At 60.6% G+C, this 45121-nt stretch carries 41 protein-coding genes and 1 tRNA gene; 11 read left to right on the top strand and 31 right to left on the bottom strand.

The window, feature by feature from the left end; genetic code table 11:
- Positions 1-395: 395 nt before the first annotated feature.
- The 7 genes from D1646_RS12975 to recG form a co-directional block, all read right to left on the bottom strand.
- The gene (locus D1646_RS12975) at positions 396-695 is read right to left on the bottom strand and encodes a hypothetical protein (protein WP_160636851.1); all 300 of its coding nucleotides are present in this window, start codon (positions 693-695) and stop codon (positions 396-398) included.
- 11 nt (positions 696-706) lie between these two features.
- On the bottom strand, positions 707-1585 hold the full coding sequence (locus D1646_RS12970; RefSeq protein WP_160636850.1) for a 4Fe-4S cluster-binding domain-containing protein: 879 nt from the start codon (positions 1583-1585) through the stop codon (positions 707-709).
- The gene (locus tag D1646_RS12965; protein WP_160636849.1) at positions 1582-2046 is read right to left on the bottom strand and encodes a GNAT family N-acetyltransferase; all 465 of its coding nucleotides are present in this window, start codon (positions 2044-2046) and stop codon (positions 1582-1584) included. The genes D1646_RS12970 and D1646_RS12965 overlap by 4 nt, the downstream gene beginning before the upstream one ends.
- Before the next feature lie 13 nt (positions 2047-2059).
- Positions 2060-3103 (bottom strand): A/G-specific adenine glycosylase, encoded by a 1044-nt coding sequence (gene mutY, locus D1646_RS12960; protein ID WP_160636848.1) that lies wholly within the window; start codon positions 3101-3103, stop codon positions 2060-2062.
- A 323-nt stretch (positions 3104-3426) separates the two neighbouring features.
- Positions 3427-3801, bottom strand: coding sequence for a C-GCAxxG-C-C family protein (locus D1646_RS12955; protein ID WP_160636847.1), 375 nt, complete (start codon positions 3799-3801; stop codon positions 3427-3429).
- Positions 3802-3875: 74 nt separating this feature from the next.
- Positions 3876-4328 carry a GNAT family N-acetyltransferase gene (locus D1646_RS12950; RefSeq protein WP_347565208.1) on the bottom strand — a complete coding sequence of 151 codons (453 nt, stop codon included), beginning with the start codon at positions 4326-4328 and terminating at the stop codon, positions 3876-3878.
- A gap of 12 nt (positions 4329-4340) precedes the next feature.
- Complete coding sequence (recG, locus tag D1646_RS12945) at positions 4341-6422, bottom strand: ATP-dependent DNA helicase RecG (protein ID WP_160636846.1); 2082 nt, start codon at positions 6420-6422, stop codon at positions 4341-4343.
- A gap of 192 nt (positions 6423-6614) precedes the next feature.
- Between recG and D1646_RS12940 the strand changes: the two genes are divergently transcribed.
- Positions 6615-7544: a D-2-hydroxyacid dehydrogenase gene (locus D1646_RS12940; RefSeq protein ID WP_160636845.1), complete on the top strand. Its 930-nt coding sequence runs from the start codon at positions 6615-6617 to the stop codon at positions 7542-7544.
- Here D1646_RS12940 and D1646_RS12935 read toward each other — a convergent pair.
- Positions 7531-7827, bottom strand: coding sequence for a helix-hairpin-helix domain-containing protein (locus D1646_RS12935; protein ID WP_243154161.1), 297 nt, complete (start codon positions 7825-7827; stop codon positions 7531-7533). The genes D1646_RS12940 and D1646_RS12935 overlap by 14 nt on opposite strands.
- Complete coding sequence (gene asnS / locus D1646_RS12930; RefSeq protein ID WP_160636844.1) at positions 7827-9221, bottom strand: asparagine--tRNA ligase; 1395 nt, start codon at positions 9219-9221, stop codon at positions 7827-7829. The genes D1646_RS12935 and asnS overlap by 1 nt, the downstream gene beginning before the upstream one ends.
- A 233-nt stretch (positions 9222-9454) precedes the next feature.
- On the opposite strand from asnS, the gene D1646_RS12925 reads away from it, so the two are divergent.
- Genes D1646_RS12925 through D1646_RS12915 form a run of 3 tightly spaced genes read left to right on the top strand, consistent with a single transcriptional unit; the run spans position 9455 to position 13905 of the window.
- Positions 9455-11989: a hybrid sensor histidine kinase/response regulator gene (locus D1646_RS12925; RefSeq protein ID WP_160636843.1), complete on the top strand. Its 2535-nt coding sequence runs from the start codon at positions 9455-9457 to the stop codon at positions 11987-11989.
- A gap of 27 nt (positions 11990-12016) precedes the next feature.
- Positions 12017-13555 carry an HD domain-containing phosphohydrolase gene (locus D1646_RS12920; protein ID WP_160636842.1) on the top strand — a complete coding sequence of 513 codons (1539 nt, stop codon included), beginning with the start codon at positions 12017-12019 and terminating at the stop codon, positions 13553-13555.
- Positions 13552-13905: an Hpt domain-containing protein gene (locus D1646_RS12915; protein ID WP_160636841.1), complete on the top strand. Its 354-nt coding sequence runs from the start codon at positions 13552-13554 to the stop codon at positions 13903-13905. Before D1646_RS12920 ends, D1646_RS12915 begins: the two co-directional genes overlap by 4 nt.
- A 54-nt stretch (positions 13906-13959) precedes the next feature.
- Here the strand turns inward: D1646_RS12915 and D1646_RS12910 are convergent, their stop codons facing one another.
- The 19 genes from D1646_RS12910 to D1646_RS12825 form a co-directional block, all read right to left on the bottom strand.
- Positions 13960-14823, bottom strand: coding sequence for a DegV family protein (locus tag D1646_RS12910; RefSeq protein ID WP_160636840.1), 864 nt, complete (start codon positions 14821-14823; stop codon positions 13960-13962).
- A 126-nt stretch (positions 14824-14949) separates the two neighbouring features.
- The gene (locus D1646_RS12905; protein ID WP_160636839.1) at positions 14950-15156 is read right to left on the bottom strand and encodes a DUF896 domain-containing protein; all 207 of its coding nucleotides are present in this window, start codon (positions 15154-15156) and stop codon (positions 14950-14952) included.
- Between the two features lie 32 nt (positions 15157-15188).
- Positions 15189-17678: a UvrD-helicase domain-containing protein gene (locus D1646_RS12900; protein WP_160636838.1), complete on the bottom strand. Its 2490-nt coding sequence runs from the start codon at positions 17676-17678 to the stop codon at positions 15189-15191.
- A 232-nt stretch (positions 17679-17910) separates the two neighbouring features.
- A complete protein-coding gene (argF, locus tag D1646_RS12895) occupies positions 17911-18825 on the bottom strand; it encodes an ornithine carbamoyltransferase (protein WP_160636837.1) in 915 nt (304 codons plus the stop codon).
- A 33-nt stretch (positions 18826-18858) separates the two neighbouring features.
- Positions 18859-19476, bottom strand: coding sequence for an aminotransferase class III-fold pyridoxal phosphate-dependent enzyme (locus tag D1646_RS23990; RefSeq protein WP_347565207.1), 618 nt, complete (start codon positions 19474-19476; stop codon positions 18859-18861).
- Between the two features lie 41 nt (positions 19477-19517).
- Entirely contained in the window at positions 19518-20117 is a 600-nt protein-coding gene (locus tag D1646_RS23985; protein ID WP_347565206.1) for an aminotransferase class III-fold pyridoxal phosphate-dependent enzyme, read from the bottom strand.
- Positions 20118-20131: 14 nt separating this feature from the next.
- Positions 20132-20989, bottom strand: a complete 858-nt coding sequence (gene argB, locus D1646_RS12885; RefSeq protein ID WP_160636836.1) for an acetylglutamate kinase — start codon at positions 20987-20989, stop codon at positions 20132-20134.
- A 15-nt stretch (positions 20990-21004) separates the two neighbouring features.
- Positions 21005-21349 (bottom strand): hypothetical protein, encoded by a 345-nt coding sequence (locus D1646_RS12880; protein ID WP_160636835.1) that lies wholly within the window; start codon positions 21347-21349, stop codon positions 21005-21007.
- Positions 21350-21366: 17 nt separating this feature from the next.
- On the bottom strand, positions 21367-22587 hold the full coding sequence (gene argJ / locus D1646_RS12875; RefSeq protein WP_160636853.1) for a bifunctional ornithine acetyltransferase/N-acetylglutamate synthase: 1221 nt from the start codon (positions 22585-22587) through the stop codon (positions 21367-21369).
- Positions 22588-22957: 370 nt separating this feature from the next.
- On the bottom strand, positions 22958-23899 hold the full coding sequence (gene argC / locus D1646_RS12870; protein WP_160636834.1) for an N-acetyl-gamma-glutamyl-phosphate reductase: 942 nt from the start codon (positions 23897-23899) through the stop codon (positions 22958-22960).
- A gap of 12 nt (positions 23900-23911) precedes the next feature.
- Positions 23912-24223, bottom strand: coding sequence for a TIGR04076 family protein (locus D1646_RS12865; RefSeq protein WP_160636833.1), 312 nt, complete (start codon positions 24221-24223; stop codon positions 23912-23914).
- A complete protein-coding gene (gene argH / locus D1646_RS12860) occupies positions 24220-25599 on the bottom strand; it encodes an argininosuccinate lyase (RefSeq protein ID WP_160636832.1) in 1380 nt (459 codons plus the stop codon). The genes D1646_RS12865 and argH overlap by 4 nt, the downstream gene beginning before the upstream one ends.
- 66 nt (positions 25600-25665) lie before the next feature.
- Positions 25666-26880, bottom strand: coding sequence for an argininosuccinate synthase (locus D1646_RS12855; RefSeq protein ID WP_160636831.1), 1215 nt, complete (start codon positions 26878-26880; stop codon positions 25666-25668).
- Positions 26881-27136: 256 nt separating this feature from the next.
- Positions 27137-27853: an HAD-IA family hydrolase gene (locus tag D1646_RS12850; protein WP_160636830.1), complete on the bottom strand. Its 717-nt coding sequence runs from the start codon at positions 27851-27853 to the stop codon at positions 27137-27139.
- Positions 27854-27918: 65 nt separating this feature from the next.
- Positions 27919-28824, bottom strand: a complete 906-nt coding sequence (locus D1646_RS12845; protein WP_160636829.1) for a dihydroorotate dehydrogenase — start codon at positions 28822-28824, stop codon at positions 27919-27921.
- Positions 28821-29528 carry a dihydroorotate dehydrogenase electron transfer subunit gene (locus D1646_RS12840; protein WP_160636828.1) on the bottom strand — a complete coding sequence of 236 codons (708 nt, stop codon included), beginning with the start codon at positions 29526-29528 and terminating at the stop codon, positions 28821-28823. Before D1646_RS12840 ends, D1646_RS12845 begins: the two co-directional genes overlap by 4 nt.
- Before the next feature lie 64 nt (positions 29529-29592).
- The gene (locus tag D1646_RS12835) at positions 29593-30936 is read right to left on the bottom strand and encodes a dicarboxylate/amino acid:cation symporter (RefSeq protein ID WP_160636827.1); all 1344 of its coding nucleotides are present in this window, start codon (positions 30934-30936) and stop codon (positions 29593-29595) included.
- 46 nt (positions 30937-30982) lie between these two features.
- Positions 30983-32254, bottom strand: a complete 1272-nt coding sequence (locus D1646_RS12830) for a dihydroorotase (protein ID WP_160636826.1) — start codon at positions 32252-32254, stop codon at positions 30983-30985.
- The gene (locus tag D1646_RS12825; RefSeq protein WP_160636825.1) at positions 32251-33465 is read right to left on the bottom strand and encodes a hydantoinase/carbamoylase family amidase; all 1215 of its coding nucleotides are present in this window, start codon (positions 33463-33465) and stop codon (positions 32251-32253) included. Before D1646_RS12825 ends, D1646_RS12830 begins: the two co-directional genes overlap by 4 nt.
- A gap of 273 nt (positions 33466-33738) precedes the next feature.
- On the opposite strand from D1646_RS12825, the gene D1646_RS12820 reads away from it, so the two are divergent.
- The gene (locus tag D1646_RS12820; protein ID WP_160636824.1) at positions 33739-34620 is read left to right on the top strand and encodes a PAS domain-containing protein; all 882 of its coding nucleotides are present in this window, start codon (positions 33739-33741) and stop codon (positions 34618-34620) included.
- A 39-nt stretch (positions 34621-34659) separates the two neighbouring features.
- Positions 34660-35586 (top strand): diguanylate cyclase, encoded by a 927-nt coding sequence (locus D1646_RS12815; RefSeq protein WP_160636823.1) that lies wholly within the window; start codon positions 34660-34662, stop codon positions 35584-35586.
- A gap of 204 nt (positions 35587-35790) precedes the next feature.
- Here the strand turns inward: D1646_RS12815 and D1646_RS12810 are convergent, their stop codons facing one another.
- Positions 35791-38505 carry an S-layer homology domain-containing protein gene (locus tag D1646_RS12810; protein ID WP_160636822.1) on the bottom strand — a complete coding sequence of 905 codons (2715 nt, stop codon included), beginning with the start codon at positions 38503-38505 and terminating at the stop codon, positions 35791-35793.
- Positions 38506-38929: 424 nt separating this feature from the next.
- On the opposite strand from D1646_RS12810, the gene D1646_RS12805 reads away from it, so the two are divergent.
- From D1646_RS12805 to D1646_RS12795, 3 genes are all read left to right on the top strand, one after another.
- Entirely contained in the window at positions 38930-40165 is a 1236-nt protein-coding gene (locus tag D1646_RS12805) for an extracellular solute-binding protein (protein WP_160636821.1), read from the top strand.
- 22 nt (positions 40166-40187) lie between these two features.
- Positions 40188-41774 (top strand): methyl-accepting chemotaxis protein, encoded by a 1587-nt coding sequence (locus D1646_RS12800; RefSeq protein ID WP_160636820.1) that lies wholly within the window; start codon positions 40188-40190, stop codon positions 41772-41774.
- A 160-nt stretch (positions 41775-41934) separates the two neighbouring features.
- Positions 41935-42021 (top strand) — tRNA-Leu (locus D1646_RS12795).
- Between the two features lie 187 nt (positions 42022-42208).
- On the opposite strand, the gene D1646_RS22730 is transcribed toward D1646_RS12795, so the two are convergent.
- Both D1646_RS22730 and D1646_RS12790 read right to left on the bottom strand, forming a co-directional pair.
- Entirely contained in the window at positions 42209-42376 is a 168-nt protein-coding gene (locus tag D1646_RS22730; protein ID WP_201754670.1) for a hypothetical protein, read from the bottom strand.
- Positions 42377-42882: 506 nt separating this feature from the next.
- Positions 42883-43131: a TIGR02391 family protein gene (locus D1646_RS12790; RefSeq protein WP_279279941.1), complete on the bottom strand. Its 249-nt coding sequence runs from the start codon at positions 43129-43131 to the stop codon at positions 42883-42885.
- 539 nt (positions 43132-43670) lie between these two features.
- Between D1646_RS12790 and D1646_RS12785 the strand changes: the two genes are divergently transcribed.
- Both D1646_RS12785 and D1646_RS12780 read left to right on the top strand, forming a co-directional pair.
- Positions 43671-44498, top strand: a complete 828-nt coding sequence (locus D1646_RS12785) for an SDR family oxidoreductase (protein ID WP_201754669.1) — start codon at positions 43671-43673, stop codon at positions 44496-44498.
- 142 nt (positions 44499-44640) lie between these two features.
- The gene (locus D1646_RS12780; RefSeq protein WP_160636818.1) at positions 44641-45009 is read left to right on the top strand and encodes a TnpV protein; all 369 of its coding nucleotides are present in this window, start codon (positions 44641-44643) and stop codon (positions 45007-45009) included.
- Positions 45010-45121 lie beyond the last annotated feature (112 nt).

Here is a 45121-nt window from a genome sequence, read left to right as displayed (position 1 = left end):
TGAGCTCTGCGAAGCAGGGCCATAAAACAGCAGACTAGGGTCGTCCCACCCTACAAAAGATACTTTACGAATTAAAGGGAGCTGTCCCACAAGCTTGCCATACCCACAGAAATGTGGTATGCTTTCGTTGTATAGGGAAATCGCCAAGCGCCGGCGGTTTGGCCCAACTGGGAAAATTTCTTAACGCAAGGCTGAGAAACCGTCACCGTGCTGGGGTGGCGGTTTCATTTTGTATCCGCGGATGCGGAACGTGAGCGTTAAAGTCATCATGCCACACTTCCTTTACAGAGGTGTGCCAAAACCGCCTTCGCCTTAACCGGCGTTTCCTTATGCCGAAGAATGATAGATTTTTCCAAATATGTCAATGAAGGGTTTGATGCGTCTGTGTCAAGCCCTTATTGCTGGGAACCCGAAAATACAATGCGGATTCTGTCCCCCGAGTTTAATTCAAGGTCTAATTGATAGTGATTGCCGTCAATAGGCTGGAGATCGGACCAGGATATGTAATGTCCCCTTCCCCACGGAGCATGATTTTGGATGAAAAATTCTGAAAAATCTTCAATTTGAAGCTCCAGGGGTTTTAAGTCGGGGGTCAGCAGCTGAACTGTGATCTGCCCGTTTTTATAGTCAACCGCGATATCCTCAATGGCGTGATCATGCAGCTTAACGCCCTGAGCCAGGTCTAAAATGTTCATGTCGGTTCCTTTCAAATTCCCGTCAAATCAAAGGGCGGGGTGTACTCCTCCCGGGCGGAGGTCCGCTCCTGAGTAAAGCCCTCCAGCCCCAGGTTTTCCATATATGCCTGGGCGGCGCGGATTTCTCCGGGGCGCAGGCGGCGGTTGAGCTCCGGGCAGGCGGACAGGTCCCCCCAAGGGGTGTACTGGCTCATCAGGGAGAAGCGCACCGTCCCCGGCGGGAACTCCCGGGCTGTCCAGTCCATCACCGCCTTGGCCTGGGCCACCTGACCGGGGAGGATGAGGTGGCGTATCATCGTGCCCTTTAATAACAATCCGTTATCATCAAACCGGCAGGGCCCGGTTTGGCGGACCATCTCCCGGATGGCGGCCCGGGCGATTTCCGGGTAGTCCGGGGCGGCGGAGTATTTTTGGGCGGTATGTGGGTCCAGGTACTTCAGATCGGGGAGGTAGATGTCGATTTTACCCTCCAGCCCCCGGAGGGTATCCACCTTGTCATAACCGCCGGTGTTGTATACAACGGGGACAGGGGGCTGCCAGTCCTCCAGCAGGGCGGCGGCCAGGTGGGCGTAGTGGGTTGGATTGACCAGATTCAGGTTGTGGGCCCCCTGGACGATAAGGGACTCACAGATTTCCCGCAGACGCTCCAAAGTGACGGCTCTGCCGAAGTCCTGGTGGCTGATCTTCTCATTCTGGCAGAAGCAACAGCCCAGGGAGCAGCCAGAGAAGAAGACCGTCCCGGAGCCTCGGGTCCCGGAGATGGGGGGCTCCTCCCAGTGGTGGAGGGCGGCCCGGGCCAGCATGGGGGCGCTGGGCATCCGGCAGTGCCCGGTCCCGACGGTCTCGGTGCGCTCCGCCCCACAGGTCCGGGGGCACAGGCGGCAGATCATGGGCGGCTCACCTCCAGGGGAATGGGCCGCTCCAGATAGACCATGTGAGTGAGCTGGCGGCCGCACTCGAAGATGGGCTTGTCGTAGTGGTCCAGGAAGAAATTTTTCACCACATAGGCCCGGCGAAAGCCGCAGGACTCATAGAAGGGGATGGTGAGGGGGCTGTCCCCAGTGCCGGCCCGCAGAGTCTGGAAGGCGCCGGCGTACCGCTCCAGGAGGAAGGCCACCAGAGCGCGGCCCAGCCCCCGGCGCTGGAAGCGGGGGTCCACGGCGATGTTTTTCAGCTCCAGGACCCCCGCCCCCTCGTCGGTGACCACGCAGACCGCCTGGACCGCTCCGTCCTCCAGGGCGAACATGGTCCCCCGGTCCAGGTAGCGGTCGATCATACTCTCCTGTTCGTCGGCCAGCAGGAGCAGGGGGAGGTACTTCTTTTTATCTGCGGTGATTTCAACAATGTTCATTCTGACCTCCGGATTAAAAATGTCCCAGCCGGTCCAGCACGGCCCGGGAGAAGCTCTGATAAGCGTTGGGGACAGCGTAGACGTCCCGCAGGTCCACCCGGTCCGCCCACACCCAGCCCTCCGGCAGCGCGGGGGAGTCCAGTTCACCGGCCAGGGCGGTCATGTGCCACTCGATGTGGGTAAAGATGTGCTTCCCGGTCCCGGCCCGCTCCAGTGAGCCGGGGGCCAGGCCCCACTGCTCCAGAGGTTCGGCGTCCGCCGGCTCGTTGGGGTACTCCCACAGCCCCGCCAGCAGGCCCCGGTCCGGGCGGCGGCGGAGGGCCACATGGTCCCCGTAAAAGAGCAGGTACACCCTGCGCTCCTCCACGCGCCGGGCCTTCTTGGCGGCCTTGACGGGCAGCTCCCCGGTGCGGCCCTCCTGGAAGGCGCGGCACAGGTGGGCCGCCGGGCACTTCTCGCATAGCGGGGCCCCGTTGGGCAGGCAGACGGTGGCCCCCAGCTCCATCAGGGCCTGATTGAAGTCCCCCGGGGTCTCCAGGGGGATGACCTCGGCCAAGGCACGGGTCACCTTCTGTTTCATGGGGGAGGAGGCAATATCCCCGCTGTCTCCGGTGACCCGGGCGATGACCCGGAGCACGTTTCCGTCCACCGCCGGTACGGGCAGGCCGAAGGCAATGGAGGCGATGGCCCCGGCGGTGTAGTCCCCCACGCCAGCCAGGGCGCGGATCTCCTCATAAGTATTTGGGAATACCCCGCCGTGACGCTCCATGATTTGGGCTGCCGCTTTTTGAAGGTTTCTGGCCCGGCTGTAGTAGCCCAGCCCCTGCCACAGTTTCATCAGCTGGTCCTGGGGCAGGGCGGCCAGGTGGGACACGGCGGGGGCGGCCTCCAGAAAGCGCCGGTAGTAGTCCAGCACCGCCGCAACCCGGGTCTGCTGGAGCATGATTTCAGACACCCACACGTGGTACGGGGTCGGGTCGCTGCGCCAGGGCAGGACTCTGGCGTGGTCCCGGTACCAGGTGAGCAGAGGGATGGGCAGCTGTTGGAGTTGGTCCATGAAGAGGGCCCCTTTCTGTGAGGATGGTCAACGGAACAGGCGGCGTTGTATCCCGGTTTTGAATGGCGCAGGCAATCACGGAATGCTCAAAATCATAGTAAAATAAGAATGTCATATATAATGGATTTGGGGATGGTATTTTTTCTTTCAGAGTGGTAAAGTCTTGAGCAGAGGGAAGGTTAAAAATTTAACAAAGCGTCGGCTGCCGCTCTTGTCGGCAAATTGAGCGATTTTTAGCCTTTACTCCCATCATTCCTTTTTCATCCATCCTTCCAGATCACCACACAGGGGCGCCCTAAGGGGCGCCCCTGTGTGGGTTTTGCTTAAAGCGCGTCAAGGGCCTCCACTACCTCAAAGACCAGGCCGTCGCAGTGGGTTTTTCGGGGGATGCCCGCCTCGTGGGCGGCCTTCAGCAGGACGGCGCAGTTAATGTCGCCGTGGTCGGCACGGAATTTGTTCCGGAAGGTGTTGGACTGCTCCTCGCCGCAGCCCATCATGCCCAGCACCATCAGTCCTCCGGTGAGGGCCCCGCAGGCTGAGCCGCAGCGCATCCCGGAGCCGAAGTTGGCTCCCAGCCGGAAGGCCTGCTCCTCGGTGAGGCCCAGGTCCTGGGCAAAGGTGGCCAGAACGGCCTGACAGCAGTTGAAGTGTACATCGGTGCGTGCCCGGAGCTCCCGGACTTTTTCCATGTGGTCCATATTTTTATCTCCTTTTTCCGCTGAGCGGTTCGTTGACATATTCCCCCTCCTTTCAGCAGGCGGGGTGAGAAGGGCTAGTTTACCTTGTCCAGCACCATTTGGTCGTAGTGGAGGAACTGGTAGCCTGCCCTTTGATACAGGCGGACGGCGGTCTGATTGGCCTGGGTCACCTCCAGCCGGAAGCGGCGGGCGGCGGGGTAGGCCCCCTCCAGCCAGGCCATGATCTGGTTCCCCAGCCCCTGACCCCGGAACTCCGGCTTGAGATAAATTTCCTCAATAAAGACGCATAAGCCCCCCACCTCGGCGGAGTAGCACTGGGTGATATACAGATATCCGGCCTCCATTCCATCCTGCTGGATGAGCAGTCCCCTGAGCAGGGGCTGGGCGGGGTCGGCGGCGTCCAGAAAGGAGCGCTCCAGAATGGCGGGGTCCACCGGGTGGTCCACCGCGTCGCTGTGGTAGAAGTCGTTTACCATGGGCAGGACCAGCTCCCGGTCCTCCGGCAGAATATCACGAAAGGTGAGCACGCTGTTCTCCTCCTAGTTAAAAATGTCGGGGGTGTCGGCAAAGAGCCGGCGCACCCGCTCCAGCACGGGCTGGTTTTCCGGCAGGGCCAGCTGAGGGTCGCCGGCCAGAAGGGACCGGGCGGCCTCCTGAGTCTCGCTGAGCAGGCGCATATCCCCCGCCAGGTCGGCCAGCTTCATCTGGGGCAGGCCGTGCTGGCGGTTGCCGAAGAAGTCCCCCGGTCCCCTGGCCTTCAGATCCTCCTCGGAAATTTTAAAGCCGTCGGTGGTGGAGGCCAGGGTCCGCAGCCGCTGCATGGCCTCCAGACTGCGGGTCGAAGTGATGAGGACGCAGTGGGAGGGGTGCTTTCCCCGGCCCACCCGGCCCCGGAGCTGGTGAAGCTGGCTGAGGCCAAAGCGGTCGGCGTTCTCAATGATGATAAGGGAGGCGTTGGGCACGTCCACCCCCACCTCCACCACTGTGGTGGACACCAGCACCTGGGTTTCCCCCCTGACGAAGGCGGACATGGCGGCCTCCTTTTCCTTGGGGCGCATTTTGCCGTGGAGCAGACCCACAGTCAGCTCCGGGAAGACCTCCCTTTGCAGCTTCTCGGTGTAGCTCTTTACCGCCTTCAGCTCTGTGGCAGCGGAGGCCTCCCCTGCTTCCGGGTCCTCCCCCACGGCGGGACAGATGATATACACCTGCCGTCCCTGGCCCACCTGTTCCCGGACAAAGTTGTACATCCGCTGACGCTTGTCCTCCCGCACCACATAGGTGGAGATGGGGGTCCGCCCCGGGGGGAGCTGGTCGATGACTGACACGTCCAGGTCCCCGTAGATGATAAGGGCCAGGGTCCGGGGGATAGGGGTCGCGGACATGACCAGCACGTGGGGGGTCACATCCTCTCCGCTTTTGGCCGCCAGAGCCGCCCGCTGGGCCACGCCGAAGCGGTGCTGCTCGTCGGCCACAATGAGGGCCAGCCGGGAGAACTTGACCCCGGCGGAGATGAGGGCGTGGGTGCCCACGATCAAGTCGATCTCCCCTGCGGCCAGGGCGGCGTGGGTCTTTCTTTTCTCGGCGGCGGTCAGCGCCCCGGTGAGCAGTCCCACCCGCACCCCCGCCGGAGCCAGCAGCTGGGACAGGGAGCGAAAGTGCTGCTCCGCCAGTACCTCGGTGGGGGCCATCAGGGCGGTTTGGAAGCCGGAGGCGGCGCACAGCCAGCCGGCGCAGGCGGCCACGGCGGTTTTGCCGGAGCCCACGTCCCCCTGGACCAGCCGGTTCATGGGCCTTCCGCTGGACAGGTCGGCGGCCACCTCGTCCATGACCCGGCTCTGGGCCTGGGTGGGAGCGAAGGGGAGGAGGGAGAGGAATGCTTCCTTGTCCTGGGGCCGGATCACCAGTCCGCCGCCCGCCCGGTCCCGGCGGTCCCGCAGAAAACTGAGGCCCACCGACAGGTAAAACAGTTCCTCGAAGGTGAGCCGCCGCTTGGCCAGGTCCAGGGCCTCCTCATGTTCGGGAAAGTGTATGTTTTTGATGGAAAACTCCAGGGAAGCCAGCCGGTGCTCCTGGCGGATGTGCTGGGGCAGAGTCTCGGACAGGGAGGCGGCGCAGGGGAGGGCCCGCCGGACCAGGGAGGCCAGCAGGTGGTTGCTGATGCCGGCGGTGAGGGGGTAGACGGGCATGATGCAGCCGGTAAAGCTCTGCCCGCCCGCCCGTTCAAAGATGGGGTTGACCATGGCGTGGAGGCTGCCCCGCTTTTCCACCGCACCATAGAAGATATACTCCTCTCCGGGGCGGAGGGATTGACACACGTAATTCTGGTTGAAAAAGGTGAGGTCCAGGGTCCCGGCGTCGTCCACCGCCCTGGCCTTGACCAGATCCAAGCCCTGGCGCAGGGCGGCCAGCCGGGGGCGCTCTGCAATGACGGCGGCAACGCATACCCGGCCCTCCAGAGGGGCGTCCTGAATGGAGTAGAGCGTTCGCCGGTCCTCGTAGTCCCGGGGATAGTAGGTGAGCAGGTCACCGGCGGCAGTCAGCCCCAGCTTCTCCAGCTTTTTAGCCCGGGCCTCCCCCACGCCGGGGAAGCTGGTGAGGGGGGTATCTCTGGTGACAGACATGGGGGCGGCCTCCCTTCAGTGCGTAGTTCCTCTATTTTACCACAGCTTTTGGGCTGAGTAAAGGCGAAAAGAGATAGATTCTGGTGCTCCCGGAGGAGCGCCGGGATTGGCGGAGTAAAGGCGAAGAATGTCCTTGCCAGAAAAGGCGGGAGCCGCTATAATGGAGAAAACATCCGTAAAGGAGAAACGCCCATGTCTGAATACATTTTAAATCTTCTTCCGCTGAAGGAGGGGGAGCGGGAGGAGTTTAAGGCCATTGCCCCCGATGCCGTCCACGTCTTCGCCCGCAGCAGCACCGTCACGCCGGAGCAGCTGGCCGCCGCCACGGTGATCTTCGGCTGGCCCAGGCCGGAGAAGATGAAAGAGGCCGCCCATTTAAAGTGGTTCCAGACCATGTGGGCGGGGGCCGACGAGTACGCCGGGATGCTGCCGGAGGGGGTCCTGTTCACCTCCTCCAGCGGGTCCAACAGCCGCAGCGTGGCCGAGCATATGCTCACCTGCCTGCTGGCTCTCTGCCGCCGTCTGCCCGCCTATCAGGACAGCCAGCGGGTCCGCCAGTGGAAGGACGAGGGCCCCATGAAGACCATTATGGGCGGGACCGTGCTGGTAGCAGGGGCGGGCCACGTGGGGAGCGACTTCGCCAAACTGTGCCAAGGGCTGGGGGCCAGGACCGTGGGGCTGAAGCGGACGGTACGGGGCCCGGCGGAGGGCTTTGATGAGGTCTACCCGATGGACCGGCTGGATGAGCTGCTGCCCCAGGCCGACGTGGTGGCTCTGGTGCTGCCCCACTCCCCGGAGACGGCGGGGCTGATGGACGCCCGGCGGATCGCCCTGATGAAGGAGGACGCCATCCTCATCAGCGCGGGCCGAGGGACGGTGCTGGATCAGAATGCCCTGGCGGAGGCCATGGGGGCAGGCAAGCTGTGGGGGGCCGCCCTGGACGTCACCGACCCGGAGCCCCTCCCCCCGGACAGCCCCCTGTGGGACACCCCCCGCCTGCTCCTCACCCCCCATGTGGCCGGGGGGATGCGGCTGGAGATCACCCGGCGCAAGTGCGTGGAGCTGGCCCAGGAGAACCTGCGCCGCTATCTGGCCGGGGAAGAGCTGGTCAACCGGGTATAAAAATGGTTCCCCGACATCCGCCGGGGAACCGCTTTAATCCTTCCAATCCCACCAGTTCCGCACTGTCCGGGGGACAGTCTCCGTGCTCCGCGTAATACACCGCCAGCCGGTACACATACAGCGCGCACCGGTCCACCTGGCAGCCCTGGGCCAGACAGTCCCGCCGGTAGAGCTTCTCCGGGTCCTGCCCCTTCAGGGAGTCCAGGGTGGAACAGCCTATGGCCTCCAGGTGCTTTGCCATATTGGGGCCCACGCCTGGGATTTTCTCCAATTCGGACTTCATCAGAACTCTGCGTTGCCCACGGTGCGGGGGTGGAGCTCCACGTCCCGGATATTGTTGATGCCGGTGAGGTACATCACCATCCGCTCAAAGCCCAGGCCGTAGCCGGCGTGGCGGCAGGAGCCGTAGCGGCGCAGGTCGCAGTACCACCAGTAATCCTCCGGATTCATGCCCAGCTCCCTGATCCGCCCCTCCAGCAGGTCAAGCCGCTCCTCGCGCTGGGAGCCGCCGATGATCTCCCCGATACCGGGGACCAGGCAGTCGGCGGCGGCCACGGTTTTCCCGTCGTCGTTGAGGCGCATATAGAAGGCCTTGATTTCCTTGGGGTAGTCGGTGACGAACACCGGGCGCTGGTACACTTGCTCGGTGAGGTAGCGCTCGTGCTCGGTCTGGAGGTCACAGCCCCACTCCACCTTAAAGTCGAACTTGTCGTTGTTCTTCTTCAAAATCTCCACCGCCTCGGTGTAGCTGACCCGGGCGAAGTCGGAGGAGGCCACGTGCTCCAGCCGCTCCTTCAGGCCCTTGTCCACAAAGGAGTTGAAGAAGCTGATCTCGTCGGGGCAGCGCTCCAGCACGGTTTTTATGATGTGCTTAATCATGGCCTCGGCGGTGTCCATATAGTCGGGGAGGTCGGCGAAGGCCATCTCGGGCTCGATCATCCAGAACTCGGCGGCGTGGCGCTGGGTGTTGGAGTTCTCCGCCCGGAAGGTGGGGCCGAAGGTGTACACATTGCCGAAGGCCATAGCGAAGTTCTCGGCGTTGAGCTGGCCGGAGACGGTGAGGCTGGTCTGCTTGCCGAAGAAGTCCTTGGAGTAGTCGATCTGGCCGTCGGGGGTGTGGGGGGGATTGTTCAGGTCCAGGGTGGTCACCTGGAACATCTCGCCGGCCCCCTCGCAGTCGCTGCCGGTGATAATAGGGGTGTGGACGTAGACAAAGCCCCGGTCCTGGAAGAAGCAGTGGACTGCGTGGGCGGCCACGGAGCGCACCCGGAAAGCGGCGGAGAACAGGTTGGTCCGGGGGCGCAGGTGCTGGATGGAGCGCAGATACTCCACGCTGTGGCGCTTTTTTTGCAGGGGGTAGTCGGGGGTGGAGGGTCCCTCCACGTCGATGGAGGCGGCCTTGATCTCCAGGGGCTGCTTGGCCTGGGGGGTGAGCACCACCTCGCCCCGAACGGCGAGGGCGGCCCCCACATTCTGACCGGCGATCTCCTTGTAATTGGCCAGAGTATTGGCGTCCATGACCACCTGAAGGTTTTTAAAGCAGGAGCCGTCGTTGAGCTCGATAAAACCGAAGGTTTTCATGTCGCGGATGGTCCGGGCCCAGCCCATTACGGTGACGGTCTGGCCGCCCAGCTTTTCCTGATCGGCAAAGATGGCGGCGATGGTGGTGCGTTCCATAGATATCCTCTCCAAATCGTGCAGAATTGTTGGCCCTCCCCGGTGTTAGGTAAGGCTTTCCTATTATAATGCCTTTTATCCCGCTTGGCAAGTGGAGGCTCCGAATTTTAGCAAAGTATCTTTACACCAGGGGCGAAATATGCTATACTATATCTTGAAAAACTATCTGCCCATTCAGCAGAAGAGGGATGGGTTTGCCAGACGGGAGCTTGACCAGGCAAGGAGTGAGCAATATGCAACACAAGAAGGTAAGAGGATCGCCCCGTCAGTGGAGCAGCTGGCGGATACTGGTAATTCTAGCCTTGTTTGTGGCGATAGGCGCAGCTGGTATGCTTATGAGCCAGCAGCTGTTGCTGGATAACGCCAGAATCATGGGAAAAAACCTGGTGACCAGCTACGCCAACGACGAGAACAGCCAGATGGACGAATACGACCGCATCCTGACCATGGCCATGTTTTATCTGGAGGATATGGACAGACAGGGGACTGACGCGGACCAGTTTGAGGCGTGGCTGGTGGACTACTTCAACAAGAGCACAACCCTGATTGACACCAACAGCCTGGATATCTGCGCCGTGCTGAACGGGCAGGTTATCTCCGCCAGCGCCATACGGGACCGGGACTACGATTACGCCAGCCAGTTCTGGTATCATCGGGCCATGGAGGCGGAGGGAGAGGTGATCTTTACTGACGCCTACGACAGTGATGTCTATAACGGACGCATGGTGGTCACCGCCGCAATCTCCGCCGCCGGAAGTGACAATGCCATCGCCATTGATGTGCCCCTGGAGCACTTCCGAGCCGACCACACCATACAGGACCTGCCGGTGGGGGGGGCTTACTATGTGCTGGACGGCCAGGGGACCCTGCTGTACTACAACATCCCCTTCGAGGCGACGGAGGAGGAGCTCCAAGTTTACACCAGGGATTTGTTCGACCGGGTCAACCGGGGCGAGCTGGATGGCAAAGACAACGAGATCATGGGGATGCAGGGGCTGACCCGTGGCCTGTACTACCAGCACACCGAGAATGGCTGGCTGTGCATCCTCACCGTCCCCTACGAGACCCTGCTGGCCGGGGTCCAGAGCATTCTGGTGTATTACGCCATTGGTCTGGTGCTGTTCCTGGGCGTTGCTCTCGGTATGTGGCTGCGGGACCGGAAGCTGAGCCGGGCGGCCAAACGGGTCAACGAGACGGTTCAGGTGATGGGGGATATCTACTACGCATTCTACCGCGTCAATATTGTGACAGGCACCTTTGAGATGACCAAGCCCTCCCCCCATGTTCGGGAACAAATGACCGGGACGACCGGCGACTATGGAGAGTTGCTGAAGGTGATTGCCGCCGCCTTGGACGAGTGGACCTCAGAAGAGTTTTTGCAAAACTTCAGCCTGGAGAATATCCGGTTGCTGGTGGAGCAGGATGTTCGGGACTTCGGCGGCGAGTTTTTGCGGAAGTTCGGAGAGGAGGATCACTGGATCAGCGTACGTATGCTGGCCAATCCGGAGAGGATACCCAACGAGGTGGTCATCTGCTTCCGGGATGTGGAGGACGAGAAGGAGGAGCAGCAGCGGCAGGTGCAGCTGCTGAAGGGGGCTCTGTCTGCGGCGGCGCAGAGCGAGCGGTCGCAGAAGCAGTTCTTCTCGGTAATGAGCCACGATATGCGTACCCCCCTGAACATTATTATCGGTATGGCCAACCTGGCCCTTCAGGAAGGCTGCGATAAGGAGAGTATGGTGGGCTACCTGAATAAGATCGGAGCCGCCAGCCAGCAGCTTCTGGCGCTTATCAATGATATCCTGGAGATCTCCCGGCTGGAGCAGGGGAATGTCTCCATGGAGATCAAGCCCTTTGACCTGCGCGAGATTATTGAAACCTGCCTGTCTCCCTTCCAGGCCCAGGCGCTGGACCAGGGCAAGGACTTCCAGCTTTCCATCGACGTGAAAAACCGGTTGATTAAGGGCGACCCCGTCCGGCTGGGGCAGATCATCAACAATCTGGTGTCCAACTCCATGAAGTTTACCAAGCAGGGGGACCGGATCTCTGTGACCCTGCGGCAGATGGACGAGGGCAAGCGGAACAACTATCTGCTGATGGTGTCAGACACTGGTACAGGTATGTCCAAGGAGTTCCTGCCCAAGCTCTTCGACCCCTACGAGCGGGAGGTGCGCTTTGGCGCCAAGGAGGTTATGGGCACCGGACTGGGGATGCCCATTGTGAAGAATCTGATCAACCGCATGGGCGGGCAGATCGTGGTGGACAGCACTCTGGGGGTGGGGACCACCTTCTCAGTGACCATCCCCTTCGACGCCAGCGAAGCCCTGCCGCCTGTGCAGGAGCAGAAGCCGAAGGACGTTGTTCAGCTGGCCGGCCGGCGGATTTTGCTGGCGGAGGACAATCTGCTGAACATGGAGATCGCCACCGAGCTGCTGAAGATGCGGGGAGCCGATGTGACGCCGGCAGAGAATGGTCTGGAGGCGCTGGAGGCCTTCCGGAATTCGGAGCTCCAGTATTTTGACGCCATTCTGATGGATATGCAGATGCCGGAGATGGACGGCTGTCAATCGGCAGAGGCTATCCGCGCCCTGGACCGGCCCGATGCCGGCACTGTTCCCATTATTGCGCTGACCGCCAACGCCTTTGCGGAGGATATCAGCCGTACGGCCCAGGCCGGCATGAACGCCCACCTGGCCAAGCCCATTAATATTGAGCTGCTGTGCAGCACATTGACCAAACTGATGTCCGAGCGCAGCGATGCTCAGGACTGAGATACAGCAGAGGAGGACTGAGTAACCATGCCCACAAGCAGGGAGCAGCGATTTACGATTTTGGTTGCCGATGACTCGGATATGAATCGGAATATCCTGCGCGCTATGCTGGAAGAATCCTATGATATTATCGAGGTGGAGGATGGAGAACAGGCGGTGGCCGTTCTTCAGCAGAAAGAGCAGGAGATATCTTTGCTTTTGCTGGACCTTCTGATGCCCAATCTGGATGGATTTGGCGTACTTACTGCGATGAACCAGTACAGCTGGATTGAAAGCATTCCTGTTATAATGATTACAGCGGAGAACACAAACTCCTCCATGCGGCGGGCTTACAACATGGGGGTCTCCGACTTTATCAGCCGCCCCTACGACATGATGGTGGTGCGCCGCCGGGTCAAGAACGCCATTATGCTGCAAGCCAAGCAGCGCCGCCTTCAGGCCATGGTGAACGAGCAGATCTATCAGAAGGAGAAGACCAATAACCTGATGATCTCCATCCTCAGCCACATTGTGGAGTTCCGCAATGAGGAGAGCGGCCTGCACGTGCTCCACATCCAGACCATGACCGAGATCCTGCTGAAAAGTCTGATGCACAAAACAGACAAGTATAAGCTGGACCGGGAGATCATCAACCTAATCAGCAATGCCTCAACCCTCCACGACGTAGGAAAAATATGTATTGCCAGCGAGGTGCTCAATAAGCCGGGCAAGTTTACGGCGGAGGAGTTCGCCATTATGAAGACCCACTCCCAGCTGGGGGCGGAGATGATGAAGGGGGTCCCCTTCCAGGACGAGCCGCTGGTAAAATATGCCTGTGAGATCTGCCGCTGGCACCACGAGCGGTACGATGGTCGGGGCTATCCCGACGGTCTGGTAGGGGAGGAGATCCCCATCTCCGCGCAGGTGGTGTCGCTGGCCGATGTGTACGATGCCCTGACCAGCGAACGGGTCTATAAGCCGGCCCATTCCCACGAGAAGGCCCTGGCCATGATCCTCAACGGGGAGTGCGGCGTCTTCCAGCCCCTGCTGCTGGAGTGTCTGGTGGAGAGCAGCGACATTATCCAGCAGGAGATGGCCGTGGATGCGGTGGTCCGGGGCGACCAACGCATTATGGAGAACACAGCGGTGGAGGTGTTCCAGCATGAGGAGCTGAACACCACCGACCGTACCCTGCGGGCGCTGGAATTTGAGCGGGCCAAGCTGAGATTCTTTATGTCGGCGAGCCAGGATATTTTGTTTGAGTGTACGAAAAATCCCTCTGTACTGACCCTGTGCCACGCAGGCACCCAGCGGTTGGGACTGGAGAAGGATATGGTGGACCCCTGCCACGACCCGCGGGTCCTGAAAATGATTGGAATGGAGCACATCCAGGAGCTGGCCCGCCGGCTGCAAAGCACCACACCGGAGAAGCCTGCGGTGGAGTATCGCTGCGAGGTCCTCCTGGACGGCGTTATGACCCCTGTACGGCTGATGTGCCAGGCTATGTGGAGCGCAGAGGAGCCGCCCCAGTATGCTGGAGTTGTAGGGAAAATGATTGAAGAGCGGCGAGAGGAGGAGCGGCATTGACCATTCAAGAATGCTATCAAGCCCTGGGCGGCGACTGGGAAGAGGTTCTGGGCCGGCTTTATAGTGAGGCGCTGGTGTGCAAGTTTGCAGGCAAATTTTTGTCCGACCCATCGTTTCAGCTACTAGAGGACTCGGTGAATGAAGGCAGCTGGGAGGATGCTTTCCGCGCTGCGCATACCCTGAAGGGGGTCAGCCAGAATCTCAGTTTTACCAGGCTGTATCAGTCCAGCCATGAAATTACCGAGGCCCTTCGGACCAAGGACTATGACCTGGCGAAGCTCCTGCTTCCCAAGGTGCAGGAGGACTACGCCAAAACGGTGGGAGCTATCCGGGAATTTCAGGGCGAGTGACAAGAAAAGACCGGCGCCGCGTTTGCGGCGCCGGTTACATTTTATGGGAAGGGATCAGACACGGTAAATCACGCCAATCAGGTTGGGGCCGGCGTTAATGGCAATGACCCCGCCAATGCAGTAGGCCAGGGCGGCTTCCTCGCCCAACTCCTGGCGGCAGGCCTCCCGCAGCTTGTCCGACTGCTCGTGGTTGTTGCCCTGAATCAGCAGATAGGGGGTCCCGGGGCGGCGCTCATTTTTGCACATCTCCACCAGCTTGGCCACCAGAGCCTTCTCCCCCCGGATCTTGGAGAGGATTTTGGACTCCCCGTCGGAGAAGGTCATCACCGGCTTCAGTCCCAGAGCCTCCCCCACAAATGCGGCGGCGGCAGAGACCCGGCCCGATTTTTTGGCAAAGCGCAGGTCCAGCGGGGAGAAGATGACCCGCACATGGTCCACCCAGTCCTGAATAAAATCCACCGTCTCCTGTGCGCCGGCCCCCTGGGCGGCCATTTTTGCCCCCTGGACCACCGCCCAGCCATAGCCCATGGTGTAGTTCAGGGCATCGATAATGTGGATGTGGAAGGAGTCCGCCGCCTCCGGATGGTCCTTGTAGAAGTCGTCTCTGGCCTGATAGGCGTTGGCGCAGGTGGCGGATCCCTTGGAGTTGATGGAGGTATGGATCAGGTCGGTGAAGCCCTCCTGCCAGGCCTGCTCAAACATCTCGGTAAACACATAGGGATTGAGCTGGGCATGGGTTGGGATCTTGGGGGCCGAGAGCAGCATATCGTAAAACTCCTCCGGCGTGAAATCAAAGCCATCCTGATATTCCTGGTCCTCCATAGCGATGGGGAAGGGGAGTACCTGAATGCCCAGCTCCTCCCGCATTGCAGGGGGGATATCGGAAGCGGAGTCGGTGGTAAATTTGATATGTGCCATAGTTGGCCTCCTATTCTCATCAGGCCTGCGCCTGTGTGTCATAATGTGGAAAAAGGAAAACACAATAATTATGGCAGAAAACGGCTCCCTTGTCAACGAGGGAGCCATTAAGATATGATTAAGATTTCAGCGCTGCCGCCTCAGCTTCTTGCGGGTCCCGTCCGGGTACTGGATGTAGGTGTTGTCCAGCTGGGCGGTCAGGTTGGCGCGGACGACGGCAATATACTCCTGGCGCAGGGCTCGCTGCTCGTCCAGCTCCTCTGGGGTGAGGCCCTCCGGCGTTTTGGCCTTCCGGGCAAGCTGATTAATGCGGTCAATTTTCTTCTGTTCCATGTTCTTCTCCTTTGACGGCAGATGCCGTTTTTTTACACCTTGCTCATATGGGCCGAGGCAGATTTCAGCAGCAGGCGTTTGGTCCCCACATTGTCAAAGGCGATCTCCGCCAGGGTATCACCGCCCATGGGCTGGAGGTTGAGGACCATCCCTCTGCCGAAAGCCTTGTGGTCCACCATATCCCCCTTCGTCAGCTGGAGGGCGGGGGCGGACCTGGGGGAGGGAGGGGCCTGTGAGGACTTGCCTGCGGAGGCCCGTCCCCCGCCATAGGCTGGCCGCTGTGCTCTGCCCGCCCCGTAGGCTGGCCGCTGGGCAGAGGGGTAGCCCCCGTAGCCCGAGGCGCGGCTGGGCATTCCGTCCCAATCCTCCCCTCCGGAGGGGGCCAGGAAGCTCTTTCCCGACCGCTCCAGATGCTCCGGGGGAATCTCCTCCACAAACCGGGAGGGACGGTTGGCGCTGGTGCGGCCAAAGAGCATCCGCTGGCTGGCGCAGGTGAGGTACAGCTCCTCCTTGGCCCTTGTCATCGCCACATAGCACAGCCGCCGCTCCTCCTCCATCTCCTCCGTCTCGCCGATGGCCCGTATCCCGGGAAAAATACCCTCCTCAATGCCCGCCACGAAGACCACCGGGAACTCCAGTCCCTTGGCGGCGTGCATAGTCATCATCACCACACAGTCCTGACTGGGGTCGTGGCTGTCAATGTCGGTGTACAGGGCGATCTCGTCCAAAAAGCCGTGGAGGGCGTCGGACAGGGATTCCTCCGGGTTGAGGCGATTCTCCAGATAGCCGTTGATGGAGGTGAGCAGCTCCCGCACGTTCTCCAGCCGGGTGCGGTCTTCCACCGTGTTCTTGCGCTCCAGCATCACTGCGTAGCCGGTGCGGGCAATCAGCTCCTCGTAGAAGTCGGGAAGGGAGAGCTGATTTTCCACCAGCAGCAGGTGCAGGCCCTGGATGAGCTGGGTAAACTCCCCCAGCTTTTTGGAGGCCCTTTGCAGCTCGGGGTACAGGTTGGCGTTGTCAATGATGGCGTAGAGGGAGGACTCCTCCCGGCGGGCCAGCTCCTGGGCGATTTCCACCGTTCTGGCCCCGATGCCCCGGGGGGGATTGTTGATGATGCGGGCCAGGCGCAGGTCGTCCTCCGGATTATTGAGGACGGACAGATAGGCCAGCATATCCTTCACCTCCGCCCGGTCGAAGAAGCGGGTCCCGCCGATGATGCGGTAGGGGACGCCGCTGCGCTTGAAGGCCTGCTCGATCTGGTTGGACTGGGCGTTCATCCGGTAGAGGACGGCGTGGTCCTTCCACTTGCGGCCCTGCCCGTACTGCTCCAGAATTTTGGAGGCCACATACTGCCCCTCGTCGGTCTCGTTCATGGCGGTGTACAGCTGGAGAGGGGCCCCCGCCCCCGCTTTGGTCCACAGCTCCTTGCCCTTCCGGCCCTGGTTGTTGCGGATGACCGCGTTGGCCGCGTCCAGAATGTGGCCGGTGGAGCGGTAATTTTCCTCCAGGCGAATGGTGCGGCAGGTGGGGTACTGCTTCTCAAAGGAGAGGATGTTTTCGATGGTGGCCCCCCGAAAGCGGTAGATGGACTGGTCATCGTCCCCCACCACGCAAAAGTTTTCATAGCCCCCCGCCAGGGTCGAGGCCAGCAGGTACTGGAGGTTGTTGGTGTCCTGGTACTCGTCAATGAGGACATAGCGGAATTTCCGTTGGTAGAAGGCCCGCACCTCCTCAAAGCCCTTCAGCAGCCGGACGGTGTGGAGGATAATGTCGTCAAAGTCCAGGGCGTTGGCCTCCCACATCCGGTTTTGGTACTCCATGTACACCTGGGCGATTTTGGCCAGGTGAAAGTCCCCCGACTTTTTGCACTCGTCCAGGTACTCGGGGGCCAGCTTCATAGCGTCCTTGGCCCGGGAGATGTAGCCCAGCACCGTCCGGGGGGCAAACTGCTTCTCGTCCAGATCCAGCGCCTTGAGGCTGTCCTTGATGACCCGCAGGGAGTCGTCGGTGTCGTAGATGGTAAAGGAAGGGGAGAAGCCCAGCTTGTCAATGTTTCGCCGGAGGATGCGTACACAGGCGGAGTGGAAGGTGGAGGCCCAGATGTCGTTGGCGGCGGGGCCCAGCATGGCGGTCAGGCGGTCCTTCAGCTCTCCGGCGGCCTTGTTGGTGAAGGTAATGGCCAGAATGGTCCAGGGGGCGGCGGGCTCCAGCCGGCACAGCTCCTCCTGGCGGGCCTTGTCCCCCTCTCCTGTTCCGGCGTACCGCTCCAGAAAGGAGAGGTCCTCCCACGTGATGAACTCAGGGACCTCCTCGCTGTCCGCCCCCCGGCCATATTTCATCAGATTGGCAATGCGGTGGATAAGGACGGTGGTTTTGCCGCTCCCCGCCCCCGCCAGCAGCAGCAGCGGCCCCTCGGTGGCCAGCACCGCTTTCTGCTGCTCCGGGTTCAGCAGAGAAAATTCCCTGGCAATGGCCCCCCGGCGGGCCCTGCAAAATCGAAGCTCCTGTTCATGGTCCAGCATATGTTACTTCCTTATCATTATTTCCCTTGGGACACAGATTTTATCCACACCTATCATACCACAAAAATCTCCCCATGGGAACGGCAAAATCTATCCTTATCGCCCCCGCCTTCCGAACCGCAGAAATCCGTTTCATTGCGGCGCGCCGGCACGCTACAGCCCTGCCTCGCGGGAATCCAAATCATCAGCCCGCAAAAACGCCTCCCCGAGACCGGGGAGGCGCTGACATAAATCAGTCCTTCATCAGCAGATACATAACCGCCTTCTGGGCGTGGAGCCGGTTTTCCGCCTCGTCAAAGATCTCCTGAGCGTGGGCCTCGAAGACCTCTGCGGTAATTTCCTCCCCCCGGTGGGCGGGCAGGCAGTGCTGCACCATACAGCCGGGATTGGTGAGGGCCATCAGGTCTGTGTCCACGCAGTAGCCCTGGAAGGCCCTCTCCCGTTCCGCCTTCTCCTCCTCCATTCCCATGGAGGCCCACACGTCGGTAAACACCACGTCGGCTCCCGCGGCGGCCTCTTTGGGGTTGCGCACCAGGGAGAACTTGTGGGCGGGGTCACTTTTGGCAAAGTCCAGCACCTTGGGGTCGGGGTCGTAGCCCTTGGGGCAGGCCGCCGCCACCTCCATCCCCATATTCAGACCGCCCACAATGAGGGAGTTGGCCATGTTGTTGCCGTCGCCGATGTAGCACAGCTTCAGCCCCTCCAGCACCGCCTTGTGCTCCCGAACAGTGAGCAGGTCGGCCAGCACCTGGCAGGGGTGGCAGAAGTCAGTGAGGCCGTTGATTACCGGGATACCGGCGTACTTGGCCAGCTCCTCCACCTCGTCCTGGCCGAAGGTGCGGATCATAATGCCGTCGCAGTAGCGCCCCAGCACCCGAGCTGTGTCCTGGATGGGCTCCCCCCGGCCAATCTGGCTCTCCTTGCCCGACAGGAACAGGGCGTGGCCCCCCAGCTGGAACATTCCCGTCTCGAAGGATACCCGAGTCCGGGTGGAGTTCTTCTCGAAAATCATAGCCAGGGTCTTGCCCTCCAGATACTTCTGGTGAATGCCGTGCTTCTGTTCATATTTCAGCTGGTCCGCCGTGTTCAGGATGGTGGTGATCTCCTCCGTGGACAGGTCCAGCAGCTTTAACAGGTCTTTTTTCATGGTAACAACTCCTTAGCGGGTGATAGGGGCAAATCAGCCCAGTGTCTCCTTCAAAATGGCCAGGCCCTTGTCCATCTCCTCCCGGGTTATGGTCAGCGGGGGCAGGAAGCGCAGCCCCGGTCCGGCGGTGAGGACCAGCAGACCGTTGTCAATGAGCTGGGCGGCCAGCTCTCCGTTGGTCCGGTCCCCCTTCACCTCAACACCGATCATCAGACCCAGTCCCCGGGTCTTGCCCAGACAGGGCAGGTCCAGCTCCTCCACCTGAGCCCGGAGATAGGCCCCCTTCTCATTCACCTGGGCCAGAAGGGCGTCATCAACCCGATCCAGCACGTGGCAGGCGGCGGCAGCGGCAATGGGGTTGCCCCCGAAGGTGGTGCCGTGGGTCCCGGGGGTGAACACGTCCTTGCACGCCGCTCCGGCCATCACGCCGCCGAAGGGCAGGCCTCCGGCGATGCCCTTGGCGAAGGAGACCACATGGGGCTGGATGCCGTACTGCTGGAAAGCGAACAGGGTCCCAGTGCGTCCAACGCCGGTCTGCACCTCGTCCACCAGCAGCAGCCAATCCCGCTGACGGCACAGCTGGGCCACCTGAGATACATACTCCTGGTCCAGGGGCAGGACGCCCCCCTCTCCCTGGACCAGCTCCATCATTACGGCGCACACATCGTGGCCGGCCACCGCCTTCAGGGCGTTTATGTCGTTGGCCTGGGCGTAGCGGAAGCCCTCGGTAAAGGGGAAGAAGTAGTTGTGGAACTTGTCCCCTTCAGGGCGGTTATGTCGTTGGCCTGGGCGTAGCGGAAGCCCTCGGTAAAGGGGAAGAAGTAGTTGTGGAACTTGTCCTGGCCGGTGGCCGCCAGAGTGGTGATGGTGCGGCCATGGAAGGAGTTGTACAGGGTGAGCACCGTTCCCCGGCCCTTGCCGTACTTGTCAAAGGACCACTTCCGGGCCAGCTTGATCATGGCCTCGTTGGCCTCCGCCCCGGAGTTGGCGAACATCACATTGGCCATACCGGTGCGCTGGCACAGCTTTTGGGCCACCTGAGCATAGGGGGCGGTGTAGAACAGATTGGAGATATGGGCCAGCTTGCCCGCCTGCTCCGTCACCGCCTTCAGCCAGCCCTGGTCGGCGTGGCCCAGGGAGGTGACTCCAATCCCCGAGGTAAAGTCGATATACTCCTTCCCGTTCACATCCCACAGGGTCGCCCCCTGGCCGTGGTCAATGGCCGCCGGGAAGCGTCCGTAGGTGTGCATCACATACTGCTCGTCCAGACTCTTGATTTCTTCAAAGGTCATGGGGGGTCTCCTCCTCAATTTGTCAGCATGGTGCCGATGCCCGCGTCGGACAGCAGCTCAATCAGGATAGAGTGCTCAACCCGGCCGTCCAGGATGACGGCGGACTTGACGCCGGAGCGGACGCTCTCCACACAGCAGTCCACCTTGGGGATCATGCCCCCGGAGATGACCCCCTCCCGCACCAGAGCGGGGACGGAGGACAGATGCAGCTCAGAGATCAGGGTCGACTCGTCCTTGGGGTCCCGAAGCAGTCCCCGCACGTCGGTGAGCAACAGCAGCCGCTCCGCCTCCAGGGCGGTGGCCAGCTTGGCGGCGGCGGTGTCGGCGTTGATGTTGTAGGCCGTCTCGCCGTCCGTCCCCTGGGCCACCGTGGCCACCACGGGGATGTAGCCGCTGTTCAACGCGTCGATGACCGGCGCGGGATCCACGGTGTGGATCTCTCCCACCAGGCCGTACTTCTCGTCCAGCAGCTTGGCCTGGAACAGTCCGCCGTCCAGTCCGCACAGCCCCAGGGCCCGGCCGCCCAGATTGTTCAGGGTCGCCACCAGATTCTTGTTGGTCTGGCCGCAGAGGATCTGCTGGACAATCTCCATGGTCTCCCGGTCGGTGTACCGCAGGCCGTCCACAAATTTGGACTCCTTGCCAATTTTTTTCAGCATGGCGCTGATCTCCGGCCCGCCGCCATGGACCACCACAACCCGGATGCCCACCAGGGACAGCAGAATAATGTCGGAGATGACGGCCTTCCGCAGCTCCTGGGAGGTCATGGCGTTGCCGCCGTACTTCACCACCACCGTCTTGCCGGCGTATTTTTGAATATAGGGCAGGGCCTCCGCCAGTACGTGAGCCCGGTCGATTTCAGTAAAAGGCATGGGATATCCCTCCGTCTATTGAATCTCTTTGTTCTGGATGCTGGACCGGGCGGCAACTAAAACCACCGCCAGCTCCAGCGCACATGGGACGGCAAGCTGAACCCCCTCAGTCCGGAAACTGGAGTCGAAGAAGTTCCAGGACATATAATTGTCATCCGGATACAGGAGCATTCCAGCGGCCCGCAGCAAACCGTAGATCAGTCCGGCGCTGAGCCCCAACAGGACGATCCCGCACAGGACCCGCCCCGCCTTCCACTTCACACACCAGCGGACAAAGACCCAGGTCGTCATCCCCAATATGGCAAGCCATGGGAGTTCTAGCAGCAATTCAATCCCCAAATCGGTCAGCAAAGAAAACATTTTTCTCCTCTCAAAGCTCAGGTCCGGTAGTCCCCGTTGAACCGGACATACTCAGAGGTCAGGTCGCAGCCCCAGCACTCGGCCTCGTCCTCCCCCTCGTTCAGGTTGACGGCGATGACCACCTCTTTTTCCAGGAGGATCTTCTTGGCCAACTCCTCGTCAAAGGCCAGGCCGTCCCCCTGCTCGCACACCAGGATGGAGCCCGCCTCCGACTCAAAGGAGATGTCCACGTGCTCGGGGCGGAAGGGGGCCTTGGAGTAGCCCATGGCCACCAGGACCCGGCCCCAGTTGGCGTCGGCGCCGAACATGGAGGCCTTCACTAGAGAGGAGGCCACCACCGACTTGGCCAGCCGCTCGGCGGACTCCTCACTGCGGGCGCTGCTCACCTGGCAGGTCACCAGACGGCCCGCCCCCTCGCCGTCCCCCGCGATGGCCCGGGAGAGGCGGCGGCAGACATAGGCCAGAGCCTCCTTAAAGGTGTTGTAGTCCTCGTCCTTCCACTCGATCTGCTCGTTGCCCGCCATGCCGTTGGCCAGCACCACGGCGGTGTCGCTGGGGGAGGTGTCCCCGTCAATGGTGACCCGGTTGAAGGTCTTGGCGGAGACCTCCCGGATGGCGTCCTCCAGCATTCCGGTGGTGATAGCGCAGTCGGTGGTGATGAAAGCCAGCAGCGTGCCCATGTTGGGGTGAATCATGCCGGACCCCTTGGCAATGGCCCCCATCCGGACCTCCTTGCCCCCCAGGGTAAAGGAGACGGCAATCTCCTTGGGCACCGTGTCGGTGGTCATAATGGCGTGGGCCGCGTCGGAGGAGCCCGCCCCGGACAGAGCCGCCGCCGCCTTGGGCATCCCGGTCTGAATGGCCTGGATGTTGATGGTCTGGCCGATGACGCCGCTGGAGGCCACCGCAAAGTCCTCCGGCTCCCGCCCGGTGGCCTTGGCGGCAAAGCTGCACATAGCCTCGGCATTCTCGTGGCTCATGGGGCAGCAGGCGTTGGCGTTGCCGCTGTTGGCCACAATGCCCCAGGCAACCCCGTTCTCCAGATGGTCCATGGACACGTAGATGGAGGCCGCCTTGACCCGGTTCAGCGTGTATACCGCCGCCGCGGCGCACTCCCGTTCCGAGAGGATCAGCGCCAAATCCAGCTTGTCCGGGCTGGCGTCCGCCTGCACGCCGCAGCGAATGCCCGACGCCCGGAAGCCCTTCGCGGCACACACGCCGCCTTGAATTTCTTTCACCATACTCTTTAACTCCTTTTCTCTTCTTTTCTTTTTTGAAAAAAAGAAAAGAAGCAAAAGAAAAAACTTTTGGAAAAAACTCCGCAAGCTCCGTTTTTTCCCTGCGCCCGCCTGCGAAGTTTCCGAATCCTGACAGAATACCTTTTATGATAATGATGTTATATTCATTTCTTCCCAAGAGGGAAGAAATGAATATATTAAGCAAAATTTGCGCTAGAAGCCAGTAAGCAAAACGAAGTTTTGCGCAAAAGTTCTTTTGGTTCTTTTCCCCTTCGGGGACGTACTCCACTAAGCTTTTGCTTCGCAAAAGCAAGTGTCGTTACAGTCTTACAAGAAAAGAACGCCCGCCCGGCGAGGGCAAACAGGAGGCTCATTCCAGCGCAAGACCGGCAGTCTCATCGAAGCCCAGCATGATGTTCATGTTCTGCACCGCCGCGCCCGAGGCCCCCTTGCCCAGGTTATCCAGGCGGGCGGAGAGCATGACGGCCTTGTCGTTTCCGTTGACGAAAATCTGGAGGATATCCTTTCCGGCCAGATTGTTGGAGCCAATGAAGCCGCAGGTGGGAGCATCGGCGGGCCGCAGCTGGACCACGGGGCTGCCGGCGTAATAGCCGTCGTAGAGCGCCCGCATGGTTTGGATGGACTGGGTCCCCTTCAGCTGGTCCAGCCACAGGGGGACGGTGACCACCATGCCCTGGGGGAAGTCGCAGATCATGGGCATGAAGATGGGCGGACAGTCCAGGCCGGCCACCGCCCCCATCTCGGGCAGGTGCTTATGGGCTAGGCCGACACCGTAGTGGCGGGGGCTCTCCAGCTCCGCCTGGCGGTCCGGGGCCTCATACTCGGCGATGGACTTCTTGCCGCCGCCGGTATAGCCGGACAGGGCGTGGCAGGTCAATTTGGCGCTGGCGGGGAGGATCCCCTTCTCCACCAGGGGTTGAATCAGCGCCAGGAAGCCGGTGGCGTAGCAGCCGGGATTGGCAACCCGCGTGGCGGCGGCGATTTTTTCCCGGCGGCCCAGCTCTGGGAAGCCGTAAACCCAGCCCGGGGCAACCCGGTGGGCGGTGGAGCAGTCGATGACCCGGGTCCTGTCGTTGTCAATGAGGGACACCGCCTCCACGGCGGCGGCGTCGGGCAGGCAGAGAAACACAAGGTCGGCGGCGTTGAGCAGCTTTTTGCGCTCAGCGGGGTCCTTGCGCTTGTCCTCGTCAATGAGGAGCAGCTGGATATCCTCCCGGGCGGCCAGCCGGTCGTAAATCTGGAGGCCGGTGGTGCCCTCCTTGCCGTCGATGTAGATGTTGGGTTTGCTCACGTCGTCGTCCTCCTATTCAGTCTCTTCCAGCGCCTCAATCAAAAAGCTGACCGGGCGGAAGCCGTCGTCGCAGGAAATCATGGCGGATTTTTTATTTTTCATCCAGCCGTCATAGAGGTCCTCACCCCCGTGGGACAGGGCCAGCACAAAGGGGGACATACTCTCCCAGGCGCTGAGGCACAGCCCCTCCGACCGCTGCCAGCCCTGGGTGATAAACACCTGTCCCTCCCGTAGGTCGCAGGCGTGCTGGATGGGATTTTCATACTGGGCAATCAGGTCGTCGTACCGGGCCATACGCATCACGGTGATCCGGCATCTTCTCATTGGTGCGCCTCCACAAACTGCTCAATAAGAGAAATCTGGTGCTCCACACTCTCCTTGGCGGGCCCGCCGTAGACCTTCCGGCCATTGACACAGGTCTTCAGGGCCAAGGCCTCGTACACATCCTCGTCAAACAGCCCGGAGATGGCCCGGAAGTCCCGGAGGGTGAGGGTGTCCAGGGTGTCCCCCGTCTTGATGCACATATTTACCAGCCGGCCCACGATCATATAGGCCTCCCGGAAGGGCATCCCCTTGCGGGTCAGGTAGTCGGCGCAGTCGGTGGCGTTGATAAAGCCCCCCGCCGCCGCCCGGGCCATATTCCGGGGCCGGACGGTGAGGGTGTCCACCATGGCCCCGAAGACGGGCAGGCAGATCTCCACCGTGTCAATGGCGTCAAAGAGGGCCTCCTTGTCCTCCTGGGTATCCTTGTTGTAGGCCAGAGGCAGGCCCTTCATGACGGTGAGCAGGGTCATCAGTGCGCCGTACACCCGCCCCGTTTTTCCCCGAACCAGCTCGGCCACGTCGGGGTTCTTCTTCTGGGGCATGATGGAAGAGCCGGTGGAGTAGGCGTCGTCCAGGTCCACAAACTTAAACTCCCAGGAGCACCACAGCACGATCTCCTCAGAAAACCGGGACAGGTGCATCATCAGAATGGACAGGGCGGACAGCAGCTCGATCACATAGTCCCGGTCGGAGACGGAATCCATGGAGTTGTCGGTGGGCTTCTGAAAGCCCAGGGCCGCCGCCGTGGCAAAGCGGTCGATGGGATAGGTGGTGGTGGCTAGGGCGCCCGCCCCCAGGGGACACTCGTCCAGCCGCTCCAGGCAGTCCTCCAGCCGGGTCACGTCCCGCTTGAACATATTGGCGTAGGCCATCATGTAGTGGGCGAAGGTGGTGGGCTGGGCCCGCTGAAGGTGGGTGTAGCCGGGCATCACCGCGTCCATGTTGGCCTTGGCCTTCTTCACCAGCACCTTTTCCAGGTCCAGCACCTGGCCGATGATGACGGGGATCTCCTCCTTCACGTACAGCCGGGTGTCCACCGCCACCTGGTCGTTTCGGGACCGGGCGGTGTGCAGCCGCTTCCCCGCCTCCCCAATCCGCTGGGTGAGGATGGTCTCAATGTTCATGTGGATGTCCTCGTTTTCCGCGGAGAACTCCACCTGGCCCGCCTCAATGTCGGCGAGAATGGCCTTTAAGCCCTCGACAATCTTTTCCGCCTCATGCTCCTCAATGATCCCCTGCTGGCCCAGCATCCGGGCGTGGGCGATGGAGCCGGCAATGTCCTGCTTGTACAGCCGGGCGTCAAAGTCGATGGAGGAATTGATTTCGTTGACCAGGGAATCCGTCTCCTTCTGGAAACGGCCAGCCCATAACTTCATTTGGTATCGCTCCTTGTCAGATTGATTGGAACCGTCCATCCGCGCTGTTCGCAACGGCTCGGACGCTTATAATTTCCCCTGCTCCCGCAAAGCCTGGACGGTATCGGGCAGGCCCCACAGGTTGATGAAGCCGGTGGCGTCGTCCTGGTTGTAGTCGCTCTCCTCAAAGGTGACCAGGTTCTCGGAGTACAGGGACTCGGGAGAGGTGACGGAAGAGGTGATGATGTTGCCCTTATAGAGCTTGAGCTTCACGGTGCCGGTGACATGCTTCTGGGTGTCCACGGCAAAGGCGGTGAGGGCCTCCCGCAGGGGGGTAAACCACTTGCCGTTGTACACCAGGTCGGCAAAGTCCACCGCCAGCTTGGTCTTCATGTGCTTGGTGTCCTTGTCGATGGTGATCATCTCCAGCACCTCGTGAGCCCGGTAGAGGATGGTGCCGCCGGGGGTCTCATACACTCCCCGGTCCTTCATGCCCACCAGCCGGTTTTCCACAATGTCCAGCAGGCCGATGCCGTTTTCGCCCCCCAGCTGGTTCAGCTTCCGGATAATGTCGCTGGCCTTCATCTTCTCGCCGTCTACCGCCACCGGCCAGCCCTTTTCAAAGTCCAGGGTCACATAGGCGGGGGCGTCGGGGGCCATAGCGGGGGAGACGCCCATCTCTAAAAAGCCGGGCTGGTCATACTTGGGCTCGTTGGCGGGGTCCTCCAGGTCCAGGCCCTCGTGGGACAGGTGCCACAGGTTCTTGTCCTTGGAGTAGTTGGTCTCCCGGCTGATTTTTAGGGGGACGTTGTGGGCCTCGGCGTAGTCGATTTCCTCGTCCCGGCCCTTGATATCCCACTCCCGCCAGGGGGCGATGATTGTCATCTCGGGGGCAAAGCGCTTGATGGTCAGCTCAAAGCGGACCTGGTCGTTGCCCTTGCCAGTGCAGCCGTGGCAGATGGCGTCCGCCCCCTCCGCCTTGGCAATCTCCACCAGCCGCCGGGCAATGATGGGCCGGGCGAAGGCGGTGCCCAGCAGGTAATCCTCGTACTTAGCCCCCATCATCATGGAGGGAATAATCACCTCGTCCACCATCTGGTCGGTGAGGTCCTCCACATAGAGCTTGGAGGCCCCCGTTTTAATGGCCTTCTCCTCCAGACCGTCCAGCTCGGTCCCCTGTCCCACATCGCCGGAGACGGCAATGATCTCCGGATTGCCGTAGTTTTCCTTCAGCCAGGGGATAATGATGGATGTATCCAAACCGCCGGAATAAGCCAGCACAACTTTTTTTACAGCTGCCATGATTGTTTTCCTCCAATATTTATCAGCGGGACTCTTTTGGGCCGCCGCATTTTTAGTATGGGGACAGTCTACCACGCTTTGTCCATAATTGCAAGTGTATTTTTGCATGAGTATACATTTATTTCTCGGAACTTTCCGTTGTTTTCCACGAAAGATGGATTGTTATACAGAATATACTGAATACTTATTCGCTTCACTCCAGCAAAACGGCCCTGTGCGCATACAGGGCCGCCGCCGGATATTGAGTTTTGCGCCTCTACAGGTCCTCCTGCTCCATCAGCTGGGCGTAGCTGTCGATTTGGAAATCCGCCAGGGCGTTGATCTGCTCCCGCTCCCCGTCGGAGTAGGGGTCATATACCGCCGCCGAAGGGATGCCCGCACGCTTGGCCGCCTCAATGCCAATGAGGGAGTCCTCAAAGACCAGGCACTCCTCCGGCTTCACCTTCAGCTCCTTCAGGACCCGCAGGTAAATCTCCGGGTTGGGCTTGATCTCCTTGGCGTCCTCCCGGGTGTAGATGAGGGAAAACAGCTCGTCCAGCTTGGCCTTGGCCCCCATGTTTACATTCTGGGTCCGGTAGATATCCATATTGCCCCGCTTGGTGGTGGTGGCGATGACCAGGGTATAGCCCGCCGCCTTGGCCTTGCGGAGGAACAGGTCGGCGTCCGGCTTGTAGTCGATGACATTCTTTAAAAAGTCCTGGGCAATCTCATAGCGCAGGGTGTGGATCTTCTCCGGGGACATGGCGCAGCCGTACCGCTCCCCCAGAAGGGCGCAGTAGGAAATGTAGGGGTTGGGCTCCTTGGAGAACCGGCGCAGCGCCTCGTCCCGCTGTTGCTGCACGTCCCCCAGGTCTGAGCCGCCGTCGGCGCGGATTTTTTGAATCAGCGCCCGGTCCACGTCGTTCCACACCCCCACCGAGTCAATGAGGGTTCCGTCCATGTCGAAAATGAGTACCTTTTTTCCTTCTAACATCCCACAGCCTCCTTGATTCAAAGGCGAGGCGGCTTCCGCCGCCCCGTCTCTTGTTGTACAGCATGTTATATGATCCCGCAGATTTCCGAAATGTTATCGATTTTGTTCTCCTCCAGGAACCGCTCCATGCCGTCGATCACGTCCAGGCACAGTCTGGGGTCCATAAAGCTGGCCGCGCCGATCTGTACCACCTGGGCCCCTGCCATAATGAACTCAATGGCGTCCTGCCAGGTGGCGATGCCGCCGATGCCCATCACGGGGATATCCACCCCGTGGGCCACCTGATGGACCATCCGCAGGGAGATGGGCTTAATGGCCGGTCCGGACAGGCCGGCATACACATTCTCAAAGACGGGCCTGCGCTTTTTAATATCAATGGCCATCGCCTGGTAGGTATTGGTGAGGGAGACGCCGTCGGCCCCCTCCTCCTGGCAGACCCGGGCCAGGGCCACCACGTCCTCCGCGTTGGGGGAGAGCTTGACCACCAGCTTGTGCCGGCAGACCGCCCGTACCTTGCGCACAATATCCCGGGCCACCTCCGCCTTCAGGCCGAAGCTCATGCAGCCCGCCTTGGTGTTGGGGCAGGAGATGTTCAGCTCCAGCAGGTCCAGAGGGTGGTCGTTGAGCAGGGCGACGCCCTCCAGATAGTCCTCCTCAGAGTGGCCGCCCATGTTGACAATGTTCACCAGGTCCAGGGCGTTCATCCGCTCCAGGTCGCAGTCGATAAAGTGCTGGATGCCCGGATTCTCCATGCCCACGCTGTTCATCACACCGCTGGGGGTCTCCCACACCCGGATGCCGTCGTTGCCCAGACAGGGATGGAGGGTCAGCCCCTTGGAGCACAGGCCGCCCAGCCTCTGGATATCAAAGTACTCGTTGAACTCCTTGCCGAAACCGCAGGTCCCCGAGGCCAGGGCCACCGGGTTTTTAAAGGTCACGCCGGCGAAGACCGTCTCTAACCGCTTGCTCATCCGAACACCTCCCAGCCTTCCATCACCGGGCCGTCCTTGCAGGCCCGCTTGTTGCCGCTCCTGGTCTTGCAGGTACACACCAGACAGGCCCCGATGCCGCAGGCCATCCGGTTTTCCATGGAGACATAGACCTTGGCCCTGGCTCCGGCGTCCACGCACTTTTTGTACAGCACCCTCATCATGATCTCCGGCCCGCATGTCATGATCACGTCGTAGCCGGTGGGGTCGATGTCGTCGGTGACAAAGCCGCCCACGTTGACGGTCACCTTGTCTGCCGCCTGCTCATACTCATCCACCAGCATGGGCTGGCCGGAGAAGCCCAGGTAGACGTCCACTGTGCTGTCCGGGTGGGCCTGTTTCAGCCTTTTGGCCGCCAGATAGAGGGGGGCAATGCCCACGCCGCCGCCCACCAGGGCGATCTTGCCCTGGGCGTCGGGGAAGCCGCTGCCGTGGGGGCCATCAATGGTGATGTCCGCCCCGGGCTGGAGGCTCTGAAAGATCTCCGTCCCCTGGCCCACCACCTTATACAGGAAACTGACCGTTTTGCCGTCGGAGTCAAACACGCTGATGGGCCGGGAGAGGACGGGGAACTTGTCCCAGGCCCGGAGCATATAGAACTGCCCCATCTTGGCGTCGTTGTCCGCCTCCACCTTCATCAAGCAGAAGTCGTCGGCGACCAGGTGATTTTCTAATATTTTTGCCATAAGCTCCTCCCGCGAGTATCCTCGCAAATTGATTTGTTCCGGTACTCCTGCGTACCGGGGCGTCTCAGTTGGCGTTGTACCGCTTCTCGTCCAGCTTGCCCTCGCTCTTGGCCACGCAGATGCTAGTCACCGCGTCGCCCACCACGTTCAGAGAGGTGACCAGCATCTCAATGGGCCGGTTGATGGCCAGGATCAGGGCGTAGGCCAGCAGGGCGGCGTCGTTGGTGAAGCCCACACCAGACAGGATGGTGAACAAAATCACCGCGCCTGCACCGGGGGCGGCAGGGGTCCCGGCGGAGGCGATGAGGGCCAGCAGAGCGATGACCACCAGCTGGGGGAAGGTGACCGTATAGCCCGCGCAGCCGGCAATAAACACGGTGGCGATGACCTGCATAATGGCGGTGCCGTTCATGTTGATGGTCATGCCCAGAGGGAGAACAAAGGAGGCGATGGTCTCATCCACGCCGAAGCCCTCCACACAGGTCTTCTGGTTCAGGGGCAGGGTTGCGGCGCTGGAGGAGGTGGAGAATCCAAAAATGGCCACATTGGCGATTTTCTGAATAAAGATGATGGGATTCTGCCTGGCCAGCACCGCAACAAAGATGGGGTAGCCCACCAGCAGGAACAGGAACAGCAGCACAGTGGTGACCACCACATAGGCCAGGGCGGGCTTCAGGTAGTTGATGCCGTAGCTGGCGAAGGTACGGGTGAGCAGCACAAAGATGGCGATGGGGCCGAACTTGGTGACCACATAGTTGAGGAAGACCACCACCACGTCGTTGACCTCGGTAATCAGCTTTTTCAGCAGGGTGGTCCTCTCCTCGGGCAGGGCGTTCATACACAGTCCCACTGCCACCGCCAGGAAGACAATAGACAGCACTGCCGTGTTGCTGCCAAAGGCGGTGGTGATGTTGGCGGGCACAATGTTTAGCACCACATTCAGGGGATTGGAGCCGGTGGAGCCGGCAGCCCCCTCCAGACCCTCCACCTGCGCGCTGAACATACCCATATTGTAGCACACGGTGCCCACCGCGCAGGCCAGCACCAGGGCGAAGAAGGAACACAGCAGGAAGATGCCGAGGGTTTTCGCCGAAATGCGCCCCAGGGTCCTGGTGTCCGAGATCTGCCCGATGGCCAGGGCGATGGAGGTAAAGACCATGGGGACGATCACCAGCTGGAGGGACTTGATAAACAGCTGGCCAATGATATAGAAGATGCCCAACGCGCTCTCCGCGCCGGCGGCGGTAATATCCTGGAAGAGGATATTGTTGAGGGTCGTCCAGACGGCCCCGCTGCCTGAGCTGTTAAGGGATTCCCGCAGGAGCATCAGCCCCAGGCCCGCAGCCAGGCCGCATACCAGCGCAATGGTCATCTTCTTTGCCAGGGCTGTGGTGCTTGCATTCTTCATAGATCCAATCTCCTTTTCTCTCTCCCGTTTTCTTTTGTATCCTGTGTCAGCCCTCGTATACCACCTGGCCGCCGCAGATGGTGCAGCAGACCTTGCCATACAGCTCCATACCGATGAAGGGGGAGTTGCAGGATTTGGAGTGGAACTTGTCCTCCTCCACCGTCCAGGCCTCCCGCTCGTCAAAGATCACCAGGTCGGCGGCGGCCCCCTCCTTCAAGGTGCCGCAGTCCAGGCCATAGAACCGGGCGGGGTTCACCGTCATCTTCTCCAGCAGCTGGAGCAGGGTGAGATGGCCCTTGCGCACCAGATTGGTGATCCCCAGGGCCAGGGCGGTCTCCAGGCCGATCATGCCGCTGGGGGCCTCGTTCAAGGGCCGGGCCTTCTCCTCCCGGCTGTGGGGGGCGTGGTCGGTGGCGATGAAGTCGATGGTGCCGTCCTTCAAGCCCTGGATCAGGGCGTAGCGGTCGCGCTCGGTGCGCAGAGGGGGATTGACCTTGGCCAGGGTCCCCCGCTCCAGCACCGCCTGCTCTGTCAGGGAGAAGTGCTGGGGGGTCACCTCGGCAAAAACGCTGGCCCCCAGCCTCTTCATGGAGCGGACCACCTCCACCGACACTCCGCTGCTGATGTGTTGGATGTCCACCTTTGCCCCGGAGCGCAAGGCCAGCATACAGTCCCGGGCCACCAGGGCCTCCTCCGCCAGGGCGGGGGCGCCGCCGTAGTTCAGCTGGCGGGAGACCTCCCCCTGGTTGACCCCGGCGGCGGCGATGAGGGCCGGGTCCTCCTCGTGGAGGCTAATGGGTACGTCCAGCTCTCTGGCCACCTTCATGGCCTCAAAGAGGACCCCGGTGTCCACAATGGGGATGCCGTCGTCGGTGAAGCCGGCGGCTCCGGCGGCCCGGAGGGCCCGCATATCGGTGAGCTCTTTGCCGCCGAAATTTCTGGTCACCGCCGCCGCGCTGAGCACGTGGATGGGCAGCTGCCTCATACGGCCCAGCAGCTCGGTGAGGGTCTCCACCGAGTCTACCACCGGCTTGGTGTTGGCCATACACACCACCGTGGTAAAGCCACCTGCGGCGGCAGCGGCGGCTCCGGTGGTAATGTCCTCCTTATAGGTCAGGCCCGGGTCCCGGAAGTGGACGTGGACATCCACCAGACCGGGGGCCACCACCTTGCCCTGGGCGTCGATGATGCGCTCATACTCCTCCGTCTGGGGGAACTTCCCCAGGGCCTTGACCCTCCCGTGCTCCAGTACCACGTCCAGCGCCTCGTCCATCCCGGAGGCGGGGTCCACAACGCGGCCGTCCTTAATCAGGATCATAGCGCCTCTCCTTTCAAAAACTCATAGATGACCCGGGCCCCGTCGCAGATGCTGGGCAGGTGGGCAAACTCCGCCCGGTTGTGGGACACCCCCCTCTGGCAGGGGATAAAGACCATCCCCGTGGGACACAGAGAGGGGAATGCCATGGCGTCGTGCCCTGCGCCGCTCATCATCCGGCGGCTGGAGATGCCCAGCTTCTGGGCGGCGTCCTCCAGGCCCAGCTGTACCCCCCGGCTCATGTCCACAGGCCGGAACTCGCTGAGTTTCTCCTCCATGTACTCGATGTGCCGCCGGGCGCAGATCCGCCGGGCCGCGTCCTTCATCTCATACTCGATGCGGTCCAGGCTGGCCAGGTCGATGCCCCGGATGTCGACGCCCAGCTCCACCTCGCCGGGGACCACGTTCATAGCGTTGGGCTGGTTCTGGACCACGCCCACGGTGGCCACCGACTGGTGCAGGGACTCCTTGTTGCCGATGCGCTCGATCTCCAGGATCAGCTCGGCGGCGGCGCACAGGGCGTCGCTGCGCATCGCCATGGGAGTGGCCCCCGAGTGCTCCGCGACCCCCCGCAGATACAGCTTGAACCGGCGGGGACCGGCGATGGTCTGGACGATGCCCACATCGGTGCGGGTCTCCTCCAGTACCTTGCCCTGCTCAATGTGCAGCTCAAAATAGCCCATCAGGCCGGAGATGGCTGGCGGATTCAGGCTGTAGCCCCGGCGGCGGAAGATGGACTCCAGCGTCTCTCCGCTTTTGGCCTTCAGGTTGGCCACATCCTGACGGCGCAGCTCCCGGGTCACCAGACCGCTGCCGATGGTGCAGCAGCCGAAGTTGCTGGACTCCTCACAGCGGAAGGCCCCCACCCGAATGGGCAGGTTCAGATTGTCCTCTTTGGCCCAGCGCAGGATCATCAGCCCCGCAAGGATGCCGGCCACACCGTCATACCGGCCCCCTTCGATCACCGAGTCCAGGTGGGACCCCACCAGGCAGAAGCTCCGCCCGGCCACGTCCCCTACAAAGGTGTTGCCCACCTCGTCCTGGATGCTGTCATAGCCCAGCTCCCTGCCGGTTTCGGTGAAAATGCGGTGCATCTCGTCCTCTGTCTCGGTATAGCCCAGCCGGGTCACGCCGCCGCTGGGCAGACTGCCTACATCGTAGAACCGGCTGAATACTGCCTCGCAGTATTGGAGATCTGCGATAGGATGTTCCATAAAAACCCCCCTCTTTACTGTTTTCTCTATTATAAATGATTTTTCCCCTGGATACTAGATGGTAAAAGGGAGTTTTTTATCATTTGGCCTTGTGCACTTCACCTAATTTTTCCCAAAATAACAGGATATTTTCGTCCTGTTTCTCCCCTTGCTCTCCCGCCTGAGAGGCAGAATTCTTACTTATCCCTCATTGAATTGCCCCATCTTTTATGATATAATCAGGAAAACGGAGCGCCTGCTTTTGAACTGCGCTCCATTTTGGAGGGAGTCATTTTGGAACGCAACGAAGCTATGCTTGCCAAAACACCGGGACTTGGCACGCTGTCGGACAGAGAGATGGCCGCCATTCTCCGCTCCCGGTTCAAGACCATGAATACCGTCGACCTGGCCACAGGCGCCTGCCGCTGGGCGGACCTGACCCAGCCCGACATCGTTCAGTGCGGGGACTACCGTCGCTTCCTGCAAAACGCCCTGTCCAGCCATATCCACCCTGAGGACGTCTCCAGGGTGCAGGCCGCCCTCTCGCTGGAGCACCTGCGGGAGGAGGCCGGCCGGCTGAAGGAGGATTTTAAGGAGGAGGTCTGTCTCTACCGCCGCCCCGGCGAGCCGGTATGCTGGATCGAGCAGCGGATCATCTACAGCCGCCGGGACAGCGGGGTCGCCGTCAACATCCTGGGCCAGGATATCACCCAGGAGAAGCGCCAGGAGGAGGACCGCCTCCAGCTTTTGGAGGACCGGGAATATATTATCAGCAGCTTGAGCACACTGTTTTTCTCGACCTATTACATCGACCTGGAACAAAACACCTTCCGGGCGGTCACACAGCTGCGCCATGTGGGCGACCTGCTGGGCAGCGAGGTGAACTTTGCCGCCGCCCTTCAGATCTATGCCAACCACTTTGTTCACCCGGACGACCGGGCCGAGTACCTGCGGGTTATGGACGTGGAGAATCTGCGCCAAAATCTGCGGTGGTGGCAGTCTTACGTAGCCATGGAGTACCGCAAGCTCCCGGAGGGCCCCGCCGCCCCCCCGGACAGCTGGGAGCGGGTCCGGGCCACCGCCGTACTGGCCCGCTCCGGCGCCAACGATTTGCCCAAAACCGCCGTCTATGTGGCCCAGAACATCACCGGCAGCCGCCGCGGCCCTGAGAGGTAAAACGGTTTTCCCCATCATAAAGCGAAGCGAGGAATTTTTATGGAGAAAGAAAAAATTCTGGTTATCGACGACAGCACCGTTCAGCTGGAATATCTGTGCTCCATTCTGGGCGGCGACTATCAGATCACCACCTGTCTCACTGCCGAGGAGGGACTGGCGCGGGCCAAGGAAGGGGGATTCTCCCTGATTCTGCTGGACGTGGTGATGCCTGACATGGACGGCTTTACCCTGCTCCAGCACCTGAAGGCCACTGCGCTGACCAGGCACATCCCCGTTATTCTGCTTACCAGCCTGGCTGATGTGCAGTACGAGGAGCGGGGCCTTCTGCTGGGGGCGGTGGACTACGTTGCCAAGCCCTTCAGCCCGGTGATTATCAAGGCCCGGGTCAACACCCACGTACAGCTCTACCTCTACCAGACCAGGTTCCGGGAGCAGGCCCTGGTGGATGAGCTCACCGGAGTGGCCAACCGGCGGCGTTACGAGGCGGAGTGCCAGATCAGATGGCAGGAGGCTGTCCGTTTCCAGCTGCCCTTCTCCATCTGCATGATGGATATTGACCACTTCAAGCTGTACAACGACACCTTCGGCCACCCCGCCGGAGACCAGGTGATCGCCTCCGTGGCACAGACCGCCGCCTCCCGCTTCCGAAGGGCCACCGACCTTTTCGCCCGGTACGGCGGAGAGGAGTTCGTGGCCATCTTTATGGGCAACGACGGCCCCTCTGCCTTCGCCTTTCTCAAGTCCATTCGGGAGGCCATCGAGGGGCTGCATATCCCCCACAACTCCCCTGTCAGCCCCTGGGTCACCGTCAGTATCGGCGGCGTCAGCCTGGTGCCCAAGTCAGAGGACGACTACGCCACCTATCTGAAGCTGGCAGATACCATGCTCTACGACGCCAAACGCATGGGACGCAACCAGGTGGTCTGGTACAGTGAAAATAAGGAGCAGTGGAGAGAACGGACCTGAATCCAACTGTTGGCCCCACATCTGAAACCGCCTGTCCAGGAGGAGGACGGCGTGATCTCCCGACGCCCCGCTCCCTCCCAGGCCGCACTGACGTTACAGAGTCCCGTTCATCCCCGCCGTCCGCTGAGCCCGCAAAAAGAGGCATACCTGGAGCACTCCAGGTATGCCTCTTTTTCTATGGCGGGATCAAAGCCGAGCACTGATCTAGCCCATCTTCTCAACGTACTGGGTCAGCATCACGGCTACCTCCGCGCGGGACGCGGTGTGCTGGGGATTCAGCATACCATCGGCTCCCCGCATAATTCCCTGCTCCACTGCCCAGCGCATGGCGTCTTGGGCGTAACCGCTGATCAGGCCGCTGTCCCCAAATCCGCTCAGTTCTGCCGCAGCGGAGGGACTTCCGGCGGCTCTCCACAGCATAACGGCCAGCTGTTCCCGGGTCACGTCCCCGTCGGGAGCGGTTCCATCGGAGACTCCCTGGTTCACGGCCCACTGCCGTGCGTTCTCATACCAGGCGGCGGCGGGGCTGGTATTGGCGGGCACACCCTGAAGTCTGGCCAGGATGGTCCAGACCATGGCGCGGCTGGTCTTGCTGCTGGGACTGAAGTGGGTTGCAGACACCCCGCTCATCAAATAGTGCTTCCAGACATAGTCCACGCTGCTGTAAAACCAGCTGTCGCTGGGGACGTCCACAAAGGGCATAGGCGCCGGATTGAGCGCGGGCTCCTCCGGGATTTTTTCAAAGACCGCCGTAACCGTAACCCGGGAGGCGGGCATGGTGAACTCATGGGTTCCGCTGCCCAGATCCCGCAGCTCCACCTCATTGCCTTTGGCGTCAGTCACCTCCAGGGAGGCCAGGACGTAGCCGCTGTCGGGCTGGACCGTAACCGTGACGCGCCGTCCCTGGGAGGCGGACGCCGGTTTTAGTACGACCCGTCCGCCCTCCGTCTGGGGGGCGGAGATGGAGTACGTGGAGCTGGAGGAGGAAGAGGAGCTGCTGCCTCCGGACGGCCTTGAGGGTTCGGAGGGGGTGTCGGGCTCAGAGGGGGAGGTGCCGGGGGCCTCTCCTTGGGACACGTTCCCCTCCGGCGTCACCACGTCGGTCTCCTCTTTGGAGTCTGTCTTGTCCTCAGGCGCGTAATTCAAAAGCAGGACCAGGGGTTCCGTAACCAGAACATAGCCGGACTGCTCAGAGCTCCGGGAAGAAAATACCTCAGGCGTCTCCATCTCACCCAGCCCAATGCGGTACTCATATCCTGTGCGACCGGCAGTAAACTGTCCATCCAGGATGTCAAGGCGGCAATCCTCAGCGCCAGCGTTTTGAGCGATTTGCGCCGCCTGTTCTGTCAGATAGCGCTCAACGGTGCTCTCCGCCGCGCCGGTGTCCATCTCCTCCACGCCGTGGGGATAGAACAGCTTGTTTTCCTCAGTATTCGCCGTCAGCGCCTCATAGACGGGCTTCCAGCCGGCGGGAACAGCGGCGTCACAGTCTTCACAGGAATACAGCCCATCCGCTTCCTGGGTGAAACGGTGTCCGGCGGCAGGAACGGTCTCCGTCTTGACCGCGCCGCAGCCTGTGCAGCTGTAAGTCTTCCGGCCCGGACTGGTACAGCTGGCCGGCTCGGTTACGCTGCCGCCGTCCCACTGGTGGACGTGGTCTCCGCCGGTAATGGTCAGCGTAGCCGTCTGGCCGCCGTAGGTGACGGTCAGCTCCTGAGTATCCGTATTGTCAGGGTCATAGCCCTCACACATGGCGGCCACCAGGGGCAGACTGCTCGTTCCATGGCGGTAACAGTCTGTGGTGACCTCAATACCGGCCTCCTTCAGCAGCGACTCCAGCTCTGTCCCCGGTTTTCCGGCGATAACAGACTGGGAGAGGCGCAGATTGGTGAAGGAGCAGTCATAGGCTGCCACAAAGTTCTGGACCCAATTGGAGGCGTAGAGACTGGGGACCCCATTGGTCTGATAGTCCCAGCCTATGCCAATGTGAACTCGTCCAGACACTTTGGTCATATTTGCGTTATGTCCGGGGCTCCTCTTCCAGCCATCCATCACGTCGGCGGCGTCCTTATGGCCAGAAGCGATATTTTCCGCCCAGCTGGTGATGGATCTGCTCAGGGGAAGGCCCACCTCCGGAAATACGGTGGAGTAGTCCCTGCCGTCCGGCCGGGTGTGACTGCAGTAGAGGAACAGCTCCTTGGCGCGGATATTGGCCGCCTCCTGCACTTCGGCGAAGGTAGACAGCGGCTGAAGGCCCAAGCTCATGCGGTAGATGTTCAGCAGCCGGAGCACCTCCCACCCCTGTTCGCTGACGCCGGCAATGGAGCTGCCGCCGGAGGGGGGATTGGTCCCCGGATTGTCAGGCTCGGAGGGATCGGTCCCCGGATTGTCGGGATCAGAGGGATCGGTGCCCGGGGTGTCGGGATCAGAGGGGGCGCTGGGGGCGGAGGAGCCGTGTTCCAGGCCGTTTGCCTCCATCAGCGTAAGCAGACCGGCAAACTCCACCGCCGGGGTTTCAATCATGGTCCTCACGTTGTCCTTGGCCATGCACGTCCGGGTGGAGGGATTCCAGGTGACCGCCACCGGGAGGGTCGGCGCAGTGTTCCCCTCAAGCAGGGGCGCCAGCACGTCTGTCAGGTCGCCGCCGCCGGTGTGATAGCCGTAGATGTAGTAGCCCTTTTCGTTGGCATACCGGCGAAACTGGCTCTCGACAGGGTTGGCCTGGGTCGCGGCGTCATAGCAGACGAACACAATATACCGGCTCTCGCTCTTGTTCGCCACGGCGGTCAGCATCGTCCGGGCCTCCGCCGCCGACATCTCGACCCAGTACTCTGTGGACTCAGCAGCCAGCCCCCGGACGGGCAGAAGCGTCAGCGTCAGGCACAGAGCCAGAATCACCGCAGAAAATCGTCTTTTCATGGAATGATGTCCTCCTCTTCCCGCTTTGGCGGGCATTGATTGTGGGGCTGAGCGCTCATCAGACGCCCAGGTCCGGCACAGCGGGGAAAATCTCCGCTTGGGCACACATGAAAAGGGAACTTCTCATGTTGTCCCATGCAGAACAAAAAGGCCTGCCGCCGTGTACCGGAGCGGGGCCTGCCTGGCTGTTATTATAAGCCAAGTCAAAGTTTTTGTAAAGGGAAATTTGGCTTGGCCCAAGGGAAATCAGCGCCGCGGGAGCCCTCCTCCGTCCTCCCGCAAAAGACAGCCGCTCCCATTGCCAGATACAGGCAATTGCCGCTTGAAATTCCTCCTGTTTTGGGCTATACTTCAATCATAATCAGGCAGGGGCGCCCTGTGCCCGCCTGTACACAGTTTTCGATTGACCGGAGGGGTATACGGTATGAAAAAGACGCTTGTTTTCCTGCTTATGTTCCTGGGTCTGCTGCCTGGCCTGGCCGCCTGCGGAAGGCAGTCGCCGCCTGCCGAAGAGCTGGCCCCTGACAGTCACACCGTGACGCTGACCGTTTGGGGCGCGGAGGAGGACGCGGAGCTGCTTCAGGAGCTTATCACCTCCTTCCAAAACCACTATGCCGGAGAGGCCAACTTCCAGATCACCTGCCAGCCCCAGAGCGAGTCCAACTGTAAGGACGTCCTGCTGGGGGACCTGGAGGGGGGCGCGGACGTGTTTACCTTTGCCGACGATCAGGTGGCTGCCCTGGCTGCCGCCGGAGCGCTGGACCCCCTGGAGGACGCCGCAGCCATCCGAAGCTCCAATCTCTCGGCGGCGGTGGAGGCCGCCAGCGTGGGCGGGACGCTGTACGCCTACCCGCTGACCGCCGACAACGGCTACTTCATCTACTATAATAAGGCCTACTTTGACCCGGAGGACGTTCAGACCATGGACCGGCTCCTGGAGACAGCGGCCCAGGCCGGGCGGCAGTTCTCCATGGACTGGTCCTCCGGCTGGTATGTCTACGCCTTCTTTGGCAACACCGGCCTGGAGGTGGGGCTGAATAGCGACGGTCTGACCAACTACTGCACCTGGAACAGCACGGAAGGGCCCGTTACCGGGGTTGACGTGGCCCAGGCCATGCTGTCCATTGCCGCCAGTCCGGCCTTCTCCAACCGGACGGACGAGGCCTTTCTGGAGGGCGTCCGGGACGGCTCTGTCATTGCCGGCGTCAGCGGCGTGTGGAACGCGGTGGCCATTCAGGAGGCCTGGGGAGAGAACGCCGGCGCCGCCAAGCTCCCCACCTTCACCTGCAATGGCCAGCAGATTCAGATGGCCTCCTTCTCCGGCTGCAAGCTGATCGGGGTCAACGCCTACTCCCAAGAACCGGAATGGGCGGCACGGCTGGCGGAGTGGCTCTCCAGCGAGGAGGGCCAGCGCCTGCGCTTTGAGCGGCGGGGGCAGGGGCCGGCCAACAGCACCGCCGCCGCCTCCACCCAGGTCCAGCAGTCAGCGGCCATTGCGGCGCTGCTGGCCCAGTCGGAGTTTTCCCAGCTCCAGCGGATCGGCGGGAACTTCTGGCAGCCGGTGTCTGACTTTGCCGGAAGCATGGCCCAAGGAAATCCCTCCGGCGCGTCTCTGCAGACCCAACTGGACCGTATGGTTGAGAGCGTAACCGCACGGTGATACCGACATAGGAGGCACGCATATGAAAGGAAAGCTTACATTGCAGCAGCGCCTGGTTCTGCCCATTGTCCTGCTGGGCCTGGTGACCCTGCTGTCCAATCTTCTGGCTGTGTTCAGCATCAACAACGTCCACGCCAACGCCGGAACCATTGTGGACGAGTATATGGTCAGTGAGGCCAGGCTGGAGGACATCCGTCGTTCCATGATGGACCTCCACCGGCTGGCCCTGTCCCACATCGTGGCGGCGGACCACAGCACCATGATCCAGCTGGTACAGGAGATCAAGGCGGAGGAGGCCGAACTGGACCAGCAGCTTGCGTCCTACCAGGATTTTGTGGCGGAGGACGACGGAAGGACCTACCAGGACTTGCTGGACAACTACGACGCCCTGAAGCACGCCCTGGTGGGGTTGGTCTGTGCCAGCGCCGACAGCAAGACCCAGGACGCCTACGCCATGGCCAACGGGGACGTGGCCGTCCGCAGCGCCGCCGTGGAGTCCGCAATCGATACCCTCTCTGCCTCGGTCAGCACCCAGGCTGAGCGTGCCCAGACCCGCCTGTTTGCCGTCTATGTCGTCTCGCTGGTCACCAGCGCCGCCGCTCTGGCCATCGGCGTGCTTCTGGTGTGGGCGGCGCTTCGGATCATCAAACGATATGTCATCGCCCCCATTCAGGACGCGATGGGGACCCTCCAGGACAGCTCCGAGCGGTTGGGCGGCGTGGTGACCGAGATCCGCGGACGCACCCATACCTCCAGCGGCAGCGCCCAAAAGCTCTCCGGTCTCACAGAACAGCTCTCAGCCGCGCTGGGCAAGATATCCCAGAACACAGCCGCCATCAATGCCAGCGCCTCCAGCACCCAGGACGACGCAGCACGGGTTGCCGACGCCTGCGCGGCCCTCAGCGGCTACTCTGCCGAGATGCGGGGGCGGTCGGAGGAGATGGAGCAGTCCGCCAGACGGGAGATGGAAGTGGTACACAGCCGGACGGAGGAAATCCTGTCCATCCTGAATGAGGCCATTGAGCAGAGCAAAAACGTGGACAAGATCAATATTCTGACCCAGGATATCCTGTCCATCTCCTCCTCCACCGACCTGATAGCCATTAACGCCTCCATCGAGGCCGCCCGGGCTGGAGCTGCGGGGAAGGGCTTCGCCGTGGTGGCCCAGGAGATTCGCCGCCTGGCAGACGCCTGTGCCCAGGCCGCGGGTCACATCAAGGAGGTCAGCGAAAGTGTGACCGGCGCGGTGGCCTACCTCTCCAGCAGCGCTCAGGAGCTGGCGGACTACCTGGGGCAGGCTATCGAGACCCAGCTGGCCCAATCCGTCCGCTCCGGCCAGCAGTACCGGGAGGATGCCGAGTACATTCAGCGCTCCATTGAGACCTTTAACGCCCAGGCCGACGGGCTTAGCATGGCTATGGAGGAGGTCGCCGCCTCCATTGCCGGCATCTCCAGCGCCGTGAACGACGCGGTCACCGACGTCACCGGCGTGGCGGGCAGCACCCACGTTCTGGTGGACGACTTGACCAGCATTGTCAGCGGGATGGATACTAACCAGGAAATCGCAGGCGACCTGCGGCGGCAGGTGGAGGTCTTCGCAAATCTTTAACATGACCCGGAAATCCAGGGGGCGGTCTTGATCGGAGACCGTCCCCGCGCCCCCAAATAAAAAAAGAAAATTTTTTTGCAAAAACTGTTGACACCGGGCGACTGATGTGGTATTATCTCTCTTGCGCTGAACAAGACAACAGCTCAGACGCAAACAGGACGCGCGAGTGGTGGAATTGGTAGACTCGCTGGCTTCAGGTGCCAGTGCTCGCAAGGGCGTGCGGGTTCGACTCCCGCCTCGCGCACCACGACCATATAATCCGAACCTTTTTCCGATAGGAGATGGGTTCGGATTATTGGTTTTCTTTGAGAAAATTGAGACCACCCACTTCCGAAACGGTATGGAGCGGAAAGCGACCTCCAAACCAAGAGGGCCAAGAAATAGAGAAGAACAGGGCGGGCGCATCGTGTGACGATGGCGTCCGCCCTGATTGTTTACTCTTTTTGTTCGGCCTGCCGCTGCTTTTTCCATTCTTCAAATTCCCGCTGCCCCTCTATGCTCTCGTAGAAAGCGAGAATGTCGGGCAGAATACAGCGGGCGATGGCCTCGATCTGGTGCTGGGGAATGTTGGTGTTGTTAATCGGTTGCTTTCGCTTGCTCAAATATCGTCCTCCGTATGGAAATTTACGAAGGTGCGTCCTTCTGTCCTTTCGTGTACTTTGCAAATTGTTTCTTTTAGGCTTTGCGGATAGGCCGTTCCCCTCTCTGTCGGAAAATCGTGTATCGCAACAACGAGGACCAGATGTCCTCTCATCCTTCTGCGGGTATTGTATCGGATTTCGGATGTTCTGTCAAGACGAACGCTGGTAGAAAAAGTAAGGGGTCAAAATCCTTGTGTCACAAGAGGTTCAAACACTAAAATTGATTGTGCCGTATAATTTCCTTTGAAGTGCAAAAAGCGGGGGTTACTTTTCTACCGATGTCCGCAAATCGGGCGTTTGAACCGCCTGTGCGGCAAGGACTTCAAACGCTCTATCTCAAGGGGGTAATACAATCTTCTTCAAAGAACTAAGAATGGCTCCGATTTGCGGACAGGAGTAACGGTATAGGGGGTTCCCAGTCCGACAAATTAAGGGGGGTCAAGGCGTTTGTTCTTTAGAAAATGCAGTCAGGACTCCGAGAGATTTGAAAAACCAATTGCCTCATCTATTTTATCCATTAAAAGGCTGGCAAGAACCAGACGTTTTACAGCGTCTTCTCGAGATATGCTTAAATTCTCATGGGCCTTAGGATTGTGTATTCCTTGCATTGCGCCGGCAAACATCTGCATATATCCTTCTTGGACATTTCGCCCGCTTTCCGTGTCCATTCCTTCGAATATAAGTAATGGATTTGATAGTGCGAACGCTTTGCGCATCAAATCTTGACCATATTACTCTGCTGACTTGTCTGAGAAGGTAGTCCGAGGCATGACCGAGAACGCCCTGAAATCCAAGTACAACGGTGGGACGCTGCCCATCGGAAGATACTGATCGACACGTCCGTCAATGCAATTTTTCTGTATGATGACAAGATGGTGATTACCTTCCAACTACAAGGAAGGAACAGATACGATTACATTTGATGACCTGAAAGCCTCCCCTGCGACGAAAAAATCTGGTTCGGATATGGACTGCTTAACTGCACCAGCTCATAAATTCCCGCCCCAACTCGTTTCGCCGGACTGGATCAGGGCGTCCGCTATTACACCAGCACGCCGGAGCTGCCAAACCGCTATGTGGCCATGGCGCCCCCGGTGGATGAGCAGAAATAAGAGACGCACAGCAACTGGCTTCCAAAACAGCGGCAGTCCTTTCTATGACTCTATGACATGAAAATTCACGGGTTAAAACGCTTGACTTAAAGTCGGGTTTAACTGATATACTCTCCTAATCAAACAAAAGGAGGCGGCCCATAATGAAACATGTGATGCTTTTAGCAGGCGCAGGGCAAATCGGGATGGCAATCGCCCGAAGAATGGGAGCTGGGATGAAAATCGTCATCGGCGACAAGCGGCTGGAGAAAGCAAAAAATATCGAAACAATACTGACCAACGCGGGCTTTGACGCTGAGGCGACGGAGATGGATCTATCCAGCCGGGTCTCGATTCGGCATTTCATTGCGGAGGGTCAGAAATTCGGCCCTGTTACCATGTTGGTCAATGCGGCGGGCGTATCGCCCAGTCAGGCTCCCGTTGAGACAATTTTGAAGGTCGATCTCTATGGCACCGCAGTTTTGCTGGAGGAGGTCGGCAAAATTATCGCTCCGGGCGGCGTAGGCGTGACCATCTCCAGCCAGTCGGGCCACCGGATGCCCGCCCTGCCGCCTCAGGTGGATGAACAGCTGGCCTGTAGCCCTGCGGACGAGCTTCTGGAACTGGAGGTACTTCAGAATATTGAAGATACCCTCCATGCCTACCAGCTTGCAAAGCGCTGCAACGAAAAACGGGTTATGGCTGAGGCGGTGAAATGGGGCGAGCGGGGCGCCCGAATCAATTCGATCTCCCCCGGCATTATCGTCACACCGCTGGCCATTGACGAGTTTAACGGACCGCGGGGCGACTTTTATAAAAACATGTTTGCCAAATGCCCCGCCGGCCGGCCGGGAACGGCAGATGAGGTTGCCAATGTGGCCGAACTGTTGATGAGCGGAGCCGGAGCGTTTATCACCGGGGCGGACTTTCTGATTGACGGTGGAGCAACGGCGTCCTATTTCTATGGTCCGCTGAGACCGCAGGAAAAGTAGTATGGCAGTTTCGGTTTTGCATCGGAACTTCAAAACGGGCCTCGCCGCCACAATGAGGTTCCATAACGATGGTTTCAAAAATGCAGTAGAGACAGTCGATACGGTGTATTGCAGAAAATCTGAATAAACGGAGGAATCTGCAATGGAATCATTATTTGAGGAACTGGGCGGCACCTATCACCAGGAAGGCGATTACTTCCTGCCCGATTTGTCTCTGCCTGAAACCGCTCCCGTTGGCACCTGGGGGCAACGGCGGAGACATTACCTGAAAGCACAACGGAGGCCACTCTACAATGCCCTGCTTCTCAGCGGCAAACTGAATGACCATTTGATTGCGGTTGATGCCCAGGCAAAAGCTATGTTTTTTCAGTTGGTCAAACGACTGGCGGAACAGGAGGGGGTCGCGGAACAGCTCAAAGTTGAAAATCAAATGGAATGGGTGGGGCGTATAAACAACATCCGTGACAGAGCAACGGAAATCGTTCATGCTGAACTTATCTTTACCCGGTGAACACAGAGGGACGCAAGGCGAAACTACCTTGCGTCCCTCTGACTGTCATTCAGCGTTTTACTGTACTGTGTTGTCCTCCTGGTTCTCAATAAAGTTTTTCAACATCTGCGCT

The sequence above is a fragment of the Pseudoflavonifractor sp. 60 genome (genome assembly GCF_009911645.1).
GTDB lineage: Bacteria > Bacillota > Clostridia > Oscillospirales > Oscillospiraceae > Lawsonibacter.
The sequence above is the reverse complement of the archived record's forward strand: the minus strand, read 5'-3'. Positions and strand labels throughout refer to the sequence as shown.

Excerpts from the sequence above, each read along its gene's own strand:
- D1646_RS23985 (WP_347565206.1), bottom strand. The coding sequence starts at position 20,117 with ATGACCTTTGAAGAAATCAAGAGTCTGGACGAGCAGTATGTGATGCAC.
- D1646_RS12910 (WP_160636840.1), bottom strand. The coding sequence starts at position 14,823 with ATGGCACATATCAAATTTACCACCGACTCCGCTTCCGATATCCCCCCT.
- D1646_RS12805 (WP_160636821.1), top strand. The coding sequence starts at position 38,930 with ATGAAAAAGACGCTTGTTTTCCTGCTTATGTTCCTGGGTCTGCTGCCT.
- D1646_RS12830 (WP_160636826.1), bottom strand. The coding sequence starts at position 32,254 with ATGATCCTGATTAAGGACGGCCGCGTTGTGGACCCCGCCTCCGGGATG.
- D1646_RS23990 (WP_347565207.1), bottom strand. The coding sequence starts at position 19,476 with ATGATGGAGCTGGTCCAGGGAGAGGGGGGCGTCCTGCCCCTGGACCAG.
- D1646_RS12825 (WP_160636825.1), bottom strand. The coding sequence starts at position 33,465 with ATGGAACATCCTATCGCAGATCTCCAATACTGCGAGGCAGTATTCAGC.
- D1646_RS12965 (WP_160636849.1), bottom strand. The coding sequence starts at position 2,046 with ATGAACATTGTTGAAATCACCGCAGATAAAAAGAAGTACCTCCCCCTG.
- D1646_RS12955 (WP_160636847.1), bottom strand. The coding sequence starts at position 3,801 with ATGGACCACATGGAAAAAGTCCGGGAGCTCCGGGCACGCACCGATGTA.
- D1646_RS12925 (WP_160636843.1), top strand. The coding sequence starts at position 9,455 with ATGCAACACAAGAAGGTAAGAGGATCGCCCCGTCAGTGGAGCAGCTGG.
- D1646_RS12840 (WP_160636828.1), bottom strand. The coding sequence starts at position 29,528 with ATGGCAAAAATATTAGAAAATCACCTGGTCGCCGACGACTTCTGCTTG.
- D1646_RS12785 (WP_201754669.1), top strand. The coding sequence starts at position 43,671 with ATGAAACATGTGATGCTTTTAGCAGGCGCAGGGCAAATCGGGATGGCA.
- asnS (WP_160636844.1), bottom strand. The coding sequence starts at position 9,221 with ATGGAACGCACCACCATCGCCGCCATCTTTGCCGATCAGGAAAAGCTG.
- recG (WP_160636846.1), bottom strand. The coding sequence starts at position 6,422 with ATGTCTGTCACCAGAGATACCCCCCTCACCAGCTTCCCCGGCGTGGGG.
- D1646_RS12855 (WP_160636831.1), bottom strand. The coding sequence starts at position 26,880 with ATGGCAGCTGTAAAAAAAGTTGTGCTGGCTTATTCCGGCGGTTTGGAT.
- D1646_RS12790 (WP_279279941.1), bottom strand. The coding sequence starts at position 43,131 with ATGCGCAAAGCGTTCGCACTATCAAATCCATTACTTATATTCGAAGGA.
- mutY (WP_160636848.1), bottom strand. The coding sequence starts at position 3,103 with ATGGACCAACTCCAACAGCTGCCCATCCCTCTGCTCACCTGGTACCGG.
- argH (WP_160636832.1), bottom strand. The coding sequence starts at position 25,599 with ATGAAGTTATGGGCTGGCCGTTTCCAGAAGGAGACGGATTCCCTGGTC.
- D1646_RS12970 (WP_160636850.1), bottom strand. The coding sequence starts at position 1,585 with ATGATCTGCCGCCTGTGCCCCCGGACCTGTGGGGCGGAGCGCACCGAG.
- D1646_RS12780 (WP_160636818.1), top strand. The coding sequence starts at position 44,641 with ATGGAATCATTATTTGAGGAACTGGGCGGCACCTATCACCAGGAAGGC.
- argF (WP_160636837.1), bottom strand. The coding sequence starts at position 18,825 with ATGAAAAAAGACCTGTTAAAGCTGCTGGACCTGTCCACGGAGGAGATC.
- D1646_RS12900 (WP_160636838.1), bottom strand. The coding sequence starts at position 17,678 with ATGCTGGACCATGAACAGGAGCTTCGATTTTGCAGGGCCCGCCGGGGG.
- D1646_RS12845 (WP_160636829.1), bottom strand. The coding sequence starts at position 28,824 with ATGAGCAAGCGGTTAGAGACGGTCTTCGCCGGCGTGACCTTTAAAAAC.
- D1646_RS12810 (WP_160636822.1), bottom strand. The coding sequence starts at position 38,505 with ATGAAAAGACGATTTTCTGCGGTGATTCTGGCTCTGTGCCTGACGCTG.
- D1646_RS12880 (WP_160636835.1), bottom strand. The coding sequence starts at position 21,349 with ATGTTTTCTTTGCTGACCGATTTGGGGATTGAATTGCTGCTAGAACTC.
- D1646_RS12815 (WP_160636823.1), top strand. The coding sequence starts at position 34,660 with ATGGAGAAAGAAAAAATTCTGGTTATCGACGACAGCACCGTTCAGCTG.
- D1646_RS12940 (WP_160636845.1), top strand. The coding sequence starts at position 6,615 with ATGTCTGAATACATTTTAAATCTTCTTCCGCTGAAGGAGGGGGAGCGG.
- D1646_RS12865 (WP_160636833.1), bottom strand. The coding sequence starts at position 24,223 with ATGAGAAGATGCCGGATCACCGTGATGCGTATGGCCCGGTACGACGAC.
- D1646_RS12920 (WP_160636842.1), top strand. The coding sequence starts at position 12,017 with ATGCCCACAAGCAGGGAGCAGCGATTTACGATTTTGGTTGCCGATGAC.
- argB (WP_160636836.1), bottom strand. The coding sequence starts at position 20,989 with ATGCCTTTTACTGAAATCGACCGGGCTCACGTACTGGCGGAGGCCCTG.
- D1646_RS12850 (WP_160636830.1), bottom strand. The coding sequence starts at position 27,853 with ATGTTAGAAGGAAAAAAGGTACTCATTTTCGACATGGACGGAACCCTC.
- D1646_RS12835 (WP_160636827.1), bottom strand. The coding sequence starts at position 30,936 with ATGAAGAATGCAAGCACCACAGCCCTGGCAAAGAAGATGACCATTGCG.
- D1646_RS12905 (WP_160636839.1), bottom strand. The coding sequence starts at position 15,156 with ATGGAACAGAAGAAAATTGACCGCATTAATCAGCTTGCCCGGAAGGCC.
- D1646_RS12800 (WP_160636820.1), top strand. The coding sequence starts at position 40,188 with ATGAAAGGAAAGCTTACATTGCAGCAGCGCCTGGTTCTGCCCATTGTC.
- D1646_RS12935 (WP_243154161.1), bottom strand. The coding sequence starts at position 7,827 with ATGAAGTCCGAATTGGAGAAAATCCCAGGCGTGGGCCCCAATATGGCA.
- D1646_RS12975 (WP_160636851.1), bottom strand. The coding sequence starts at position 695 with ATGAACATTTTAGACCTGGCTCAGGGCGTTAAGCTGCATGATCACGCC.